Origin of the sequence: Lysinibacillus sp. A4 (assembly GCF_024919535.1) — a bacterium.
GTDB lineage: Bacteria > Bacillota > Bacilli > Bacillales_A > Planococcaceae > Lysinibacillus > Lysinibacillus capsici.
In genome coordinates this window covers 57,672-115,342 of record NZ_JANWTB010000011.1, presented here as the reverse complement: position 1 = coordinate 115,342, position 57,671 = coordinate 57,672, and the positions used below count along the sequence as shown (strand labels likewise).

Sequence of the window (57,671 nt, the reverse complement as noted above, 5' to 3'; positions counted from 1 at the left end):
ACATGTACCATTACGACACGTTCATTCATAATTGACCGAATAAGTGTATCCTCGTCAGCAATGATTAAGTCACGTAACGATATAACACCCGTTAGACGATGTTCTTCATCCACAACAAAAATATAATAAACGGTCTCTGCATCTGGTGCCTCTTTACGCAAAATAGCCATAGCTGAACGAACTGTTGAATTTTCTGGTATAGCGACATATTCAGTGGTCATGATAGAGCCAGCAGTATATTCATCGTAGCTTAGTAGCTCATTAATATCTTCTGCCGCTTCTTCATCCATCATTTCTAAATAGCTTTCGCGCTGTGCTGTATCCAGTTCATTTAAGACATCTGCCGCATCATCCGCATACATATGAGATAGCATTTCTGCACCGTATGATGGATCCATTTCAGCAAGATATGCTTTATACTCATCATCTTCAATATCGATTGCCTCAAAAATATCAGCCATTTCTGTCGGAGACAAGAACGAATAGATGATTTTCCTTATATCAGGTTCCACCTTTTCATAAAACGTTGCCTGATCATATGGATGAAGTTCTAAAAACTCATCACGGAATGCGTCAATATTATGTGCTTCCAGCATTTCTCGTAGATGTGCCTCATCAAATTGCACATCATCCTTTTCATTTCTTTCCTCTATCATGCTTGTCCCCTCCTTCCGAGCTTTCAATCATTTTACGGGCAATGCTGCCGTAAATCTACCTTCTATATAATAGAGTGTAATGTACCTTTTCTGCAAACTCTTTTTTAAGTTATATTTATGAGCAATTGGGCAGATTTTTATAAAATTCAATATTACGCCTAAAATCATGGCGATTCTATTTTACTATACCTTACCTTTGTCACTTTGTTATGAATAAGGTGTAAAATAATCTAATTCTCTAAACTCCAGGATAGTTGTTGTTGACGCGCAGATAAACAATACATCCAATTTTCACCTACCATACGACCTGTGATATTAAGAATCTCCCTCGTGAAGAAATACGCAGTTTAACCTAATTCAAAAAATGATAAGGAGATGCTCGTTTGCGCGAACACCTCCTTTTATCAAAAATTTATGCTGAAGATTCCTTCAGTAATCTTTGCATGTCTTCATTTAGCATACTTGTAAAGTGTAATGGCACACTTGTTAAAGGATGTTCCATACTTAAAGATACACAATGTAATGCTTGTCGATCAATTTGAAGACGACTACCACCATAAAGGTCATCCCCCACAAGTGGATGTCCAAGATGCGACATGTGCACGCGAATTTGATGTGTACGCCCTGTATGCAGTTGAAGTCGTACATATGTCATTGGTTCAGCACCCAGTGAAAAACGCTTCAGAACCTTTACATCCGTATGTGCATATTGCCCATCTTCTCGTACTTCTCTTTCAATAATACTAGCTTCTTTACGACCAATCGGAGCTATAATCGATTGAAAGTTTTGTTCGATATGTCCATGTACAATGGCTTCATATTGTCTTGAAATCTCTCTCTTACGCTGAGCAAGCCCTGTTAAATGATGAATATGAGCATGCTTAGCTATGCATAGTAAACCTGATGTATCTCGGTCTAGCCTTGTAACAATATGAGCCGTAGAGGCCAATCCTTGTTGCTGAAAATAGCCACAAACTAAATTTGCAATGCTGTTGGTTGGATGCTCTCGTGAGGGTATCGTACTTTGATGAGCTGGTTTGTTGATCACTATGATGGCATCATCCTCGTATACAATGGACAAATCTCCATGCTCGATAGCAAGCCCTTCACTTTTTTCTTCAGGAGGAAACGTTACTCTCACACAATCTCCAACTTGCAGGATATGTCTTACATTACGTTCGACATCATTTACAGTCAACATGCCACCATCAAACTTAATAGCTGTTAGAGCTCGCTTAGAAATACGCCACTCTTGAAGAGCCTCTCGTAATAATTGGCCATTTTTCTTCGCCTCAAATTGTAATGTAAATCTTGTATCCACGTTATTCATTTGCAACAAATGATTCATGCACTCGCTCCCAAAATGGGAATGGTCGGAAACGGGCAAAACGTACTCTTTCATTTGCTACATTAAACGCAATGGCTTTGACATCACCTTGCGTAATTTGCAAGTGATCAACAGTCATATTAAAATTTTGTTCATTTACAGGACGCAATACACAATGATGGTGTGCTGGTAAGATTAATGGCGATCCTACTGTCCTGAAAACCCGGTTATTAATTGAGGCAATTTCAGTGACTTGGAGTGCCGCTAGTGTAGGATGTATGATGGCTCCACCTAGAGCTTTATTATAAGCCGTACTACCCGAGGGAGTGGATACACAAAGACCATCACCACGGAAACGCTCAAATTGATTGCCATTTAACTCTACATCCATCACAAGTGTAACATCTGGCGATTTGACGGTTGCTTCGTTTAAAGCCAGATACGTATTTGATTCGGCATTATGATGCTCTACCCTTACTTCCAGCAGTGGATATTCCACAACATTAAAATCCTTCTTAGCAATGGACAAAACTAATTTTTCTAATTCAGATGGTTTCCAATCCGCATAAAATCCTAAATGCCCTGTATGGATACCAACGAAGGCTACCTGATCTAATAAATGGGAGTATCGATGAAAGGCATGCAATAGTGTGCCATCTCCTCCAATCGAAACAACAATTTCTGGCGTCTCTTCATCATAGGTCAAGCCAAAATCCTGTAAATAGGTTTTAGCAAGTTCCATCAGCTCGTTGGATTGTGCATCTCTACGTGATTGAATCGAAAATTTCATTGTGCGTCACGCTCCTTCTCCGTTAGTAAATTAGGATTCGATGCTTCTTTATATTCGCTAAAGTAGGCCTGTGCCTCTTGAATTTCACTACGAATGGATGACATTTCTTCATCCAACCGAAATGCTGCCTCTGCAGCACTTTGCAAGCGATTCTTAATTTCTTCTGGGAACATGCCCTTATATTTATAATTTAAAGAATGCTCTATTGAAGCCCAGAAATTCATGGCTAGTGTTCGAATTTGTATTTCCGCTAATACTACTTTTTTTCCTTGAATTGTTTCAACAGGATACTCCACTATCATATGGTAGGAGCGATAACCACTAGGCTTATTATGTGTAATATAATCGCGTTCTTCCACTACACGCATATCTTTTCGCTGACGAATTAGCTCAGTTACCGTTGAAATATCATCAACAAATTGACACATAATCCGAAGGCCAGCAATATCACCAAGTTCATCACCAAGTTGTTTAGAAGGCTCAAAAGCTAGTCCTTTTTCTAACGTTTTGTCATATATACTTGCTAAAGGCTTGACACGTCCTGTGACAAATTCAATTGGCGAATTGGCATTAACAATACCAAATTGCGAACGCATGCCCTTTAATTTTACTTTTAATTCGTCTACTGCTTGTTTATAAGGACTTAAAAAAATTTCCCATTGTCCCATTGTAAAAACCTCCCGACAATCGGTATCGAACACCACCGTCTGTTCGTTTTGTCTTTCTATTCAGCGAGAATAGCCTTGAAGTGTTGTTCCACTGCTTGGACAAATTCTGCCCCATAATTGTAATTTCCTTCAATATTATACACGAGCATTTCTAATTCCTCGTAGAAATTTGTCAGTTCGATCACTTCTTCACCTATTCGTAGCAATGGATTTTTCCCTTTTTGTAAAATATGTACAAGATTCTCCCAACTACTCGGTGGAAAACGCAAGTAATGATAGTCTTCACCTGCATCAAGTAAATAAATGAATGCAAAATCATCTGAATCTGCAATGAGTTGTCCAGCAGGTTTTAACTGTAAATTTACTTCATTGTCGTTTAAACTAAAATGAAGTTGATCTTGTTCAAAATTCGATGTATCTATTGTATAAATTTTACGCACATGCGGTTCCCCTTTTCGTTGTACTCTTCCTCTTATTTTAGCACACAGGGTAAATAGTTGCAGTGTGTAAATATTAATTCGAGCGAAACAACGGATGAAAAATAAAAAATAAATAGGTGACTATAAATGACACAAGAAATTGAAATTGAATTTAAAAATCTATTAACAAAACAACAATACGAGCAATTATTACAAGAGTTCCACATTAGTCAAAATGCTATTCATCGTCAAACAAATCATTATTTTGACACACCTAATCAAGCAATTCGCAACCTACAAAGTGGTCTTCGTATTAGACAAATTGGTGATTATTTCGAATGCACGCTCAAAGAAAAAAACGCCGAGCATGCTCACCTTGAAACGACGGATGAAATAACAGCAAGAGAGGCGCAACAAATGTTAGATGGCAATGGATTTTATGCTCAAGAGGTAACTAAAAGATTAGCTTTTTATAACATTCCTTTAGAACAATTGCATGTATTTGGTTCTCTCACTACAGATCGTGTCGAAATCCCCTACAAAGAGGGACTTCTCGTTTTTGATCATTCTTTCTATTTGCAGTGCGACGATTATGAGGTAGAATATGAAGCAAAAGATGCAATAAAAGGAAATATAATTTTCGACGAATTTTTACAACAATATGGTATTGATAAGCAACCAACTGATAAAAAAATTGCCCGTTTTATGAAGGCACTAAAAGCACAAAATTTATAAAAGTAGAAAAAGGAAGGTGTCTGACTCCTTGGATATTCAATCATTCAAATCTTTATTAGAAATTCGGGCATTGCAAACACTTGGATCTAGCGAAAGTTCACCCACAGACAATGAGTCTATTTTTTCTGACATGATTAACGAATTATTAGGAGAAACTTCGACAGCAAGTAATGCTAAATTATCAAGCTTGCTTGCTACAGGAACAGCAAATAATTCAAATTTCGTCAACAAATTGGCTACTTTGGAGCAAAATCCAGTAGAATCATTACTTTACAAAGGCTCTAATGCTGTGTTTATACCTGAATCAGTCAAACAAGCTTTAGCAAACACATATGCTAATAACAAACTTGATTCCTATGTTTCAGACGATGTAATAGGCTCTACAGCATATGCCAATTCACTAGCAGGATCAAATGAGTATACTGCCATTATTGAAAAAGCAGCAGCTACTTATCAGATACCCGCGAAGCTTATTGCGGCGGTTATTAAACAAGAATCTAATTTTAATCCAACTGTAGTAAGCCATGCGGGGGCGCAAGGTTTAATGCAACTCATGCCCAAAACAGCACAATATTTGGGTGTGACTGACGCTTTTGATCCAGAGCAGAATATTATGGCTGGTGCAAAATATTTGCGGCAAATGCTAGATAAGTTTAATAATGACCCTTCACTAGCATTAGCAGCTTATAATGCTGGCGCATCTCGTGTTACGAAATATGGAGGAATCCCTCCTTTCAAAGAAACACAGAATTATGTCAAAAAAGTGATGAATTACTTTACAGTGTAATCGCATCTTTCCCGTTATCTATGTCATTTCCAACAAATTTCACCCATAGTGGTGAAATTTGTGCTTTTGTAGCGAACAGCAATTCGAAAGAGCTCTTTGTTTGTGTTAACGAAAAGACGTTGATAGAATGAAGGTAGTCACAAGAATTTCACAATTTGATGAGGATGAAGTATACAAAATGGTACTTTACGATATAAAGAATTAAAGGAGCATATAACTTATGAGTCGAAAATACACTGTTCCTTATGAGGAGCTGGGAGCTGAAAAACTGTCAGAACTCATTCATGCGTTCTATAAAAGAGTTGCTCAGCATCCTGATCTTATTCCAATCTTTCCAAAGGATTTAACAGAAACAGCCCGTAAACAAATTCAATTTCAAACACAGTATTTAGGGGGACCAAATCTTTTTACTGAGGAGCATGGTCATCCGATGATGCGTGCACGTCACATGAATTTTCCTATTACACCTGACCGCGCTCAAGCTTGGCTAGAGTGTATGTCAGAAGCAATGGATGAGGTAGGTTTGGAAGGGAAGTTCCGTGAAACTTATTATCAACGTTTAGTATTAACAGCTCATCACATGGTTAATACGCCAAATGACGATGAGGGGGAATTGTTACGTGAATAATATTCAAATGTTGCAAGAGCCAACGCCAACGATTTCTACTGCAAACAAGCCAATTGAATTGTATATTTTCGTAGATCCACTCTGCCCTGAAGCTTTCAGTATGCAAGCAACTCTTCGTAAATTACAGCTTGAATACAACCATTACTTCACATGGCGCTTTGTTTTAAGTACAGAACTTACTTCTTTAAATTGCTTAAGTAAACGTGTCAAAGGCTGTATTTCAGGAATCGAACTTGATATTAATCACCCTGTTTTACCTTCTATCGCTATTAAAGCAGCTGAATTGCAGGGGAAACGTGCAGGTGCACGTTATTTATCGAAACTACAAGAATACGTATTATTAAGTCATCAAGATGTAAACTCCTATGCAACGCTTTTAAAAATAGCTGAGGATGTTCAACTCGATATGAATGAGTTTACTGTTGACTTTGGTTCAAAAGAGGCAGCACGTGCTTTCCAATGCGATTTATATATTAAACGCGAAATGGAAGTAGATGAAGTACCAAGTATCGTATTTTTCAATGAATGTATTGAAGATGAGGGACTAAAAGTTAGTGGTAGCTATTCCTATGAAGTTTATGAACATATTTTACAAGAAATGCTGAACGAACAGCTTGTCCGTCAGCCTTTACCATCAATAGAGGACTTATTTTCTAAATTCCATACTCTTTCTACAAATGAAATAGCTTTTATCTATTCATTAACAGAGCAAGCAGCAGAGCGTGAATTAAAGAAACGCATGCTGCAACAAAAGATCGAACGAATCCAGACTACTCACGCTACGTTATGGCGTCTTAAATAATAAAATAAACAAAAGGGACTCCAATCATCATGATGGAGTCCCTTTTTCAAGCTAACGCAAAATACAAAGAAGCGCCTCTATCCTCGACCGATAGAGACGCTTCTTTTTCACAAAGGGGATGGGAGAAATGTTCACGTTCAAACAAAGGGGTGTATGTTTGTTTTGTGATTTATTTCACAAGAATTACTCTATCATGGAATAATATATTTAGCAATGAAACCAATACTAGATTCACAAATTTGTCAAATAGAAAGCGATTACAAACAGTATTTTTCCAAGATGCACACTTTTAAACTATTTAGAAATCAAAAAAAAACATTATTCTTTCCTTCTAATTTATGCGGTTAATAAAAAGAATTGGGCTATAGGAATGTTCCTATAGCCCAATCAATTAGTTATTTAACAATAATTTTTCTAATTCATTTAAACGTTCTTCAAATACTTTACATGCATCTTCAATTGGCTTAGCTACGTTCATATCAACGCCTGCTGCCTTTAATACCTCAATAGGGAAATCAGAGCATCCCGCTTTTAAGAAGTTATTAATATAACGTTCTACAGCTGGTGCACCCTCCTCTAAAATTTGTTTACTCAATGCTGTAGCGGCTGATTTACCAGTCGCATACTGATAAACATAGTAATTATAGTAGAAGTGTGGAATACGAGCCCATTCTAAGCCTATTTCCTCATCTACCACCATATCATCACCGAAGTACTTTTTGTTTAATTCATAGTAAACTTCTGTTAAACGATCTGCTGTCAAGGATTCACCGTTCTTATCCATCTGATGAATAAGGTGTTCGAACTCTGCAAACATTGTTTGTCTGAATACCGTACTTCTGAAGCCATCTAGCCAATGGTTTAATAAGTATATTTTTTGTTGTGGATCATCAATTGTTTTCAGTAAATAGTCATTTAATAGCTCTTCATTGCAAGTAGAAGCGACCTCTGCCACAAAAATAGAGTAGTCTCCATAAACAAATGGCTGGTTGTTGCGTGAATAATAACTATGAACACTATGGCCAAATTCATGTGCTAATGTAAATAGATTGTTCACATTATCCTGCCAATTCATTAAAATATACGGATTCGTACCATAGGCGCCTGAAGAATAGGCTCCACTACGCTTTCCTTTATTCTCTAAAACATCGACCCAGCGATTATCCAGTCCATTTTGAACGATGCTTTGATATTCCTCCCCTAATGGAGCTAAAGCCTTTACTAAAATATCTTTCGCTTCATCATAAGAGACCTTCATTTCCACCTCTTTAACTAGTGGCGCAAATAAATCCCACATATGCAATTCGTCTACACCCAATAATTTCTTACGCAACGAAATATAACGTTGCATAGCTGGTAAATGCTTATGAATTGTTTCCACCAGCTGATCATAGACATTTTCAGGAATGAAGTTATTAGACATGGCAGCGTGGCGTGCAGATTCATAATGACGAATTCGAGCACTTACATTATGCTTCTTTACATTACCAGTTAGCGTAGCTGAGAACGTATTTTTAAACTTGCCATATGTTTCGTACATAGCCTTAAATGCGCCTTCACGTACAGAGCGATCCTTGCTCTCTAAAAACTTGATATAATTACCATGCGTAAGTTGTACTTCTTCTCCCTCTTCATTTTTCACATGAGGGAATATCATATCGGCATTGTTTAACATGCTGAATGTATTCGAAGCTGTACCTGTCACCTCAGACATTTGCGCTAGCAATGCCTCCTGTTCTGCTGGTAATACATGTGGACGTGCCATTGTAATTTCTTTTAAAGATTGCTTATATAGTTGTAGGTCTTGATTTTCTGTTAAGTAGCGTTCAATCGTTTCTTCACTTAATGACAGAATTTCTGGCGTTAAATAGGAAAGGCCAGCTGAGATACTCGTTGCCAATGTTTGAATACGGCTGTTCATATCTTGATAAAAGCTATTTGTCGTATCTTGATCATAGCGCATATGAGCATATGTGTAGAGCTTCATTGCACGTTCATATATATGATCATGATACTGTAAAGCTGCTAATAATGCCTCTGCCCCATTATTTAAAGTACCTGCATAGCTAGGTGCTTGTTTAGCAAGCTCTGCAACCTCCTTCAATTCCTCTTCCCAAGCTGCATCTGTTGCAAAGATGTCTTCTAAGCGCCATGTTAATTCTTCTGGTACTTCTTTTCGAACCAAAACCTGATTACTGTTACTAGCCATATATGCCAGCCCCCTTTATATGTGCTTTTTTCCTTTTACTCTCATATTTTCTCAGTATATTGTGGCAATTGCAAATAAATGTACATAGACTTGCTCACAATTATCTAGTAAACCATCCTCATGATGCATACCCTTAAGAAGATACCCATAATTTTGAATAGCCCTGAGTGCTTGTTCGGTTACTTCGAGCTGATGCTTACATAAAAAGTTTTCCATCTGCCCCTTTGTTAATTCAAATGGAAGACGTCCTAATTGTTTACTAAAATAAAACAGCATTATTTGCCACTCGCTCGTAAACAAAGGGATAGCTGCTCCTTCTTTCACTGGAATACCAATGTATGGTGGCAGAGCAGTAAGAGAAAGATTTAATTCATAGCAATTACGTAAAAATGGATCTTGTGCCCCCTTCTTGCTATGTAAAAGACGACTATGCGCAAATTGCCTACAAGTCTGTTTATAGAGCTGCCAATAGCGTTGAAATTCTTCTGGGGTAATACGTTGAGGTCTATAAAAAGGGAAATGTTGTAGATCGACCGAAATTTTCTGTACTTTACCTATGAAAGTATGCCCATGAACATGAAGAAGATTCGTCCAATAAACAAACTGGGCTGTCACCGGGTTGTACGTCAATAAATAGGGTAAATCCGTTGTCGTTATAAACGCTTTTTGCAAGAGTGGAGAGATTCTAATTTTTCTGATGCCGTTGACAGCTTCTTTGCCTTGCGGAGTTTGAAAAAGCCAAATTGCTTGTATATCGTTTCTTTCATAGCCCATTGTTCGTTGGTGCCATTTTTCATGAGAGATAGTACTACATTGAAATTCAACTGCAAACTGCTCCTTATCGAGTGTAACAAGCAAATCTGGGCGCTGAGAAAGCTCCTTTAAATATGGTTCTAGTTTCACCTGATGTCCATGCTTTTGGAGCCACTCATATAATTGCACTTTACCTTGTAAATGTATTTTAGATTCACCTTCTGCGAACAGCTGTGAACATTGATTTTTTGTGAAGTGAGCAAAGTGGGGAATATTATAGTTACCTATTTTCAATTGAACTTGTTCTAAACATTGAGGGCAATAAAATTTCATTTGCCGCCTATATCGCTGTAAAGCTTTCCTCGTATATTGATATGGGAGAAATAGTTGCTGTTGATTGTTATAGGCAATCAGCATAGTATCAGCTCCTTTTTAGCCAACTATAATAGAATGGATTTTCACTAACAAAAATAAAGCACCTTTTTCTTGAAATTTTAAAAATGCGCTCTTATTCAAGCTCTTTGATGCTGAAAACATAAAAAAGGACTGTAGCGAAACTCGATTCATTTACGAGTTTCACTACAGTCTAAAATAATTAGTGTTTCATTGCCTATGCAAAGTATTTTCGAACTGTTTCAAAGCAATTGAATTCCATAATCTTTTCACCGTACTCCTCTAGACGATGAATTGTAAAATTGGATGGTGTTAAAAATTCCTTGATAACTGCATTTCTATCATGACGATTTAAATCCTCATCTGCGTTTCCGAAATCAACAACTAGATAGTACCAATTTTCATATTTGAATAATGAGGAATCCACTAATTCGTCTGTCATTCGTTTTGCGACAGGGATTAACTCATCAATATCTTTAAATTTATAAACATAAATGTCTGTATCCATAAATAATTCTGACTCATCCATGTCACCAAATTGAGTTAGTTGGCTAAGAAGATCCTCTCCAACTTCATCGAATGGTGCAAACATATCTTTGTGTTCATCAAAATTCGAATGACCATCTAATGTTTCACCGTCTTTTAAAATATGTGCACGTGTGACAATGATTTCTAAGCCTACTTCAGATGCATTGATATGAATCCAAATCGGACCCTCTACATCAAAATAATCCTCCGTGTTTACTTCATCAATCATATCCCAAAAAAGTTGTTCACCCTTTGCTCGATTGTACCAAATTTCTTCACGACTATAGCCGCGATCCTCTATATCATTGTACGTAATAAAGAGCTTGAGTGTATTTTCATTTACACGTTCGATGTCCACTAGACCTCATCTCCCTTCACTGTCATATGTCGAAAAACAGTTTGTTTCATTAGTATGCTTTTATTCTTTGTTTTTAACCTTCATACTGCATTTGTTTTTCAACCTTTGACCACACTACAGTAAAACCATCGAGTAACTGTCAACATGAATTTTTGTGTTCACAGTTGTCTCTAACTCTATTGTATGCTGTTCTGTCATAAAATGAAAAGGATATACACCGTTTCACAGAAGATATTTGAATTATTGAAATTGTAGTAAACTATTTAACTTAAATCAAGTTTAACATACTTTTACGGAAATATATGACTTTTCCCTATTAATTATTATACTTCATATAGAAGGTTTTACAGAAGTAAAACATAAAAAAAAGATGTCACAACATGTATTCCACATCTGTAACATCTATTACATATATTATTCAGAATAGAAAGGTTTAATTCACCATTCGTTGCGCTTCTTGTAATTGATATGCTCGAACTTTTCGAGGTAAGAAACGACGAATTTCATCTTCATTGTAGCCAACCTGCAGACGTTTTTCATCTAAAATGATTGGTCTACGTAGTAAGCCAGGATATTCCTGAATTAACTCATATAAACGTTGTAATGGTAAGCTTTCAACGTCCACATTTAATTTTTGGAATATTTTGGAACGAGTGGAAATAATTTCATCAGTTCCGTCTTCTGTCATACGTAAAATTTTTTTTATTTCACTTATGCTAAGCGGTTCAGAAAATATATTACGTTCTGTATATGGAATTTCGTGCTCCTCTAACCAAGCTTTCGCTTTACGACAAGAGGTACAACTTGGTGATGTAAATAGGGTTACGATCATTCTGACACATCCTTTCATTTCAAAATTATTATCTATAAACCAGAACCAATGTGTTAAATTAGAATTAATGTAATGTAAAATACACAGTACCATTATACAGTACTCCGCTGTATTTGAATATAGTTCCAATAAAAAAAATCTGAAACTATCCATAAAAATTCTGTCTATTTATACAGCTTTCAAATATGGTGTATTTTCTTCAAACTTATGTGCTACTACTACCATTCCCATTTTTAAAGCATTTTAAACATCTAAACAGATAGCTCAGTTGTTCTCATTTAAGAAAAATAATCGAGAAAATTGTCAATCCCACGTGTACATCTAAACAATTTTTTAATAAAAAATTATAAATTTATAACAAAATTACATAACAAAAAAAGCATATAATTTTTTCTAGAAAAAAAACACCGTCAAAAGTCTGACTTTACACAAAGGAATCTTTATAATATAATTCTTTGCAATCAAATCAATTTGAACAATTTAAATTGAGAAAAACGCTGACGAAGAGTAGTACATATGCTAATTCACGTATAGAGAGTCTGTGGTTGCTGTAAACAGATCGTGGATGCATGTGGAATGGACTTCCGAGTTAGCTTTGTGAACGCTACTTGAAGCTATTAGCAAAGCTCGTCCCTTCACGTTACGAAGCTGAGTGGCCTTTTTAGGCAAGCTGGGTGGTACCGCGGATTCAAACATCATTCGTCCCTTCATTAGAAAAAATCTAATGAGGACGCATGATGTTTTTTTGTCTTCATCACCAAGTGGAAAGGTGAAAACAACGCTGTGACACAAGTTACAGCAATTGAATTCGAGGAGGAATTTTTAATGACAACTATTTTTTCTGGCGTACAGCCTACAGGTATCGTAACATTAGGGAACTATTTAGGAGCATTCAAGCAGTTCCCGGCACTACAAGATGAAGGAAACGCTATTTATTGTATCGTTGATCAACATGCCATCACTGTTGCACAAGATCCGAAAGAATTACGAGAAAGTATTCGTAAGCTTGCTGCTACCTATATTGCTACTGGCATTGACCCTAAAAAATCGACATTATTTATCCAATCAGAGGTGCCAGCGCATGCTCAGGCAGGATGGATGTTACAATGTGTTGCGTCTATCGGTGAGCTAGAACGTATGACACAATTCAAAGATAAATCACATGGTAAGGAAAGCGTATCTGCTGCTCTGTTAACATATCCACCGCTAATGGCTGCAGACATTCTACTTTATAACACAAATATTGTCCCTGTCGGCGATGATCAAAAGCAGCATATTGAGCTAACTCGTGACCTTGCAGAACGCTTTAACAAACGCTTTGGCGATGTTTTAACAATTCCAGAAATTCAATTACCTAAAGCAGGCGCACGCATTAAATCCTTACAAGAGCCAACAAAGAAAATGAGTAAATCAGATCCAAATACGAAAGCGACAATCCGTTTATTAGATACTGCGAAAGATATTGAGAAAAAAATTAAATCAGCTGTAACTGACTCTGATGGCATCGTTGCATTTGATGTGGAAAATAAACCAGGTGTTTCAAATTTATTGACAATCGAATCAGCTATTTCAGGGGTAGCCGTTGAAGATTTAGTCAAAAAATATGAGGGAATTGGTTATGGTGGATTCAAGCAGGGTGTAGCAACAGCAGTAATTGAACACCTAACACCTATTCAAGAGAAATTCTATCATCTAGTAGAATCATCAGAATTAGATGTCATTCTAGATGAAGGTGCTGAAAAGGCGAATGCGATTGCTAGTGCTACATTAAAACGTATGGAAGATGCTATGGGTCTTGGTCGCGCACGTCGCTAAACTTACGGCTTGTCTGAGGATCGATCAAAGCCCAAATCAAGCACAACTGCGCAGATGATGATACAGGCTCCTACCGCCATATAAAATTCTGTTGTTTGAAAAATAAATTTGAAAACAACCTTCCATGAATAACCTAGTGTGCGGTAATTTAAATACAATATGAGATTCCCTACAGAGAGGATCATTAAGCCATAACTTACTAAAAATAAAAAGAGACGAAACATAGTAATGGCATCCTTTCTATTTCTTCTTACTTATCATTTATTCACAAAACTATAAAAAAAGACGTCAGCCATTTAAATTTGGCTGACGTTTTTTTATGTTTATCTATTATGCTTCATATTTTTTGAATAGAAGACTTGCATTATGACCACCAAAACCAAGAGAATTACTCATTGCATATTGAATATTTGCTTCTCTTGCTTCGTTTGGAACATAGTCTAAATCACATTCAGGATCAGGATCTTTTAAATTGATTGTAGGTGGTAAAATCCCTTCTTTAAGGGCTAATGCTGTGAAAATAGCTTCCACACCACCCGCTGCTCCTAATAAGTGACCCGTCATAGATTTAGTTGAGCTCATCGCAAGGTTATACGCATGATCACCAAAAGCAGTTTTCACAGCTTGTGTTTCGAATAAATCGTTATATGGCGTACTTGTACCATGGGCATTGATATAGTCAACTTGTGAAGGCTCTACGCCACCATCTGTTAACGCTTGCGTCATCGCACGTGCTGCACCTTCACCCTCTGGAGCTGGAGCCGTAATGTGATGCGCATCCCCAGTTGCACCATAACCTAAAACTTCCGCATAGATTTTGGCACCACGAGCTTTTGCATGTTCATATTCTTCTAAAATGACGATACCCGCTCCTTCTCCGATAATAAAGCCATCTCGGTTTTTATCGAATGGGCGACATGCTGCTTGTGGATCTTGATTTAATGATAATGCTGTATTGGCACAAAAACCTGCAACCGCCATTGTTACGATTGGTGATTCAGCACCACCAGAAATCATAACATCAGCATCTCCACGCTCAATTACTTTAAAGGCATCACCAATAGAGTTTGTGCCTGAAGCACATGCCGTTACAGAACAAGAATTAATCCCCTTTGCACCAAAGTGAATAGAGACTTGGCCTGATGCCATATCAGGAATCATCATTGGGATAAAGAAAGGACTAACACGTCTTGCGCCACGCTCTTGGAATGTTAAAAATTGTTGTTCATATGTTTCCATTCCACCGATACCAGAACCAATCCATACACCTGCACGTGGAGCTAGCTCTTCATCAATTGTTAGCTGTGCATCTTCCATTGCCATAATAGAAGCCGCTAATGCGTATTGTGTGAAACGATCCATTTTACGTGCTTCCTTACGATCAATGTATTTTTCAATATCAAAGTCCTTTACTTCTGCGGCGATTTTTGCGGCAAAAAGATCTTTATTTAAACGTGTCAGCTCACCAATGCCAGATTTACCAGCTTTAATGTTTGCCCATGTTTCTTCGATGCTATTTCCTAGTGGTGTAACTGCGCCAATTCCTGTAATTACTACTCGTCTTTTACTCATTGTCTTACTCCCCTCAAGCATTTTTCCTACTTATTTTCCCCATCTCATGGCTACGGCACCCCATGTTAAGCCGCCACCAAAACCTACAAGGACTAATAAATCATCCTCTTTAATCTTACCTGCTTCGAGCTCATCTACCAAGGAAATACCAATAGATGCTGCTGAAGTATTTCCATATTTATGAATCGTTTTTGACATTTTTTCTGGTGGTAGCTCTAACCGCTCACGTGCAGATTCCATAATACGTATATTTGCCTGATGTGGCACTAGGAAATCAACGTCTTCTTTTGTTAAACCAGCTTTCTCTAATACATTAACAGCCGATTCACCCATTTGTCGAACAGCAAATTTAAACACTTCACGACCATTCATCGCAATTGTATCTTGCTTCGTTAAATAAAGATTCTTTCCGCCTGTACCATCTGCACCAAGTTCGAAGGATAGAATACCTCTACCTTCAGAGACTTGCCCAATGATAGCTGCACTGGCACCATCGCCAAATAATACAGCTGTATTGCGATCTTCCCAATCAACGACTTTCGACAGCTTTTCAACACCTACTACTAAGACATATTTATAAGCATTTGCCTCAACAAAGTGCTTTGCTGTCACTAAACTATATATAAATCCTGCACATGCTGCTGCTTGATCCATTGCTGCAGCATTAACTGCTCCGATTTGTTCCTGAATCATACAAGCTACACTTGGAAAAGTTTGATCCTGCGTGACAGTTGCTACAAGAATTAAACCAATTTCCTCAGGCGTAATCCCCGCATTTGCAATAGCTTCTTTTGCAGCAGCTACTGCCAAATCTGAAGTTTCCTGATCATCTGCCGCAAAATGACGTTCTTCAATGCCTGTTCGAGTACGAATCCATTCATCAGAAGTATCCATGATTTTTTCCAAATCAAAATTTGTAACGACCTTCTCAGGAACATATTTGCCTATTCCTATAATACCAGCGTTCATATAGCAACCCCTCAGCTTTCTTACTATCAATTATTAGTAACTGGTCATAATTATAACGCATATAAAAGGAATGACGCAAGATGATTTAAAATTTATGCGGCTGAGGGTAGTGTTCTTTGCATATAGAAGTGAAGAATTTTATGGAATGAGGTTATTCTGTTTAGAGCTTTATCTATCGTACTTTGTTGAGCTTGTTCATTATTTTTCAAAGCACCTTGCATCATATATGAGCGGTGTTCTTCCCTTTTGGAGCGCTTTTCACCAGCGTAGGAGCGCATTCCCCTATTTCTCAGCTGTTCCTAAATACTTTACATTACTAAACATAAAATACTAAATCTCATATTTGTTGTGACAAAATCGCCATGTTTCACATAAATGGTTCATTTTTTTTTGATTTATGTTATGATATGATAATGAATATGAGTAAAACCTTATGATGAAAAAAGTTCGGTTGAGGTGAAATTAATGCAATATATCGTAACGTTCATATGGTCATTCCTACTAGTTTCTATGTTAAACTACGTAGTCAGCTCTGTACTTGGTGTACCATTTGATTTCAAAACTGGGGCAATCGTTTCTGTTGTATTCTCCATCCTTATCTTTATTATTGGAGCAATCATTCCAAACGACCCTACACCAGAAGCTGCAGACCATCATTAATTCAGCTAGAAAAAACCTGTTCAGCTTCATGCCGAACAGGTTTTTTCTGTTATTTTTCCACAACACATTGACCCTCATGCATTTTCACATGCAACGTCTCCCCTGGTAAAACTTCTCCGCGTAATAGTTCTTTAGCAACGGCTGTTTCGATATGTCGCTGTACAAAGCGTTTTAGTGGTCTTGCTCCAAATTGGGCATCTGCACCTTGCTCTACTACCCAATCAATGACTTCTTGCTCGACAGATAAAGTAATTTCTTGCTCTGCGACACGTTTAATCAATTGCTCCACATACTTCCAGGCAATCGCAGTAAAATGTTTAGTAGATAATGCATGGAAGAAGATGATATCATCCATTCTGTTTAATAGCTCAGGTTTAAAATGTTGTCGTAGGGCTGACATGACTAAGTCCTCCACAGCCGCATCATTTTCCTTTGCCTCCATTAAATAACTCGATCCGATATTCGAAGTTAAAATGACTACTGTATTTGTAAAATTCACCATTCGTCCCTGACTATCTGTAATGCGCCCATCATCTAAAATTTGCAATAAAATGTTCGCCACATCAGGATGAGCTTTTTCAATCTCGTCTAGTAGCACCACCGAATAAGGATTTCGGCGAACTGCTTCCGTTAGTTGTCCACCCTCCTCATAGCCCACATAGCCTGGAGGAGCCCCAACAAGTCGAGACACACTATGTTTCTCCATGTATTCACTCATATCAATACGTATAAAGTGATCTTCTGAATCAAATAACTGTGCAGCAAGTGCCTTGGCAAGTTCTGTTTTACCTACACCAGTTGGACCTAAAAATAAAAAGCTACCAATAGGTCGATGTGGATCTTTGATACCTGCACGTGCACGCCATACCGCTTCAGTCACTAATTGAACTGCTGTATCTTGTCCAACCACACGTTCATGTAATGTATCCTTTAAACGTAATAATTTTTCACGCTCACCCTCTACTAATTTTGTTACAGGGATTCCTGTCCAACGTGAAACAATTGCTGCGATTTCATCTGCTGTTACCTCTTCACGTAAAATACGCGATTCTGCACCGTTCTCTAATTCCTTTTCAAGTACCTGAATGTCTTTTTCAAGTGTGGGAATTTTACCATGACGTAATTCAGCAGCTTTATTTAAATCATATTTACTTTCTGCCTCATCTAGATCACGACGATATTTATCCAATGTTTCACGTTTTTTCTGAATATCGTGTAGTTTTTCTTTTTCTGCTTCCCATTGTTGTCGCATGCCCTTAGATGACTCTTTTAACTTTGTTAATTCTTCGCGTAATTGCTCCAGACGTTTTTTACTTGCCTCGTCCTTTTCCTTACGCAATGCCTGTTCCTCAATTTCAAGCTGCATAATACGACGTGTGACTGCGTCTAATTCCTGTGGCATTGAATCAATTTCTGTACGAATCATTGCACAAGCCTCATCAATTAAATCAATGGCCTTATCAGGTAAAAATCGTTCTGTAATATAGCGATTGGATAGCTCTGCTGCCGCAACAATTGCTCTGTCATGAATACGTACTGCGTGATGTAATTCAAAGCGTTCCTTTAAACCACGTAAAATGGATACCGTATCCTCTATAGATGGCTCACGCACTAGTACTTGCTGGAATCGACGTTCTAAGGCAGGATCCTTTTCAATATACATACGATATTCGTCTAAGGTAGTAGCACCAATACAGTGTAATTCACCACGTGCTAGCATAGGTTTTAGCATATTTCCTGCATCCATAGCGCCATCTGTTTTTCCTGCGCCTACGATCGTATGAATTTCATCAATAAATAGAATGATTTGTCCTTCTGATTCTTTTACTTCTTTTAGCACACCTTTTAAGCGTTCTTCAAATTGTCCACGATAACTTGCACCAGCGATTAACGCACTCATATCTAATTCATATAATACACATTCCTTCAAGCCTTCTGGTACATCACCTTTAACAATACGCTGTGCTAAACCTTCCACAATTGCCGTTTTACCAACTCCTGGTTCACCGATTAATACAGGATTATTTTTTGTTTTACGTGTTAGAATACGAATTACATTTCGAATTTCTTCATCACGCCCGATAACAGGATCCATCTTGCCGTTTTTTACTTCTTCAATTAAATTGCGTCCAAATTGTTCTAATGGTTTTTTATTGTCTGTTTGTTGAAATTGCATAGCTAGCACTCCTTTTTTTCATATTTCTCATTATTTATATACCCATTCTTATTCATTAGAAAAAAAGTTTGACCTTTTTTGACTAACTTTATTTTACATCACTCGACAATGCTTAGCAAAGAAATCGCCCTAAAATTTTTTCACTTATTATGGAAGTTTACGTTATAATAATGGTATGTTTCTATGTTTTAGTATCGAAATCCACTATCCTTTTGTAATAATCGCCATTTATTACAAAAAGAAAGCGATGTGTTGGAGATATGGTTTTAATGGATAATATGTTTGAAAAAATTAAAGATCTTTTTCAAAACCACGGTGTTTTTATCAAAGTGAATAAAGGAAATAAAATTTTTCTAGAGGGTGAACGGGCAAAAGAAATTTATTACATCCAATCAGGAGTTATTTCGATTAGCCAAGAATCCGAGACGGGTAAGGAATTAACCATTCGTATTTGTGGCCCTGACAGCATAATAGGAGAAGGTTCGTTATTTTGTAATCTCGTCTATAATTCGATGACTGCCAAAGTTTTAGAACCCTCTACGTTGTATGTTTTGAGTCGTAAATCTTTGGAGCATTTATTAGAAGAGCAGCCGACAGTTATGGTGGAATACATGAAGTGGCTACAAACAGAAAACTTAAAGCATCAGAGTCGTTTGCGCGATTTAGTGTTAAACGGTAAAAAAGGTGCTCTATTTTCAACGCTCATTCGGCTGTCCAATACGTATGGTAAACCTGTAGAAAATGACTCGATTTTTATTGATTTTCAGCTAACAAATACAGAAATTGCAAATTTGTGTGCGACAAGTCGGGAAATGATTAATCGTATGCTGAATGATTTAAAAAAACATGAGATTATCACTTTTGATAAAGGATTTATTACCATTCATGATTTACAATTTTTAAAAAATGAAATTGCCTGTGAAAATTGTCCATTACAAATATGCCGTATCGATTAGTTTCGTTACAAGCAAAAACCCTGCTTATTTTTCAATAAGCAGGGTTTTAAATAAGCCATTTTAACGTACGCCCAATGCCATTTTGGCATAGCGTGACATTTTATCTTTCGACCACGGTGGATTCCATACAATATTAACATTTGTACTTTTTACTTCAGGAAGTTCACCTAACGCTGTATTCACTTGATCCACAATGACTGGACCAAGTGGGCAGCCCATAGAAGTTAGTGTCATCGTAACAGTTGCAACACCTTCATCATCTAATTCCACATCATATACTAAACCTAAGTTGACGATATCAATGCCAAGCTCAGGATCAATTACGTTTTCTAAAGCACCTAACATGCTATCTTTCATATCCTGATCCATTTGTATTTCTCCTTCCATCATAGTGTTAACCTTATCATAGCAGATGCATCCTGTTATGCCAAATGCTGTGCAAGCCATGCTGTAGCTGCTAGCATACCGTCACGCGGTACAGCATGTCCAGCCCTTTTGTTCACCATAAACTTTAAATATTCAGGGTTTGCTTCATAGTATTCCCGTAATGTTTCATAAAATTTATACGTTTCGTGAAACGGAACTGTTTTATCTAATTCTCCATGCCAAAAGAACACAGGGCGACCCGCGAATTTTTCTGGTGTTAAACTGACATCATATTTAGCAAGGGCTTCATTAATTTTTTCAACGTCTTTCTCTGACATTGGCCAATTAACTCCACTTTTAGAAAATTGTTGCAATTGGTATTCACCCAGTTTAATAAAACCAGGTGCACCCATGCATATTGCAGCAGTTTGTATCCAATCATAAAGTTTCAGACAGCCTGATGTCACGATGCCACCCATTGAAGTGCCTCCTATGCCAATTTTATGACTAGCTAATAAATTTTTATTCTTTAATTCATCATATAATTGTTGTACTTCATGAATAGAATTTAAAACAATGTCCCAAAAATTTAAATTCATTTGCATTTCCGTTAGGCCTTCGCTACGTTCACCATGAAATTTTGCATCTGGCAATAGGACACGCACCCCTTCATGCACCAATTGGTATGCATAGTGTAAGTTATGTTCTTTTGCACTCATAAAGCCATGTAAAAAAATGACTACCGGGGTTTCTTCATTCATATTGTCTGTATGTATATGTAATAAAGGAATATTTCCCCACACTTCTTTTTCTACAAACATTATTGTCACTCCCAACTATTCTCTCATCTTTATGTTAGCAAACTTTTTTCACTGTGACAAAATTTTGACGAATGTAAGACAAAGAGATACTATTCAAACTATAGGAAAGGGGCAACGAGCTATGAAACCGCATTTAATCGTATTAGACTTAGATGGAACTTTATTAACAGATCAACAGCAAATTTCTGCAAAAACGAAAAAAACATTATTGCAGGCTAAGGAACAAGGGCATCAAGTGATGATTGCGACGGGACGTCCATACCGTGCAAGCGATCTTTATTATCATGAACTTGGGCTCACTACACCCATTGTTAATTTTAATGGCGCATATGTGCATCATCCTAAAAATGTCTCTTGGCAACATATGCACACACCAATTGATTTAAGTGTCGTACATGATGTCGTTGATTCTATTAACAGTTATGAATACGAAAATATTATCGCTGAGGTAAAAGATGATATTTATGTCCACACAGAAGACGATCGTATTTTAAATATTTTTAATATGGGTAATCCAAAAATTACACTTGGGGATTTATACACACACCTCCTGGATAATCCCACAAGTTTATTAATTCAGGCAAATGAAGCGAATTCAGTTATTATACGTGATCATTTGCAGGCTGTGCACGCAGAAGTCATTGAACATCGTCGATGGGGCGCGCCACTTCATATTATTGAAATTGTGCGTCGCGGCTTAAATAAAGCTGTGGGTATTGCACATGTGGCAAAAGATTTAGGTATTCCTCGTGAGCGCATCATCGCATTTGGTGATGAAGACAATGATTTAGAAATGATTGAATATGCTGGACTTGGTGTAGCGATGGGGAACGGTATTTCAAGTCTTAAAAACATTGCCAATGAAATTACGACAACGAATAATGATGATGGAATTGCAAAAATACTCATTGAACGCTTGAAATTATCATAGTTAAGTAGTAAGTTCAAGTTAACATTCCATTTTTACCAGTTTAACTTTATTCAGTGGTACCCCTTCTATTTATCTAAAGTGAGTATCTACTGAAGAAAGTTAAAAAGCTTTAAAAGTAAGTTGAAATTAGGGGGACAAGAGAATGAAGATTTTTACGGATAGTGGATGTGATCTACCAAAATCTTACTATGAAGAAAATGATGTCGTGCTACTCCCTTTACGAGTGCAATTGAACAACAAAGAATATGAAGATGTGATTTCAATTGATTCCAAAGAGATCTATGATGCAATACGCCAAGGTGCTCAGCCAAAAACATCACAAGTGTCACCTGAGCTCTTTTTGAAGCATTTTGAGGAGTTAGCCAAAAATGATGAAGAAGGTATTTATATCGCGTTTTCATCAGAATTATCAGGCACATATAGTACTGCTCAAATGATTCGCAATCAGGTACTTGAGCAGTATCCTTCCTTAAAATTAGTCATTATCGACTCTAAATGCGCATCACTAGGACATGGCCTTGTCGTGGAAGAAGCTGTTCGACTGCGAAATATAGGAGTATCTCTAGAAGATATGGCCTCTAAAATAAATACCCTTGCACCTCAGGTTGAGCATTTATTTACAGTAGAAGACTTAGATTACCTTGCAAAAGGTGGTCGTGTATCAAAAGCAAGTGCATTTTTAGGCGGTCTTCTTAGCATTAAGCCTATTTTAAATGTAGAAGATGGCAAACTTGTACCGATTGAGAAGTCGCGCGGTCGAAAAAAAGCACTTAATCGTATGTTAGATTTAATGCAGGAGCGTGGTGGCAGCTTTACAAATAAAATTGTAGGTATTAGCCATAGTGACGACGCTGCCTTTGCGAATGAAGCAAAAGCCTCTATACAGGAGCGTTTTTCACCCCAAGCTGTGCAAATTACCATGATAGGTTCCGCGATCGGCTCACATGTCGGACCTGGCACTATTGCGATTTTCTTCACAAATAAAAGCTTTGAAGGCTAATAAAAAGCATGCTAGGATGTCTCCTGGCATGCTTTTTTATCGTGTTATTATTAGTGGACGTCTTGCTCCTGACGACGAACTTTCCCTCGTTTAATGATGATGACAACAAAGCCAATAAAGATCACCCATACTAAGCCAAGAGCCACCATATAAGGCGTGTTTAAGCCTTCATCATTGCGAACTTGATAAATTTCAACCATTTCTCGGTCTAAAATAACAGGATAGACTTCTTTTTCATTTATGCGAACTTTTTCCTCATGTAAAATACCGTTCAGCATCTTCCCTTCACCAAGTTGTTCAGGTGTTAAGTCGACGCGTTGTGTTTTACCAGTATTATTAACCATGATTACCCACTTTTCTTCGTCAGAAGAACGTGTAAAGACAAGAAGGCCATTTTCATTTGTAATGACTTCAAAATCACCATTACGTAAAGTAGCTGATTGATTACGTAAAGATTGAACATTTTTAATATAATCAATCAGTTCTTCGTCTGTTTTAAAGTTATAAAGCTGGTGTGTATCTGGTTTTGCTTCCCCATTCATAGCAATTTCTGTCCCGTATTGTACGACAGGAATTCCTGGTAGCATAAATAAAGCACCCATCGCCATTTTTAAGCGGGTAGGTGGGAACATATTTTCATTAGCAGAGTCAAATGTAAAACGATGGGTTTCAAGTGAATCCACCATAATTTGTGTCGGTTTTTCTCCTGTGAAAGGTTCCATTAATTTTGAAGAATCCATATCCACGTTTTTAAATATATTACGATAGATATCTGCCGTTACAGGTGAGAAAGTTGCATCAAAATCAGCATCGCTTTCTTCATTTGCTATCACATAAAGTGATGTTTTTGTCTCTTTTAATGCAGCTATTACTGCATTGATAAACGCTGTATCAGCCCCTGCGATATTTGTTAAACGAATACCACCGATGTCATATGTAGAAACAAATTCAGTTACTGCTTGAATAAGTGCTTCTTGCACATCCTTATTCGATAAATCCCACTGTACTTGTCCATCATTGGTAGATGCAATCCAATCCGCTTTCGATGCATCCTTTGCCCACTCATGATTTGGACTCACATTTGTAAGTGGAAAATCCACCATAATGGACATATTTTTAGCTTTGTAGGCCTCTACAATACTTTGGAATTCTTCCGTTGTTCCAAAATGACGTTCAATTGTAGTATAACTTGTGGGCATTGATCCATCATACTTCTCTGTAGAAAAAATAGGCCCAATGGAAACAATTGTATAGCCCATCTCACCGATAAATTTCAGTTTATCCTGTAAACCTGTAAAATCGCCCCCCGCAAATTTCGAAGGATCCTGCGTATTTGTATCAAAATCGTTTGTGCCCGAGCCATTAAAGAAACGGTCAACGAGTAAATCATAGATGCTTTCTTCTGCTATTGTTCTAGTCGCTGATTCATCCGCATGTGCTACTGGTATAGTACTTACGAATGAAGTTGCTAATAAAAGTGATGCAGCCGTCGCACTTATCCACTTCTTAAATTTCACTGTTATTCCCTCTCTTTCAAACCAATCAACGTCATTTTACCAAATAACTCTGTCACGTCGCTATCTTTTCCAAAGATTTTGCGTAAAAGCGAATAAATTACGACAAAAAGGTGTCAATTCCGTCTTCCGTTTTCGTTTACAAAATAAAAGCCGTGAAGCAACTACTTCACGACTTTTAAATCATTATGCTAAGAAATCTTGACCCATTGGCAGTTTGAATCCTAGGAACAAAGTGATTAATAGGAATACTGCAAATAAAATCCAAAACATAGCTGTTGGTTTATTTTTCTTTTGACGCACTAAGACCATTTCCATCATGCCAATTACAAGTATGCCACCTAAGAACTTAAATCCGTAAAGCATACCTTTACCATAGTCCATTGCCTCGATAAATAATGCCCCACCTGTGATGATTATTAGTACATAAAACAGACGTAATGTCATATGTAAGCCTTTTGATTGCTTGCCCATTAGTGCCGCAATTAAAAAGATGACAATACCTACTACCCACGTAGTAATATGCAAATGCGTTTGGCTAGTTAAAAAACTCATGTTTGTCCCCCTCATTCTTTTTCTATCAAACTCTATCCTACCATGCGATGGAAAGGGTTTCAAATATTACAATAGTGTTCACACAATTTACATCATTTAAAACTTGGAATCCTTGCATCTCATAGTTTTTACTTCTGTTACTATGCCTTAAAGCAGTAAAAAAACCCGCGGAGTATAGACTCTCGCGGATTGATATCATCATTATTCAAAATGGTTGACTAAAGTACCAATTCCTTGAATAGATACTTTTACTGTATCTCCAGCTTTTAAGAATTGCGGCGGGTTCATCCCTTTGCCAACACCAGCTGGCGTACCTGTTAAAATCACATCTCCTGGCTCTAATGTTACATGCTGAGATAGGATGGATACTAACGTTTCAACAGAGAACATCATATCTTTCGTAGAGCCATTTTGACGTACTTCATCATTGACCTTTGTCACTACTGTTAAGTCTTGTGGATTTGGGATCTCATCCTTTGTCACAAGGTATGGTCCAAGAGGGCAAGTACCATCCAAGCTTTTACCCAAGAAGAATTGTTTATGTTTCTCTTGTAAATCACGAGCTGTTACATCATTGGCAATTGTATAACCAAATACGTAATCAAACGCTAAGTTTTTAGGAATGTTTTTGCCACGTTTACCAATAACGATAGCTAGCTCACCTTCATAATCCATTTTTGAAGAAAGATCTGCATGAATGGAAATTGTTTGTCCATCTGCAGCAATTGCAGTTGGTGATTTTGTGAATACCATTAAATCCGTTGGTGCTGCCTCTGCGCCCATTTCCTTTGCATGTTCATCATAGTTTTTACCAATACACATAATATTTTTAGGGGTACGTGGAATTGGTGAAAGCCATTCGATCTCTGTAAATTCACGTTTAAAACTATTAGCATTATCTGATTTTTCTGCTGCTTCTACTAATTTACGAATCTGTTCCACAAAATCAAAGCCTAAAGCAATGCCATCCACGATTGAACTTGAAAAAGAAGGGAGAACTTGAAGTTCACTTTGAATAGCGAGTACATCCCATACCGCTTCTTCTTTTTTTACTTTTGGTCCAAAGCTTACATGTCCACCTAATTTGAATGATAAAATTTTCATGATTGAAAGAGCTCCTTCTTTTTTCTACATAATACAACAATATGATAGAAATTACCTCATTTTTGCGACAACATTTTTATAAGTTGTTATATCTTCATAAAATATGCATGTGAAGAGGAATATATTAACGCACTTCTACTTTTTGCTTATATGTTAATTTACGCCATATTGTTTCTAACGGTCCTTGTTTCCACTTAGATAACCAGATTTCTGCTATGATCATTTGCACAACAATAATGCCGACAGCAATTAATACCCCTGTTTCTACACTTACTTTACCATACCAGCCAAAGCCAAATTGGTAGAATAAACAAGTACCTATAATAGATTGAAGAATATACATCGTTAATGACATGCGTCCGATTTTAGCAAAAGGACTAAGTAGTTTTGGCATTATTGGCACTAAGCAAAGTAACACAATGACCCCAATATAGCCCACCGATAGAACTGGGCCCCCTATGTATACCTTTAAATAATCTAGTAAATATGTTCTTGTAAACATAATAGATAAGCTTTTTATACCAATACCGATGACCAATCCAGCAATTGCAAACGTCAGCCAGAGCCACTTCAATTCTTTAGCCCGTTCTACTAAACGCCATTTAGAGGCAGCGGCGCCTATTAACATATACGGTAAAATCGTGAACAGTGCGACAAACCACATCTCGATGCCTGCCTGCGTCGATAAATCTGTTAAGCGTTGCAAAAAGGCATCTACCCAGTTTCCTGTCCCATAAGCCGTGATGGCCTTCTCTACTGAAACGATATCTAAGTAATCATCTACTTTTGTATTAAAATTTACAATCCCTACTACAAAGAGCATAAAAGCTTGCATCAAGCCATTAATAATCAAAGCACTCGCTAATAGCCAGATGGGACTCAAACGTAGTAAAAGCACTAAGAAAACGCCACAAAATGCATACATCATTAATATGTCGCCCCACCAAATTAGCACAGCATGGATAAAACCAAAAGCAAACAGGATGGACAGTCTACGAAGCCCCAGCGTATAAAAGTTTTGTTGACGACTTTGAGCCTTTTGCCACTGCATGGCTAGCCCATAACCAAATAGCATGGCAAAAAGCGGGTAAAAGCTGCCTTGCACATAAATATCTATATTTTTCTGCCAAACAATATCTGATGGGGTTGTAAACCATGATGCCAAATCAATATGCGGCATTGGCAAATAAAAGGTATACATATTTACTAATAAGATACCTACTAAACTAATACCTCGTAAAATATCTAATGTTGCTATTCGTTCCTGCAACATTGTTGGTTTTAACTCCACAAAATAGCCTCCTCTTGACTAGCAGCTATGGTGAAAGCAGGGCAAGAAAAAACTTTGCCCCACTTTGCCCGTAACAAGTTCTTTATGCGTGTATGGTCTGTTCATTATCGAATAAAAATAATACTTTATCGTTCACCTTGATGTGTAAGATGGATTCAATGGCTTCGCTATAAACACGAAGCTGTACGGCATAACGACCTAGTATTTCCTTTGACAAGGCTGGCTCCTGCGCAAAATGAGATTGTATACGATCCGTTTTATAATCCAACAAGACCCAATTACCGTATTCATCCTCAAATAGGCAGTCAATGATCCCTTGCACAATTTGAGCATCACCATCTTCATCGATTCTACTAATTGTAAACGGCATTTCTCTACGTATCTGCCTTGCGCGTTGAAAGCGTTGCCCTATTTCTGTCTCAAAAAAACGATAAATTTTCGCTTGCGGAACTACTTTGCCCTCCGCCTCTGTTAAAAGCTGTCTTGCCACTAAATCCTCCACAAAGTCCCTTACAGCATCGATATGACTAAAGCCATATTGAGGAATATGCTGCATCACTGTGTGCACAGCTGTACCAATTTCAGCACCAGTTAGCTGTTGCTCCTGTAAAAAAGCGGGTCGAGGTGCAATGGACGAAGCCTTTTGCTTGATAGGAGAGGCAAAATAAAATTCAGGTTCCTCCTGGCGCTGTAAATTTTCTAATCGCTTTATTTCACTAACAGATGTTTTAGAGCGCTTTCTTGTAGATTTTTGATAGACATACTGCGCTTGAAAGCGGGTAGTGATTTCAGCCAGCAAGTCCTCATCCTCTTGCATCGCAAGCACTTGCTGTACTTCATCGCCCATCGCCTCTATCTCATATGAATAATGCTTTGTATCGATGGCTTGAACCCACCAATGTGATTGATCCTCCACTTCTTTATAAGATGTGCTTGCTACTGCTGCAAAATCTCCATGTCTTGCTACTGCTGGGCCAACCCAGTCCAAATAGCTATTAGCTCTTGCACGTAAATATTCTTGAAGCGGTGCATCCATTGGTAAACTTTGGGCGTCCTGCCAGTTGTCGCGTGTTTTCTCCCAGTTCTTCACTGAGCCTACTAAAATCAAACGCTCCTTCGCACGAGTCATCGCAACATATAAGACACGCATTTCTTCTGCACGCATCTCCAGTTCTTTTTTCTCCTTCAATGCTAAAAACGGTAACGATGTATAGGTGATACGATTTTCGGGATCAATGGCCTTAACAGCTAGTCCAAAATCTTGATCAAACAAATAGGGCTGATGAAAATCCATTTTATTAAACGGACGTCCCATTCCTGCAACAAAGACGACTGGATATTCTAAACCCTTGGAAGAGTGGATTGTCACCAGACGTACTACATCGTCCTTTTCGCCAATTGATTTGGCAGTACCTAAATCATCGCCACGCGTACGCATACGATCAATAAAGCGTAAAAAACGGAATAGTCCACGAAATGCCGTTTTTTCATACATTAACGCACGATCATGTAATACGCGTAGATTTGCTTGACGCTGTTTGCCATTCGGCATTGCCCCAACCATTTCATAATAATGTGTATCTAAATAAATTTTCCAAATTAAATCTGATAATGATCCACGACGTGCTAAATCACGCCAATTTTCAAAGGCCAGCATAAAGCGTTGCAACTTCTCAAATGTAGTGGTTTGCACACCATGTCCTTCACTACGAATAAATTGTCGTAAAGCATCATAAAAAGGTACCTTTTGATCGGCTAAACGAATTTTCGCCAGCTCATTTTCCGTTAAACCAACAAACGGTGCGCGCAGTACAGAGGCTAAGGGGATATCCTGATAGGGATTATCGACTACCTTCAGGACATTTAACATAATCATTACTTCAAGTGCGTCAAAATAGCCTTTAGAGGATTCTGCATAGAGTGGAATCCCTGCCAGCTTAAATTCCTCCACTAAGTCTGTTGACCATGTCATCGAACGCATTAAAATCACAATATCACTATACTTTAATGGGCGCTCTGTTTTTGTTTTCGTATCGTATACGGTTGTTCCATCTTCCATCATCTGACGTATACGATCGATAATAAATCGTGCCTCGTATTGTGATTTTTTTAATTCCTCTAGCTCCGTTGCCTCATTACCTAGTTCTTCCAGTTCTTCTGGTGTTTCCTCTTCCTGTGGTGGATGCAATATGACCAGCTCAACAGGTATTTCTTTATCATCATAGGGCGCAGCCGGCTTTAGTGACGCATTGTCATCATACAAAATCTCACCAACACGCTCACCCATAATTTGTGCAAAAACGTAGTTTGTAGCATTTAATACTTCTTTTCGACTTCGGAAGTTAGCGTTTAAATCAATTCGCATCCCCGTTACATCAGGTGACTCCAAGTATTCACTATATTTTCTCATAAAAAGCTTTGGCTCAGCTAATCGGAAACGGTAAATACTTTGTTTAACATCCCCAACCATAAAAAGGTTGCCATCTTGTTCTTCACCCGTTTTGACAAGCTGTAAGATGGTTTCCTGTAGCATATTGGTATCCTGATATTCATCCACAAGTACTTCTTTAAAACGCTTTTTCATATCTAGCGCAACCGGTGATGGATGAAGTGCACCATCTATCTCTACCGTTAAAATTTGAAGTGCATAATGCTCTAAATCTGAAAAGTCAATGATTCCCCGTTCTAACTTGGCTAGTCGAAATTGTTCACTAAATGTAGTGGTCAATCCAACTAGCGTAGTAATGGTCGGTGCCATTAACCTTATTTCCTCAAGTAGCCGTGCAGGCGTACGAACAAAATATGTCTCCTTGATTTTATTCATCATTTTTTTGGCTGCTTCTCGTTTTTTCTTCGCGAGCTCCTGTAGCTCTACATTAACTAGTGCATCCTTCGATACCCGCTTTAAGGTAGACCATTTTACCGTAGCAAAATAATCATATAGCGCCTGCCATGTCCCACTTTGACTAATGCGAATACCTTCCTGAATCATAGCAAAATCTACCTCTGCCGTTTCTGCATAGGGTGCAGGTCCATCTGGCTGTAATGTAATTGCGCGCATTTCAGAAATTAACATAAACGCCTCTTCCAGGCTATGACGTACGGTTAATTTGACATATTGAGATAGCTCTAAATCATCGATTGTCACTTCCTCAGCTAATTCATATGCTTTCGGCAGGCTCCAAAGCCATTTTTGAGGCTCTGCATGGACACGAGACGTATCATAAAGTTTACTAATCAGCGTTTCGATGGCTTGATCATCACGATCTGAGGTAAAGCTATCGACAAGACGATAGATGGCTTGTACGTGAGCCTCATCCTCAGCATCGTAGGCATCTTCTAAAACTTCTGCTAAAACATCATCTCGCAATAATGCTATTTCTGCTTCATTGGCAATACGGAAGCCTGGGTCTATATCAAGTAAGTACGCATATTGCTTCACAATTGCTAAACAGAAGGAATGTAGCGTAGAAATTTGTGCTTTATTCACAAGACTTAGCTGCCGTCTTAAATGATTAGATGTTGGATTTTCTGCTATCGCCTTTTCTAATGCCTCAGACATACGATGGCGCATTTCAGCGGCTGAGGCATTTGTAAAGGTCACTACCAATAGTTCATCTACATTGATCGGGTTTTCAGTAGCAATGACTTTTTCAATCATACGATTGATCAGAACCGCTGTTTTCCCCGACCCTGCTGCAGCCGAAACGAGTGTATCTTGACCGCTAGCATAAATAGCCTTCCACTGATCGTCTGTCCATGTGACATCTACTGGCTTAACAGGAATTGTTTGTACCATGCTATTCTATCTCCTTCCGAATTTTATCGACAATATCATTCGGCTTTGCTTGCATTAATTGACGATAGTTTTGTTTACCATCTGATGGATCAAACTGGCAAACCGCAGCAAATTGACAATAATCACATGCCGTTTTGGCTTTTAATTTATAGGGGCTAATGGCCGTATCACCAGATAAGATACCATTCCCTGCCTCCTGATGTTTACGACGAACAAAATGCTGCAACTTTTTCATATCATTGACAGGAACTATACGCGATTGTGACTCAGACGGTGTCCCATCTTTTTTCATATAGACAGGAATGATTTTTGAATGTCCGCTACTTTCTTCCAATTGCTCGTCCATCGATAAAATCGCTTCAGCATTTTCAGATAGCAAACCTTTCATTTTATACTGCTTTAAACGATCCTCTTCTACTTCACTGTCCGTCAAATCTTTATCCAGCTTCAGCATCGGATTATGGACATGGACATACAGTACCCCTGCTGGTTCTGCTTCACCTGATAGCCAGTATGAACTATTTTCCATTGCCACATCTAAATACGTTAGGACCTGTAAGGATAATCCGTAATAAACCTCATTTAAATCAAGGTCACGAGCTGAGGATTTATAGTCGACAATCCGCAAATAAGAGCGGTCATCTATCGTTGCACTATCCACTCTATCAATACGTCCACGCATAAACATTTTCTTGCCACCAGTCAAATCAATCTCTAGTGGTGGTAGCTGTTCATGTTGTCCAGGACCAAACGACGCCTCAATTGCAATTGGTTTGAAGTGTGATACATTTGCATGCTGTGTCAGTGCTGTCATTGTACGCTCAACAATTCGAATTAGCTTACGCTGAATATAGCGATAGCGGGCACTGGATAATAGGATTTGATGGGAAAAGACTGGAACAATTTGTTCTACTGCTTGACGTGCTAATTGTTTAATTTGCTTTGTTGTTAAACGAATCCAAGATAATTGCTGACGATGTGTTTCCTCTGTAATCCACTTTAATGCCTCATGGAATAAGTCACCCATTGCAAACGTTTCTAGACGATACTCAGCTCGCTCTTCTAGACGTAGGCCATACGTAGTGAAATGAGAAAAAGGACATCTGAAGTATTTCTCAATTCGCGACACACTGGATGTTAGCTTCTGACCATATAATTCCTGTGTAATATAGGTTTCAAGTGGCTCAGCCTCATTTTTATGGGTAATTGGATAAAGTACGCGGTCGAAAATGAGTGCCCAATAAGGATCTTGTTTATAAAATCTTTGTAAAGCTAGCCATTCTGGAGCTAGTTCACGGCTATGTTCAGCTTGACGTAGCTGTACCATTAGATGTGCCAATGCAGTCCTTGGATGGCGTAAATATGGTAAAACATCTCCATCTAGTAATTCAATCGGGTCGATTACCACTCGTTCTATTGATACACCACTTAATAACCCAGCCTTTTTGTCATTTCCTATTATTTTCTTCATATAAAGTGAGGCTAGGAGTGCCTTGCCTTCCTCATCCGCCGTGGGATAGGTCATATACACTTTGTTAGATGGCGTTGTAATAGCACGATAGAACAAGAAATTTTCCTGTAATAAACGATTAGTAGAGGTAGGGGCAAGTTCATAGCCAATTTGACTAAACCATTCACGTTCGATATCTGACAACAAGCCCTCATACTCCATCCGAGTTGGATAAACACCATCATTCATTCCTATTACAAAAGCGACTTTGATATTGGATAAACGAGCTAAATCAACAGTAGCCACCATTACTTCATCAAGGGTTGGCGGAATTCTTGAAAATTCTAATGTATCAAAGCCTTCATCAAGAATTTTGGCTGCTTGCTCTACAGACATCTCCTGCTCACCAAACATATAAACGAATTGGTCCAGAACAGCAATCCATTCATTCCAAGCTTGTTCATGTTCACTTGCAGCTAATGCGTCACCTCGCTCTAGCTCACGGTCTTTCATGGCTTGTAGTTTATCATATACCTGTAATGACTCTATAAGTTCAAATAAAGCAGTCGCAATATCCCTGCCATTCTTGGCGCTATCAAGTTTGTCTTGTAAAAGTTTTAGAGGTTGGCGAATTTCATCTCGAATGGCCTCGATTTCTGCCTGCATTGCACGCTCTTCATCTGTTTGTACACGCGAATGGAATTCTAGACCTCGATATTTTTTATAAAACCAACGTGCCTCCTCAAACCATCGTTCACCATAGATGCCTTGTGCCAAGCAATAATTTTCTAATCGATCTGCTCGCTCACGCCAAATTGTTAGCTCCGCTTGTAATGGGAAAAACAAATCGGTTTTAACACTACGGAAAACTGGCTCATATTTCCAATTCGAGGTCATAACCTCCAAGGCTGAACGACTTAGCTCTATTAATGGATGATGTAGCATTGTCTTTTTTGTATTTGTAAAAATAGGAATTTCATATTGTTGGAAAATACTTGTAATAAGTGGATCATAGAGATCTGCTTGTCTATACAAAAGTACGATATCCTGATAGCGAAAACCGTCTTCTCTTGTCAGTTTTGTTATTTCCCGGGCAATCGCATGTATCTCTGCTCGACGATTTGATGCTTCAAGCACGGTTACATCTCCTGAAGTTTTTTTCGTTTGGGGCTCCAAATCAGCAAATTTTGCCTCCACATGCTGTAAATCTTTAGAATGAAATCTTTGAGTGTTATAAAAATGTAATGGTAATTCAACATCAATGCCCTCTTCTTTTGCCATATCATGAAGACGTTGATTCGTTAAGGCTGCTTCATGGAATAAAGCTTGTTCATCAAAGGCTTCATCCATATGATCAAAGGGAAGGACGACAGTTACTTGCTTCGTTACCTTCAACAATTCACGAACCAGTTCTAACTCTCGCACAGTGAAAGCGGTGAAACCATCAATATAAATGGTCGCTTGCTTCATCGTTTCTGCATATTTCAGGTGCTCCGTTAAAATCGGATAATAGCCCTCGCTGTCAACATACGTCGTACCAAGTCGTTCCTCTAGTGCCTGCAAAACAACATGTAAATCATTCGCTTTCGCCTGCAATGTATTTGGTGCATCTATAGCCTTTAACGATTCCGTTACCTCTGCCAAGACTGAGCTATTGACGCTATAGCGACTAAATTCTCTTAAAAGGGTTTCAATTTCCTCCGTAAAGCCACGTTTTCCTGCTGCTTGTCGAAATAAGGAAAACTCGCTTTTTTGTTCCTCCAAAAGCTTACGAATAAGCATTCGATAGCCATAGCCATTTACTTCTTTACGAGCAATACCTCCTGTTTCCTGTAAAACCAACCATGCTAAACGTTTAAACGTCATCACCTGTGCTCGAATCAAGCCTTGTAAACCATGCTTATTTGTCAGCTCATATTCCGTAGAATAAGACATTTGGTCAGGCACTATCATGAAAATCGGATGCCCCAATGGATCAGTCTTTAATTGCTCAACAATTTCCTGATGAATAAATGCCGATTTCCCTGTTCCCGAACGTCCTGAAACAATACGCAATGTCATTTGCTTTCCCCCTCCTCATTAACTTGCTGTTGCGAGTGTCTCTTTTAATGAAATAAAGATTTATACTTTTATTTGAGCGATTCTTTCACTGAATTGATTACTTCTCATCTATTTTGGAGCGGCTTCTCCAGACTATTGATCGCTTCTCATCTATGGTGAAGCAGTTTTCCCAGCCTACTAAAAACAACATAAATCATCTATCTTAAATTCTATCGAAAAAAACTAGTAAATACTATCTATCAACCTTCACCTACCTATAAAAAGGTTAATTTATTACACAAAAAAGCAGCCTCTTCAGATAATGAAAGAGGCTACAAATTTTTACTAACTGGCATGGTGATCCTGCTTTTTCGTCAAATTTCGCGCTTGCTTTAAATCTCTTTCTACACGGGCATTCAAACGCTTCTCTATCAACTTTCCAACCCACCATAAAATAACAATGGCCACAGCTGCAATTATCAATCTCACTGGGCTTGTCAAAAGCGATTTTAAATCATAGCCCAATACACTCATACCTAAAATCATGACAAACTTTCCTGCAAGCAAAACGATTAAGTAAAATTTTTTATGGATATGTGACAATCCCGCTACAATATTGACAATCACAGATGGTGTAAAAGGGAAGCAGAGGAGGACAAAAAGAGGGCTGATGCCATTCATATCCACCCATTTAATAAGCTTCTGTACTTTTTTACTACCTGTTAAAAATTTTAATCTTGGATGTTTGCCAAAATGACGCACAAGTAAGAAAACTGCATAGGAGCCAGCTACAGAGCCTAGCCAAGATAATAGAAATCCTAGCCATAAGCCGAATGCACTGGCATTCGCCACAACGAATACGACTAATGGTAGGAATGGTAAAAACGCCTCTAAAAACGGGAGCAGTAAACCAATGATTGGGCCGAACGTTCGATACTGTGCCGCAACCTGTTCAATATTTTCTACAGTAAACCATTCATTCAATATCGACACCTCTATTTATACTGTAAAATTAAATGAAAAATTGTTAACCCTTCTGAAGTATTGCGATATTCATGGGGTTGATGCCCTGAGAATACTAGTGTATCCCCTTCATCTAGTAATTCATGCATGTCTCCAGCAGAAATAACTGCTTGTCCTTTAATAACCATTACAGTTTCCTCTACCCCTTCTGTATGGGCTTCACTCCTACTAACTGCCCCTGGCTCCATTTCAACCTTATAAAACTCCCAGCCTCGCTCTGGATTATACGGAATTATAGAGTAAACACGATAGCGTCCCTCATCCTCATCGACATGTGGTACATCTTTACTGCTATAACGCATGTAATGGGCAGTTGGCGGCTGTAATAATGAAGAGAATGACATACGCATACCCGCTGCAATTTTCCAAATTGTTGAAACAGTCGGATTGGCCTCCCCTTTTTCGATTTGTGCAAGCTGTGCTTTACTGACACCTGTCGCTTTGGCCACATCATCGAGACTTAAATGACGTTGCTGTCTAATTTTCTTTAATTGAAATGCTAAATTTCGACTCATTTGTTCCATCTTTACTCACCAATTTCTATTGTTTATTTTATCAGACATATGTATACTTTAATAAACATCAAGAACTATCAAACAATTCCATCAATAGTATACATGGAAATTATCAAGAAAGGATGACCTATTTATGACAAGTACAACAGAGCTTCAACATGATGACACAACAAGCTCTTCCAATGACAGTTTTTTACAAGGCGTGAAAGATTGCGTGCCTACATTACTCGGTTATATTAGTATAGGACTTGCATTTGGGGTTGTAGGTTCCGCTTCAGGGTTATCTGTCCTTGAAATCGCGCTATTAACGATACTGATTTACGCAGGTTCTGCACAATTTATTTTTTGTGCACTACTTTTAACAAGTAGCCCTGCCTCTGCTATCATTGTAACCATTTTCGTAGTGAATCTACGCCATTTATTAATGAGTTTAACATTAGCACCTCACTTTACGCGCTACTCCATGCTTAGAAATGTTGGCTTTGGTACATTATTAACGGATGAAACCTTTGGTGTAGCCGTAACAAAGCAAATGCAAACAGGTAAATTATATGGTAAATGGATGGATGGGTTAAATATAACAGCCTATATCTTTTGGATTCTTTCCTGTGTTACGGGTGCCTTTTTAGGACAGTGGGTAGCAAATCCTGAAAAATGGGGTTTAGATTTTGCCTTGGTTGCCATGTTTGTTGCACTTTTAGTTTTGCAATTGAGCAGTGTTGGTAAAAGTAGAATCATGCATTATATCAAGTTAATTGGCTATATGGCGGTTATTATGTACGGTCTTTCTTATGTAGTCCCTTCACATGTGGCTGTACTACTGGCAACTGTGATTGTCGCAACAATTGGGGTGGTGACAGATAAATGACAACAACTTCTTATATGGTCTGGCTTATTATCGGCTGCGCACTTGTAACATGGCTACCGCGTGTCATTCCATTTATTTTTGTGCGTAGTGTAACACTACCTGATGTTGTGCTAAAATGGCTTAGTTTTATTCCTGTTTGTATATTAAGTGCTCTTGTCATTGAAAATTTAATAGATACTGAAAGCGGCAAAGTAGTGACACTTGATTGGCCAGTCTTTATTACATTTGTTCCTACTCTTATTATTGCCCTTGTCACAAAAAGCTTATCGATTACAGTAGTTGCAGGAGTAATCATTATGGCAGCCGTGCGATTTTTCATGTAAAAAGGTCAGTCCTATTGCCTGGACTGACCTTTCCTTATTTATTCATTTTACTTGCTAGCCAAAAGCCTACTGTTAATGAAAATGCATCGATAACGAAAATAATAGGTGGGGATGTATAGCCTGCATATACAGAGGCAGCAATAAGTGCAATGGCTAATAATAATGCAACATAGCGGTTATAGGTAATTCTAGTGAATAGTAATACCAATAAAGCTGGTATGAATAATGCTAGCAGCATTTTCCCAAAAACGTCCATTATACTTCCCTCGGCTCAGCTAATAATAAGCCAATACGGTAATGATCATTGCTATAAATCACATGTTGTGTTAAACGTAATTCATTGTTTCTGTCTAAAACCTCTAGACGACAATGAGCTGCATTTAATTGCAGTGCTTCGTATAACTCATTTTCTGTAAAAATTGACACACCATTTACTTTGCGGATACATTCTCCTGCAAGTAAGCCCATCTTCTCAGCAGGTGAATCAGGAAGAACGGCTGCAATAATAGCACCCTTCGTACTTGGCGCAACTGCATAATGATCTGTTTTTTCCTGTTGTGCAAAGTAGATAGCAATTATAATGCGGATAATTACACCAACAGCAAGTGTAATGAAGCCAATCACTGGCTCAAAATATGCAGCCAATCCTCCTATTAAAATAAGCTGTCCAAGTAAAAAGACAGGTCGGCCAATTTTTGGATACATGTAAGCTGGTAATTCCTTTCTTGTCAGTTTAGTAAAGCCAATGACAAGTGGAAATAACACAAGTGCAAAACTATTATGACCTATCGTAAACTGTGGCCAATATGGGAATATAGCCGAAATCGAATCGCCAGGAATAACAAAGAAAATAGGTAATACCCATACATTTTTTGACCGATAGACAATTGCCTGCATACCCCGCTTCGTTTTCTCAATACAAGGTGTTGTAACCTTCATCGCCATACGTCGAATTAATAGCCCTTCTGCAATGACACAAAGACCCGCAAGAATGGTAATTGTCACAATTGCGCCACTCTCTAAATGGACATCCTCTACTGAAATTTTCCACCAGGAAAATGACCAATTGTAATAGGACATACCCCATATGGCAAGTGTGGCAATCCCCATTGTCAAAATAGGTGACATTGCATTCATGACAAATAAGATAAGTGCTACTATAGAAACTGCCGTTAAAATGATTAAAAATTCCTTTGGGACAGTTAGACCTGCTCCAATACTAATGACAGAAATAATTAGTGCATAGAGCCACCCATCTTTCCATTGCCCGATTAACTCCGTCCAGCCCCAAATAATACGTCTATTAAAATATTTACGCTCCTGTTTTACTCGACGATAACCTAAAATAATAGCAAATATTATGACTATATACAGTAATGGGTTGAGCAAAAAGCGGCCAATCGCTGTTACAATTTCTATTAATATCTCACTAACCATACGAACACCCGCCATTTCTATCTTGAATACTATGAATTTATTGTATCAAAGGACTACACGCTTGCGTAGTACAAACTCATAGAAAGCTTTGTATTATAGTATTTTTGTTCTGTCAGCAAGTATTATTGGTCAATCGTATGCAGTAAAAAACTAGTGGCCATTTGGAATTGTTGATCATTTTGACGATCGGCTTTAAAATCCTTTAACGTTTCGTTTAAACTATTAAAGAAAGTCGTGTCCATATAAAATTCATCCTCTGCTAGCTTTAATTTTTTCTGTTTACGATAAAGATTAACGGCTTCTGCGGTTGTTTCATCCAGATAGCCATCTAAACGATCGATTTGATAGCCTAGTTTCTGCAAGGCATTTTGTGAATAGGAAATCTCTTCACTCATATCACCCACTTTAAACTTACCTGTTAGTGGATGAAGTTGAAAAGCAAATAATTCATTTTGCTCGATCATTAAACTGGCTTCAATGCCCTGCCCATGAATCCATTCACGTTTTGGTGTTAGCCATTTGTTGGTTGATAATTTAAGCTCCCCGCCATTGGAAAGCTCCCAAGATTCTTGTACAGTCCCTTTTCCAAAGCTCTTAACTCCAACAAGTGAAGCGCGTCCCCAGCCTTTTAAAGCACCGCTCAATACTTCACTAGCAGATGCACTCCCTTGATTTTGCAAAACAACAATTGGAATTTTATTCATCGTTTCTATATATTTTTCATCAAAGCCTTTTGTTTGCGTTTTTAATGGTTCCATAGCACCTTCCGCATTTTGCATATATGCAAATACTTTGCCATTGTCCAATACTGTGCTCAGTAGCGCTGCGACGCTATGTAAATAACCACCTGGATTATCCCGTACATCGATGACAATTCCTTCCACATCTTTACGAAGTAATTTACTCGTTTCTGCCACCCATTCATTGGCGGTTTTTTCACCGAATAATGAGATCACTACATAGCCAATGGCTGTATCTTCTACCTTCACTACCTCACTAGTTACCGTTTTATTAGATATTGCTGCGCGCTCCATCGTCATCTTAATATGCTTATCTTCACTTGGACGATAGACAACAATGGTTACTTTCGTTCCCTTTTCACCTTGAATTAAATGCATTAATTCACTCATTGTTTTCCCATCTATCCGTACCCCATCAACTTGTACAATTTCATCGAGTGAACGCATGCCCGCTTTCTCTGCTGGTGACGAACGAACAGGTGACACAACGATAAACTTCCCTTTATTTTCTGTTAGTTCAATACCGATGCCTACCCGTTCCTCCGCTAGCATTTGCCGATGTTGCTCAGCCTCTTCCTTGGAGTAATACGTGCTATAAGGATCTTTAATGGCATCAGCCATCCCACGAAGAGCCCCCTCCACCAATGCATCCTTTTTTGTACTGTATACTGATTTTTCTTCAATGATTGTCATAGCCTCACCAATAGTATCAACCTCCGTAACAGGCTCCTTTTTATCGCCAATATTAAACCAATCAAAGTAAATACCACTGCCCACCACCAAACTACTAAGTAGGACTCCGACACCGGCTGTTAATTTGCGCAAATCTTCCCTCCTCCGTCTCTTTTACTGTATGACTCTATTTTTTCAAACATACAAAATTACCTTTCAAATTTGTTAAGAGAAAATATTTCACTTTACACATGCATGTTGGTTGTTGATTCGCATGGATATACCTTGGTTCATGAAAAATAAAAAAATCTGCTCGTTTCCACTATAGAAAACGAACAGATTTTTTATCAATCAATCTAGTGCATCTACATAATCATTTAACATATCCACGTCCATTGGTCCTCTGATGGCGCGTTGAATGAGACCCTTGGAATCAATAAAATAAGTGGTTGGAATCGTGATGACTTGATAATTCAAGCCAGCTTCATTGTCTGGGTCCAATAAAATAGGGAACGTTAGCTCGAAGCTATCTCTAAATGTCATCACTGTGTCCACTTTGGCATCAGCAGTCACATCACGTTCAGCTTCTGTTAAATTGACCGCTATAATTTCAACGTTTTTCTCTTTTGCATACTCATCATAGAAGCTTTGCATATGCGGCATTTCCGCCTTACAAGGTGGGCACCATGTCGCCCAGAAATTTAAAACGACTTTTTTTCCACGAAGATCACTTAACGTGATATCTTCCCCATCTAAGCTTGTTAAGGTGAAATCAGGCGGTATATCGCCTTTGCTTAAGCCGGTTTCTAGCTCCTCCATATCCTTACCTAGAGCCGATTTATCTATGGCACGTTCTTCGTCAATTTGTTGTTTTACATATGTACCAATCATCGCAACCACTAATAGCACAACGACCAGCAGTCCAATATTTTTTTTCATTTCTTACCTCCCACATTGATTCGTTCATGCTGTATAGTTAAGCCCAAACAAAGTAGTATGACACTGACACCTACAGCTGTTTGCCCTATACCAAGCGGCTGTAAGATAGCCACGATCAAATAGCTAATTGTATAGAGTATGAGAGCTTGTTTCACCGCTACTAATCTCCATAATATGACGAGCGTGACTACACTTAGCACAGCTAATGTTATAACTTCACTCGATGTGTTGTTGTCATTAAGTAGCACAGCAAGCATTTGATAAATGGATTGTGTTAGAATAATAGCCCAGCTACCAGCTACCATCTCTTGTTCCTCAAGCTGTATACTCTGTCGCTTTCTCAATATTTGCAAAGATGCTACGATGACACCGAGAAGAACACCCATTGTTCCGCCATTAAAATAAAGCAATGTAATTGGATTGTTTACTACTGTTTTGAAATCTGTCACAAGCAAACTTAACTTCCAAACAATAATAAAGGTGAAAATGGCATCACTATATAGCTCAGACCACTTTTTAGAAAATTGTAAGCGCAAGATAAGCCACACAATGAAAAAAGTAATTAGTAAAGCGACTGCAGTAGCTGGTAAAGTTAATGTTCGGATTGAGTACCACTCTGTATTTATCAATTCAACGAATCCTCCTCCGAAAGCATAGCATAGAACCTTTTTAAAAAAAGACTATTTCACACTGTTTTAAGAAAATCTTCAGAAATAACAATAATAAAAATACCCCACTAAGTATATATTCATCATAACATTATTTAGAATCTTATAATAGCGATGAAACTTTCAATCGAATATTTCGCAAAATGAGAAAAGGGAGGAGTTATACTTTCAAAGCGACTTAATTACTTGGGGAGTAAAAAGAACCTTATTAAATAACAAATAAGCTGATGTTGCCTATTAATTGGCTATTACTTATTCAAAAAGGGTTTATTGCCTATTAATGGGTAGACCTATAAGTGTGAATGGTGAAACATTCGATGAAATATTAAAAGCTATACACTAGAAAATGCTAGTGTATAGCTTTTATGCTTACAACGGAATATATTTCAGTGGATTTACACTGCCGACTGCTTGTCCTTTCCAAGGACCGATATGCACTTCAAAGTGTAAGTGTGGGCCAGTAGAGCGACCTGTACTACCCATGGCTGCAATTTGCTGACCTTGTGTTACTTCTTGTCCTACACTAACATTAAATGCACTTAAATGTGCATAAACAGTTGTGTAAATTTGTCCATCGATAGAGTGCGTCAGAATGACAACATTACCATACGAACTAAGTGGTGCTGCGTAAGAAACTACGCCATCTGCTGCTGCCCATATTGGTGTTCCTGTTGCATTTGCAAGGTCGACACCATAATGGAATTCAGGACCTGCTCCAAGATTTCGCCAACCATATGGTGATGTTAAGCGACCATTTGTTGGTTTAATCCAAGTTCCGTTTGATTGAGGCGCATGGACTGTACCACCAGATGATCCGCCACCATTGTTAGCAGCAGCTGCTGCCGCGGCCGCTGCAGCTGCTTTACGTTTCGCCTCTTGCTGACGCGCAATTTCAGCCAAACGATTTTGTTCAGCAATAATTTGATCTTGCAATTCCTGACTTACTTCCAAAGCCTCTGAGTATTCTTTTTCAAGTAATACCTTTTCTGATTTCAGCTTTTCTTGCTCTTTTTCTAATTGGTCGACTAGTTTATTTTTCTCAGTTTTTTGACTATCTAATGATGCTTTTAATCGTTCAAGCTCAGCTTTTTTACCCTCTAAGTTTTTACGTTTCTCTTCTACAATTTGCTTTTGCTCTTCTAATTTTTGTTTATCATCTTTTTGATCTTGAATAATTTGACGATCCGCTTCCAATAATGCATTAACTGCAGAGAAACGATCAATAAAGTCTACAAAACTATTAGAGCCTAGCAATACATCTAAATAACTAACAGAGCCCCCAGCTTGAATGGCACGTGCACGTTCTTGTAACAATAAATCGCGCTCTTCAATTTTATGCAAAAGCTCTTCAATAGAAGCTTCTAACTTTTTAATTTCCTCATTTGTTGCCCGAATATCTGCTTGTACTTTTTTAATATTACTATTAGTTTTGTCGATTTCAGCGTTCAATGCCTGAATTTGATCTAAGATTTGTTGTTGCTTTTCTTGATTAGCTGTAATTGCATTTGATTTATTGCTGATAGATGAATTTAACTGATTCTTCTTTGTCTCAACTTGTTTCTTTTCTTCTTTTAAATCCGATAGACTTGTTGCATATGCTGATGGAGTTTGGATAAAAAGAATTAGAGCAGATGCTACTGCAAGTGTTTTTAATGTGTTTTTCGCCTTACTTTTCACCGATTGAACTCCCCTTCGACTATTCTTTTCTTTTTCACAAATATCCGTTGTCCCTAAATTTTTAAAAACTTACGTACTGACATGAAACTTCCCCAAATACCGATCAGTACACCAATGAGTAACAGAAGACCGCTTACCTGATACACAAGTGGAGAAAAATCTAGTAATTGAACAAGCTCTCCTTGTAAACGTGGTGCAATAATTTTATATATATTGTGGTAAAGGGTTGTGACAACCGCAATCGGAATAATTGAACCTAAAATTCCAAGCCACATACCTTCTAATAAGAATGGGATACGCACGAATGAATTTGTAGCCCCTACAAGTTTCATAATTTCTATTTCATCACGACGAGCTATAATCGTTATACGAATTGTATTCGAAATTAAGAAAATTGCTGTAAATAATAACCCTAAAATAAGTACGATTCCTACATTACGACTAATATTTAAGAAGTTAAATAGTTTTTCAACTTTTCCTTCGCCATACATTACATCATATGTATACTCATATTTATCAATGGTTTTCGCAACTTTTGCTGTTTGCTGTGGATCAGCGGCTTTTACATAAATAACGTTACGTAAAGGGTTACTCTGTTCAAATAGTTTAAAATCATCACCGAAGTCTTTTACTAGCTTGGTTAACTCATCTTCCTTAGTGGAATACGTCATCTCGGAGACACCAGGCAATTTTTTGACTTTTTCGATGAGTGCTTTTTCCGCAGCTTCATCTGCTGTTTCATCAATTAACACTTTAATTTCGACATCGTTTTCTAAATCCGTTGCTACTTTATTTAAATTCATCATAATAAGCGCAAAAACACCTACTAGAATGAGCGTAACGGTAACGGCACTGACAGAGGCAATGGTCATCCAGCTATTTCGACCAAGTGATTTGATACTTTCCCGGAAGTGGCGCTTTACTGTACTAAATTTCATAGCCGTATTCACCTCCGTGTTCATCACGGACAATTAAGCCGCCTTCAATTGCAATAACACGACGACGAATCGTATTTACAATTTCACGGTTGTGGGTTGCCATTACAATCGTTGTCCCACGTGCATTAATTTCCTCAAATAAATTCATAATTTCCCATGATGTTTCAGGGTCAAGGTTCCCTGTAGGTTCATCTGCAATCACAACTTTTGGAACATTGACGATTGAACGAGCAATCGATACACGTTGCTGCTCTCCACCTGAAAGTTCATTTGGAAACATTCTCGCTTTATGCTTCAATCCAACTAGTTCTAGCACTTCCATAACCCGACGGCGGATTTCATCAGGCTTTTCCTCTATTACTTCAAGCGCAAACGCTACATTCTCATAAACATTTAAACGAGGTAGCAATTTGAAATCTTGGAAAACTACACCAAGTTGACGGCGCAAAAAAGGGACCTTCTTATTCTTTAAAGTTGCTAAATCAATACCATTTACAATTATTTGTCCTGATGTTGCTTTTTCTTCACGGTACATCAATTTAATAAATGTGGATTTCCCTGCCCCACTTGGGCCAACTACATACACAAATTCGCCTTGCTTTATATTAACGGAAATACCATTTGTCGCAACAACACCGTTTGGGTATTTCTTTGTCACATTTTTCATTTCTATCATGATTAAACCACCTAAAACTCTCATCTATGTAAGAGGTATTTCTTTTACTATTATAGCACTCTATTTCTGTTTTTTTATTACAGTTTCATTTCAATCCGTGGCAGTTCCTTCTATTTCATTCTTTCCTTGCCATTATCCTTAAGAATATGACAAAAATAAAACAAGATTCGCCTCTATATGCTAGGTCGAATCCTGTTTGAAAAGAAAAAGCATTCAAGCTTTAACTTGAATGCTCCTACTGTTAAATTTGTTGTTCATCTGTTGTTGTGTAGCGCACTAAAACAGCACCAGTTTTCGATTCACCTTCGATAAATAGGCGATTCGCATTTTCAACTTCTTTGTCGAAACGGACTACTTTGGATAAGAATTGATCTTGCGACTCTATTTTAGAAACATCCTGGATCCCCACATCCACTTTACCGAAATTCGTTACGACTTTACCGCTCAATGAAATTGTTCGTGGGACATACAATTCTACTGCCCCAGCAACTGTTTGCGCTTTAATTTTTGAAGAATTTGTCGAGCATGTTGTGACGACTACATGTCCATTGACAGACTTAGCTTCAACTTCATCCAATGCACCATCCAAATAAACACGTCCATTCAATGTTTCAGCCTCTAAATCCTTACCTCGAACATTCGTTAATTCAATGGAACCATTAGAAGAATCCACTTCAGCTTTTCCAAAATTAAACTTCGTTCCTTTAATGGCACCGTTTAACGTTTTCACTTTTAATTCTTCAAATTCTGTATCCTGTAATGAAACACTACCATTCATTAGACGAACAGATAATTTTTCAAGTTTATCCTTTGGTACTAGCACCTTCACATTCACTTGAACAAGCTTTAATTGGCTCAAAATACGAAGTGATTGCTCTTCCTCTTTCACAACAAATTGCTCTAAGAAGTGATTACGAGTTTCTTCTTCACTTTCGTTCATCAAAGGTGCCTTTACCTTGCAAATCACCTGAATCGTTTCTCCTTCACTGGATTCCAATGAGAAGTTACCATTAGGTAGTTCAGCGATAATATTGTCCACTTTGGCAGCAGCCACTTCTTCTGTATGGGTAAATTCAATTTTATCTCCAAATGGAGAAGCTACATCAAATTCCTTTACCTTTTTAACAGCCGTATTCATCATATCCATAAAAAGAGAACCGATTTGTGTTAAATCCTTACGAAAATCTTGCATTTCATCTTGGAAGTATTTCATAAAATCATCTTTTTTCTTGTCACCATCTTTTGATTTTTCTTCAAATAATGGCTCTTTTTCACTTGAAAAGGATTGCGTCTCTTTCGACACATCATTCATAACATGTTGAGTAGACTTGCCAGGTTGCTCTAATGCTTCTAATAATGTAATCGCCTCTTGTGCCGAAATTGTTCCTTTTTCTACAAGTTCTAAAATTCGTTGACGTTCATTTTGCATAAATAAATAGCCTCCCTCAGTTCGTTATACTATTTATACGATTCATCATGTGAAAAGTTTCACTGCAAAATTGAATAAATGGGGTCTTTTCATTCCAACATCGTCAGGCTTTTACCTATGAAGATTTTATTGCTCGTTTTTTAGATTAGTTGGATCACTTCTAACCTTTATTTGAGCGGGTTCTTCCCATTTTGGATTATTTTCAATCTGGATTGAGCGACTTTCTCCAATTTCCGATCACCTTTCAATCCAGATTAATCATTTCAGTTCGAATGTAAAATCCTTAAGATTTAGAAGCTTCTGCTAGCAATGCATCCATTCTCATACGATCACGTTCCAGAATTGGTTTTAAGTATTTGCCTGTATAGGAGCCAGCTACTTCTACTACCTCTTCAGGTGTACCAGTTGCAACAATCGTACCACCTTTGTCTCCACCTTCTGGACCTAAGTCAATGATATAATCAGCTGTTTTAATCACATCTAAGTTATGCTCAATAACTAATACCGAATCACCGTTTTCAACAAGTCGCTGCAACACGACAAGTAAACGAGCAATATCATCGGCATGTAATCCTGTTGTTGGTTCATCTAAAATATAAAAGGATTTCCCTGTTGAGCGTCGGTGTAATTCAGAGGCTAGTTTTACACGCTGTGCCTCACCACCCGATAAGGTTGTGGCTGGTTGCCCTAATTTCATATAGCCCAACCCAACATCAACAATCGTTTGTAGCTTACGCTGGATCTTTGGAATATTTTCAAAAAACACTACTGCATTCTCAATCGTCATATCGAGAATATCTGCAATACTCTTATCTTTATACTTCACTTCAAGTGTTTCACGGTTATAACGTTTGCCGTGACATACTTCACATGGTACATAAACATCAGGAAGGAAATGCATCTCAATTTTAATAATGCCGTCACCACGACATGCTTCACAGCGACCGCCCTTGACATTAAAGCTAAAGCGTCCTTTTTTATAGCCTCGTACCTTTGCTTCATTTGTTGCTGCAAAAACATCGCGAATATCGTCAAAAACACCTGTATAAGTTGCTGGATTTGAACGAGGTGTACGCCCAATTGGCGATTGGTCAATATCGATTACTTTTTCAAGCTCATCGATACCTGTCACTTCTTTATGCTCGCCAGGCTTAACCTTTGAACGATTGAGCTTCTGTGCCAAAGATTTATATAAAATTTCATTTATCAGTGTAGATTTCCCTGAACCAGACACGCCTGTCACTGCTACAAATAAGCCTAGTGGAACGTCTACTTTAACATTGCGTAAGTTATTTTCCTTGGCACCTTTAATAGACAGCTTTCGACCATTTGGTTGGCGTCTTTCTATTGGTAAAGGAATAAACTTTCTACCGCTTAAATATTGTCCAGTTAAGGATTTTGCATTATTCATAACTTCCTGCGGTGTTCCTGCTGCCACAATTTGACCGCCATGGACGCCTGCTCCAGGTCCTACATCGATGAGATAATCTGCTGCAAGCATCGTATCTTCATCATGCTCTACCACAATTAGCGTATTCCCAATGTCACGCATATTTTGTAACGTGCTAATCAGCCGATCATTATCACGCTGATGCAAACCAATCGAAGGCTCATCTAAAATATAGAGAACTCCCGTTAATCGTGAACCAATTTGCGTAGCAAGGCGAATACGTTGTGCCTCTCCACCAGATAATGTGCCTGCTGCACGACTCAATGTTAAATAGTCTAAACCAACATTCACAAGGAAGCCCAATCGTTCTTCGATTTCTCGTAAAACTAATCGAGCAATTTGCATATCCTTTTCAGTGAGATCAAGCTCTTTGAAGAATGTGTCTGCTTCCTGAATCGAATATTGTGTAACCTCACCGATATGTTTATCAGCTACTTTCACTGCTAGCGTTTCAGGCTTTAAACGATACCCTTTACATGAAGGGCAAGCCTGCTGTGCCATGTATTTTTCCATCTGCTCACGAACATAATCGGATGTCGTCTCTTTAAAACGTCGCTCAACATTGCGCACGACACCCTCAAATTCAATCATTTGATCTCGCACATTGCCAAACTCATTTTCATAATGGAAGTGTATCTTGTCTTTTCCAGAGCCATATAAAATCTTGTCCATTTTTTCCTTTGGCAAATCCTTCACAGGCATGTCCATTGGAATATCGTAATGATCACATACAGCTTTTAGTAATTGTGGGTAGTACTGCGAACTAGTTGGCTCCCATGGTGCGATGGCATGCTCTAACAAGGAACGATCCCAATCAGGCACCACTAAATCTAAATCCACCTCTTGTGTTGAACCTAAGCCATCACAACTTGGACAAGCACCAAACGGACTATTAAATGAAAACATACGAGGCTCTAACTCACCAATAGAAAAACCACATAATGGGCAGGCATGATGCTCACTAAATAGTAACTCTTCATGTTCCATCACATCGACAAGCACACGTCCATCCGCTAGACGTAAAGCCGTTTCTAAAGAATCACTCAGACGAGCAGCAATCCCTTCCTTCATAACAACACGGTCGACTACTACTTCGATGGAATGCTTTTTATTTTTATCAAGTTCGATAGCATCATCTAAATCACGCAATTCTCCATCAATTCGTACACGAACAAACCCCTGCTTTTTTAAATCTTCTAGCAGTTTAACATGGGTACCCTTACGTCCAGAAACCATTGGTGCAAGGAGCTGCATCTTAGTTCTCTCAGGATAGGTTAATAAACGATCCACCATTTGCTCAATTGTTTGTGAAGTGATTTCTATACCATGATTTGGACAGATTGGTTTACCAATGCGGGCATAAAGTAAACGTAGGTAATCATAGATTTCCGTTACCGTACCGACAGTAGATCGTGGGTTACGACTTGTCGTTTTTTGATCAATGGAAATAGCAGGCGATAAACCTTCTATCGCATCGACATCTGGCTTATCCATTTGTCCAAGAAATTGACGGGCATAGGCGGAAAGGGACTCAACGTAACGACGCTGGCCCTCCGCATAAATTGTGTCAAATGCTAAAGAAGACTTTCCGGAGCCCGATAATCCTGTTAAAACGACTAATTGGTCACGCGGAATTGTGACATTAATATTTTTTAAATTATGAGCACGTGCACCTTGCACGACGATTTCAGTATTTTTCACAAGTCATTCACCCTTCTACCTTCAATTCAAATATTGTATCTCGTAACTCAGCCGCACGTTCAAAATCAAGCGCTTTTGCTGCTTCCTTCATTTCGACTTCTAGAGAAGCCAAGAGCTGTTCTCTTTCCGCCTTTGTCAGCTTTTTGCCTTTTGTGGCCTTTGTTACATAGGATTCCTCTTCTTCTGCTACTTGTGTTGCGCGAATCACATCTGGGATTTTCTTAATGATCGTTTGAGGTGTTATGCCATGCTCCTCGTTATAAGCCATTTGTAACGCACGACGACGTTTCGTTTCATCAATTGCCTTTTTCATCGAGTCTGTTACATGGTCTGCATACATAATGACATGACCATTCGCGTTACGAGCAGCACGACCAATGGTTTGAATCAATGAACGCTCTGAACGTAAAAATCCTTCTTTATCAGCATCTAAAATGGCCACAAGGGACACTTCAGGAATATCAAGACCTTCACGCAATAAATTAATACCAATTAGCACATCATACGTTCCTTTGCGTAGCTCACGGATAATTTCAATACGCTCTAGTGTCTTAATTTCTGAATGTAGGTATTCTACTTTTAAGCCCATTTCCTTCAAGTAAGCCGATAAATCCTCAGACATTTTCTTCGTTAGCGTTGTCACTAAAACTCGCTCATCTCGCGCAATTCGATCTTGTATTTCATCAATTAAATTATCGATTTGCCCTTCGATAGGACGTACATCAATTAATGGATCTAATAATCCAGTTGGTCGGATAATTTGCTCTACCATTTCTGGTGTATGCTCCAGCTCATATGGACCAGGTGTGGCTGATACATAAATTGCTTGATGTACACGATTTTCATACTCTTCAAAACGCAAAGGACGGTTATCAAGTGCTGATGGCAAGCGGAAGCCGTGTTCTACGAGCACACCTTTACGCGCTTGGTCACCATTGTACATTCCTCGAACCTGTGGAAGTGTTACGTGACTTTCATCAACCACGAGTAAAAAATCTTCTGGGAAGTAATCTAGCAACGTATATGGAGTAGCACCTGCTTCACGCAATGTTAAATGACGTGAATAGTTTTCAATCCCAGAGCAAAAGCCCATTTCACGCATCATCTCTAAGTCATAACGTGTACGTTGTTCTAAACGTTGTGCCTCTAGTAATTTATCTTCTGCACGTAATAATGCAAGTCGTTCCTCTAATTCTTTTTCAATATTTTCAATCGCTTTACGCATTTTCTCTTCTCGTGTAACGAAGTGGGATGCTGGGAAAATAGCAACATGCTCTCGATCCGATAAAATCTCTCCCGTTAGTGCATCTACCTCACGGATACGATCGATTTCATCCCCAAAAAATTCCACACGAATACAATGCTCATCACGAGAGGCTGGGAAGATTTCCACTACATCTCCACGTACCCGAAATGTTCCGCGAGTAAAACTAACATCATTTCGCTCATACTGAACGTCTACAAGCTTGCGTAATAGCTGATTACGTTCAATTTCCATACCTGTACGAATGGAAACAACCATTTCTCGATATTCTTCGGGAGAACCTAAACCATAAATGCAGGACACAGATGCAATAATAATGACATCCTCACGCTCAAACAATGCAGAAGTAGCAGAGTGACGCAGCTTATCAATTTCATCGTTAATACTAGAGTCTTTTTCTATATAGGTATCTGTCTGCGGTACATAAGCTTCTGGTTGGTAGTAATCATAGTAGCTGACAAAATATTCAACAGCGTTATTCGGGAAGAATTCTTTAAATTCACTATACAACTGGCCAGCTAGTGTTTTATTGTGTGCCATGATTAGTGTTGGTTTTTTGACTTGCTGGATGACATTCGAAATGGTAAACGTCTTACCTGTTCCAGTAGCACCAAGCAATGTTTGATGACGTTTGCCTGCTTTCACACCCTCCACTAATTCCGCAATGGCCTGTGGCTGATCCCCGTTAGGCTGATATGGCGCTTGTAAATCAAATGTTTGCACTCATGTCCCCGTCCTTTCCTTCCAATTTGTACATATATTTTAGCATAGCAATATTAAAATTTCGAACATTTAACGAACGAATGTTTGTAAAAATTTTTTTCATCTCTAAAATTTTTATTACATAATAATAAGGTCCATTTAACTTGTTACTCTTATAATAGCCGTTTTATTAGATTTTCAAGCTTCATCGATGGATGAGATTTCCTTTTTGCTTCATGTGTAGCTCATACTCTCTCAGGAGCCTGGCTCTCCTCCTTTTATGAGCGGATTCTACTTTATCGGAGCGCTTTCGCTTTTTTATAAACAGAGGCTCAAACTTTTTGAATGACTTTCCTCATTCTATAAGCAAAACCACTTCTTCTAATCAAAACATACACTCTTTATATCCACTGCAACTATTTTCAAAATCAAAAAAATCCCACTCTCCAATAGATATGGAGAGCGGGTTCGTCAATATGATTCATCTTCTGTTTGCTGTAAGGAAGTTAGTTCGGATGCGTATTGATAAAATGCGTTTTCATCTTTTTCATCGAGTGCTCTATCTATCAGAACCATGAGCTGCTCTTGCCGATGCATACGCTGGATACGATTTAAAAATAAATCTAAATAAATCTCGTTTAATAATTTCTCTGCCTCATCAACTTTTTTCGACTGACCAACGGCTTTCAGAAAATCTGTATACGAATAATATTTATCCAACGATCTCACCTCGATCCTTTTCTAAATTATATGAAAATTGAATTTAAAAAGCAATGCTTACGATTCGAAAATATCTTGGATTAGCTATTAATCCATTTATATTTAGAGCAAATTCTCTAAGCATTTCGTGCTTTTCTGAACGATTTTCAACTATTTCATCCAATTTAAGAAAGTCATATTCTGTTTTACACTACCGTTATCACTAGAAAAAAGGAGGCACTCCCTATATGACAACTAACTTTGTAAACGGCTACTTAATTTCATTCAATACTTATTTGCTGCAACCTATTCAGCATGACTCCAAAGTCTTCACGCATGTGATTGATAAGCATAATGAGCTGATTGTTACACGCAAACCGATGCATGTCCTTCGAAAATCCTGTCTCTCATTAGGATCAACCTATGAAGCCGCAAAACAATCGGCTAAACGTTTTTTTGGCAATCAACACAAGCTACCAATCGTCGTGGCCTTTGATTACGGTTATCCCTGTATTTTTCTGCCCACTTTTTCACCCAGCTCCATTCACAATATATGGATAGGGCTTCATGCAATTATTAATATTACACCTAGTGAAATGGGGTGTATTGTAACATTAAAAAATAATAAACAAATTGAATTACCTATCCGATATGCATCCATTAGTAAACAATTTCTTAACGCTTCTATGCTGTATAAATATTACATGAGTGAACGAAAACAGTTGAGCCAAGATGCACCCTATCATCCACCCTTTTAACAAAAATCCCCCAAGAGCTTCTTACTCTTGGGGGAATCTGTCGATTAATTGATTTTTGAACGTAGATAGGCATTTATAAATGGATCTAAATCGCCATCCATCACTGCACCCACATTACCTGTTTCTTCATTTGTACGATGATCCTTCACCATCGAGTAAGGGTGGAAGACATACGAACGAATTTGGGAGCCCCAGCCTATTTCTTTTTGCTCACCACGTATTTCATCTAATTGTGCTTGCTGTTTATCAAGTTCTAATTGATATAGCTTCCCTTTTAACATCGTCATCGCTTTTTCACGGTTTTTAATCTGGGAGCGCTCAGCCTGACATTGAACGATCGTACCAGTAGGAATATGCGTTATACGAACGGCAGAATCTGTCGTATTAATATGCTGACCACCTGCCCCTGTTGCACGATACGTATCAATTTTTAAATCCTCTGTACGAATATCGATTTCAATATTGTCGTCAAACTCTGGCATAACATCACAGGAAACGAAAGACGTATGACGGCGGCCAGACGAATCGAATGGGGAAATACGTACTAGACGATGCACACCCTTTTCCGCTTGTAAATAACCGAAAGCATTGTGACCTTTAATCGACAATGTTACAGATTTAATCCCAGCTTCATCTCCTGGTAGATAGTCCACTGTTTCCACTTTAAATCCACGCTTCTCTGCCCATCGTGTATACATACGTAATAGCATTGAGCCCCAGTCCTGTGATTCCGTACCACCAGCACCAGGATGTAGCTCTAAAATGGCATTGTTTTGATCGTATGGGCCACTTAGCAGTAATTGTAGCTCGAAATCAGCCATCTTTTGTTGGAATTCTGCTAGTTCTTTGCCTAGCTCTTCTTGTAATTCTTCGTCTGGTTCTTCACGTAAAAGTTCCAGTGTCATATCTAAATTTTCATGTGTTTCCACTAAATCTTTATATTCATTGACAATTGCTTTTAAGCCATTTCCTTCATTGATAATCACCTGAGCACCCTGCTGATCATCCCAAAAGCCTGGCTCTAGCATCATTTCATCTAGCTCCTGAATACGTGCCTCTTTGTTCTCTAAGTCAAAGAGACCCCCTAAAGTCCGCCAATTTTTTGGCTGTAGTGTCTAACACATTGCGTACATCTGCTAATTCAATCATCGTTAAATCCTCCGAACGTTAGTCATGGAGCTAACACTTTATTCATAAAGCCCCGTATCTTTTTATTATAACGTTTTTATAAAGGAAAACATACTATCTAGCAGATGTTTTGTGGTAGTAAGTTAACTATCCTGCGTCTCGTCCTCAAACATATTCTTGGCAAGACGTTGAAATACTTTCACACGATCATACTGAACAAGTAAATATTTTGTTCGTTTCTCTAGTCTATATTTTAATAAAAAAGCTCTTTGAATCCGAGACTCTAACGCATTGACACTGACATCCACAATAAATTCCATGCCATTCATAAAGGTAACCTTTGTCCTCTTTTTATCCACAGCGACATAGTCATCTATATGATGGACAGCGAACCAGATACAGTCAGGATGTAGAGGAGACCTACTAGGGAACCATAAAATATTACAACGCTCATGCACGACAATAGGATTTTTATTAAGCTTGCCTAGGATCATTTTCGAACCATCGAACGCTCCTCTTAAACTAGAACCAAAATAACGCAGATTAAAGTCCAATAATTTCGTTGGTGGTAGCGTAGAAATATACTCATTATTTTTCTCATACACCTGCGTACATAAATTTCCAAAGGAATCATACACAGGCATATACATCATTGTTTCACTATTCATAATATCTTTTTTATGCATCTATAGTCCCCCTTTATACATTTTATGTTGCTTCCAGTCAAAATAAAAAGGAATATACTAATATGCGTACATTCCCGCTATTTTAATGAGTAAGATTGCTTGAAAATTCCGATCCTCCTTAAGACTTAGTATCACAATCAAAAATTCAGGATAATAATAGGATAAATTACTTGTACTATATACCTATTATTACAGCTATTGTATACCCATATTTTTCAATTGTCTATAAATTCTGACTATTTATACTAAAATTTCTTCAATTTTAAGCTAGTTTAAAAAGAAAAAATCATTTCAACACGTAGTTAAAATGATTTTTTCACCTAGATATTATTGAGCCGTACCATGACAATTTTTAAATTTCTTACCACTTCCACATGGACATAAATCATTACGACCAATGTTTTCAGCCTTACGTACAGGTTGCTTTTTCGGAGCGGAGCCACCTTCTTCTTTCGGATTAACAGCCTGCCCCTTCGCAACCTCTTCACGCTCAAGATTATTGCGAATTTCTGCTTTCATCGCATATTTCGCAACATCCTCACGAATAGAGGCTACCATATCCTCAAACATCGCAAAGCCTTCTTGTTGATATTCACGTAGTGGATCGTTTTGACCATACGCACGCAGATGGATACCTTGGCGTAGTTGATCCATTGCATCAATATGATCAATCCATTTTGTATCGATTGATCGTAATAAAATAACCTTTTCAAACTCACGCATACGCTCTGGTGTCAGTTCTGCCTCTTTTTCATCATAACGAACATGAACAGCATCAGAGATTAACTGATTAATATCTTCAGCAGACTTGCCTTGGAAATCAGATACTTTAAGTTGACCTTCCTCTAAAAGATTGGCCGCTACAAAGTCTTCAATAGCCTTTAGGTTCCAATCCTTCTGCTCACCTTGAGTATACAGGCTAACAACATTATCGATTGTTTCTTGAATCATAGACTCAACAAGCACACGCATATTTTCTGTTTCCAGCACATCATAACGCTCTTTATAAATAATCTCACGTTGCTGACGTAGTACATCGTCATATTGTAATAATCGTTTACGCGCATCAAAGTTATTACCTTCGACACGTTTCTGTGCTGATTCTACAGCTCTCGACACAACTTTAGATTGCAATGGCTGGGAATCATCCATACCTAAGCGCATCATCATCGACTTCATATTATCAGAGCCAAAACGACGCATTAAATCATCCTCTAGGGATAGGTAGAATTGTGTAACCCCAGGATTCCCTTGACGACCAGAACGTCCACGAAGCTGATTATCAATACGACGTGATTCATGTCGCTCTGTACCGATTACCGCTAAACCGCCAATTTCGAGTACTCCTTCGCCAGGTTTAATATCTGTACCACGTCCAGCCATGTTTGTTGCAATTGTCACTGCACCCTTGGTACCAGCGTTCGCAATAATTTCAGCTTCACGTTCATGGTTTTTCGCATTTAATACATTATGAGGAATTTTATGTTTATCCAATAGTTTTGAAATAATCTCAGATGTTTCAATAGCAACTGTACCAACAAGAACAGGTTGACCAGCTCTATGACGCTCTGCGATATCAGCAGCAACTGCTTTATATTTCCCTTCCATCGTTGCAAAAATCAAGTCAGCACGATCATCACGAGCAATTGGTTTATTCGTTGGAATAGCGACAACATTCATATTGTAAATATTGCGGAATTCCTCTTCCTCTGTTTTCGCTGTACCTGTCATCCCTGCAAGCTTTTGATACATACGGAAGTAGTTTTGGAAGGTAATTGTCGCCATTGTCATCGATTCATTTTGAATCTCAACGCCTTCTTTAGCTTCAATTGCTTGGTGTAAGCCATCAGAATAACGACGACCCTTCATCAAACGACCAGTAAAGCCATCAACGATCACAATTTCGCCATCCTGCACAACATAATCGACATCATTATGCATACTGACATGCGCCTTTAATGATTGATTGATCGCATGATTTAAACGAACATGTGTCAAATCAAATAGATTATCGATGCCAAATGCTTTTTCTGCCTTTTCCACACCTGCATCTGTTAACGTAACACCTTTTGTTGACTCTTCATACGTATAATCTGTCTCTGCATTTAACATACGTACAAAGGCATTCGATTGTTTATAAAGCTGTGCTGATTTCCCAGCCTGACCCGAAATAATTAATGGTGTACGCGCTTCATCAATTAAGATCGAGTCCACCTCATCAATGACAGCATAGTGTAATGGACGTTGTACACGTTCCTCTTTGTAAAGCACCATGTTATCACGTAAGTAGTCAAATCCTAGCTCATTGTTTGTACTATACGTAATATCAGCCTCATAAGCAGTTCGTTTTTCATCTTTTGAAAGGCTATTCAGGTTAAGCCCAACAGATAAGCCTAAGAAATTATAAAGTTGTCCCATTTCAGCAGCATCACGACTCGCTAGGTATTCATTGACTGTTACAACATGTACACCTT

General features: G+C 38.2%; 50 protein-coding genes and 1 other annotated feature (2 of these 51 cut by a window edge). Of the genes, 12 read left to right on the top strand and 38 right to left on the bottom strand.

The window, feature by feature from the left end:
- The 5 genes from mgtE to NY607_RS19630 form a co-directional block, all read right to left on the bottom strand.
- Nucleotides 1-656 carry the 5' portion of a magnesium transporter gene (gene mgtE / locus NY607_RS19650; RefSeq protein ID WP_048392024.1) on the bottom strand. It extends 721 nt beyond the left edge of the window, so 656 of the gene's 1,377 nt are visible here — the first part of the coding sequence; it begins with the start codon at nucleotides 654-656; the stop codon falls past the left edge of the window.
- A gap of 412 nt (nucleotides 657-1,068) precedes the next feature.
- Entirely contained in the window at nucleotides 1,069-2,004 is a 936-nt protein-coding gene (locus NY607_RS19645) for an RluA family pseudouridine synthase (RefSeq protein WP_131522066.1), read from the bottom strand.
- Entirely contained in the window at nucleotides 1,979-2,773 is a 795-nt protein-coding gene (locus NY607_RS19640; RefSeq protein ID WP_004227435.1) for an NAD kinase, read from the bottom strand. Before NY607_RS19640 ends, NY607_RS19645 begins: the two co-directional genes overlap by 26 nt.
- Complete coding sequence (gene yjbM / locus NY607_RS19635; protein WP_004227437.1) at nucleotides 2,770-3,441, bottom strand: GTP diphosphokinase; 672 nt, start codon at nucleotides 3,439-3,441, stop codon at nucleotides 2,770-2,772. The genes NY607_RS19640 and yjbM overlap by 4 nt, the downstream gene beginning before the upstream one ends.
- Nucleotides 3,442-3,497: 56 nt before the next feature.
- Nucleotides 3,498-3,881 (bottom strand): UPF0738 family protein, encoded by a 384-nt coding sequence (locus NY607_RS19630; protein ID WP_004227440.1) that lies wholly within the window; start codon nucleotides 3,879-3,881, stop codon nucleotides 3,498-3,500.
- A gap of 126 nt (nucleotides 3,882-4,007) precedes the next feature.
- Between NY607_RS19630 and NY607_RS19625 the strand changes: the two genes are divergently transcribed.
- The 4 genes from NY607_RS19625 to NY607_RS19610 all read left to right on the top strand — a co-directional run bounded on the left by NY607_RS19625 (nucleotide 4,008) and on the right by NY607_RS19610 (nucleotide 6,812).
- Nucleotides 4,008-4,595, top strand: a complete 588-nt coding sequence (locus NY607_RS19625; protein ID WP_259420220.1) for a CYTH domain-containing protein — start codon at nucleotides 4,008-4,010, stop codon at nucleotides 4,593-4,595.
- A 28-nt stretch (nucleotides 4,596-4,623) separates the two neighbouring features.
- Nucleotides 4,624-5,382 (top strand): lytic transglycosylase domain-containing protein, encoded by a 759-nt coding sequence (locus tag NY607_RS19620; RefSeq protein WP_131522068.1) that lies wholly within the window; start codon nucleotides 4,624-4,626, stop codon nucleotides 5,380-5,382.
- A gap of 220 nt (nucleotides 5,383-5,602) precedes the next feature.
- Entirely contained in the window at nucleotides 5,603-6,010 is a 408-nt protein-coding gene (locus NY607_RS19615) for a globin domain-containing protein (RefSeq protein WP_004227447.1), read from the top strand.
- The gene (locus NY607_RS19610) at nucleotides 6,003-6,812 is read left to right on the top strand and encodes a DsbA family protein (protein ID WP_004227450.1); all 810 of its coding nucleotides are present in this window, start codon (nucleotides 6,003-6,005) and stop codon (nucleotides 6,810-6,812) included. The genes NY607_RS19615 and NY607_RS19610 overlap by 8 nt, the downstream gene beginning before the upstream one ends.
- Nucleotides 6,813-7,203: 391 nt before the next feature.
- Here NY607_RS19610 and pepF read toward each other — a convergent pair whose 3' ends face one another.
- The 4 genes from pepF to spxA form a co-directional block, all read right to left on the bottom strand.
- Nucleotides 7,204-9,021, bottom strand: coding sequence for an oligoendopeptidase F (gene pepF / locus NY607_RS19605; RefSeq protein WP_259420219.1), 1,818 nt, complete (start codon nucleotides 9,019-9,021; stop codon nucleotides 7,204-7,206).
- A 51-nt stretch (nucleotides 9,022-9,072) separates the two neighbouring features.
- Nucleotides 9,073-10,191 (bottom strand): competence protein CoiA, encoded by a 1,119-nt coding sequence (locus NY607_RS19600; RefSeq protein ID WP_259420218.1) that lies wholly within the window; start codon nucleotides 10,189-10,191, stop codon nucleotides 9,073-9,075.
- A gap of 193 nt (nucleotides 10,192-10,384) precedes the next feature.
- The gene (gene mecA / locus NY607_RS19595) at nucleotides 10,385-11,053 is read right to left on the bottom strand and encodes an adaptor protein MecA (protein WP_004227456.1); all 669 of its coding nucleotides are present in this window, start codon (nucleotides 11,051-11,053) and stop codon (nucleotides 10,385-10,387) included.
- A 433-nt stretch (nucleotides 11,054-11,486) separates the two neighbouring features.
- The gene (gene spxA, locus NY607_RS19590) at nucleotides 11,487-11,882 is read right to left on the bottom strand and encodes a transcriptional regulator SpxA (RefSeq protein WP_025116803.1); all 396 of its coding nucleotides are present in this window, start codon (nucleotides 11,880-11,882) and stop codon (nucleotides 11,487-11,489) included.
- Nucleotides 11,883-12,373: 491 nt separating this feature from the next.
- Nucleotides 12,374-12,595: a binding site (T-box leader), on the top strand.
- 115 nt (nucleotides 12,596-12,710) lie between these two features.
- Between spxA and trpS the strand changes: the two genes are divergently transcribed.
- A complete protein-coding gene (gene trpS, locus NY607_RS19585; RefSeq protein ID WP_048392030.1) occupies nucleotides 12,711-13,700 on the top strand; it encodes a tryptophan--tRNA ligase in 990 nt (329 codons plus the stop codon).
- A gap of 2 nt (nucleotides 13,701-13,702) precedes the next feature.
- On the opposite strand, the gene NY607_RS19580 is transcribed toward trpS, so the two are convergent.
- From NY607_RS19580 to NY607_RS19570, 3 genes are all read right to left on the bottom strand, one after another.
- Nucleotides 13,703-13,924: a YuzI family membrane protein gene (locus NY607_RS19580; protein ID WP_016994330.1), complete on the bottom strand. Its 222-nt coding sequence runs from the start codon at nucleotides 13,922-13,924 to the stop codon at nucleotides 13,703-13,705.
- Between the two features lie 106 nt (nucleotides 13,925-14,030).
- Complete coding sequence (fabF, locus tag NY607_RS19575; RefSeq protein ID WP_048392031.1) at nucleotides 14,031-15,272, bottom strand: beta-ketoacyl-ACP synthase II; 1,242 nt, start codon at nucleotides 15,270-15,272, stop codon at nucleotides 14,031-14,033.
- Between the two features lie 30 nt (nucleotides 15,273-15,302).
- Nucleotides 15,303-16,241: a beta-ketoacyl-ACP synthase III gene (locus tag NY607_RS19570; RefSeq protein ID WP_048392032.1), complete on the bottom strand. Its 939-nt coding sequence runs from the start codon at nucleotides 16,239-16,241 to the stop codon at nucleotides 15,303-15,305.
- A 465-nt stretch (nucleotides 16,242-16,706) separates the two neighbouring features.
- Here NY607_RS19570 and NY607_RS19565 point away from each other — a divergent pair, with 465 nt between their 5' ends.
- Nucleotides 16,707-16,901 carry a YjzD family protein gene (locus tag NY607_RS19565; RefSeq protein ID WP_004227469.1) on the top strand — a complete coding sequence of 65 codons (195 nt, stop codon included), beginning with the start codon at nucleotides 16,707-16,709 and terminating at the stop codon, nucleotides 16,899-16,901.
- 49 nt (nucleotides 16,902-16,950) lie between these two features.
- Here the strand turns inward: NY607_RS19565 and NY607_RS19560 are convergent, their stop codons facing one another.
- On the bottom strand, nucleotides 16,951-19,077 hold the full coding sequence (locus NY607_RS19560) for an ATP-dependent Clp protease ATP-binding subunit (RefSeq protein ID WP_082148127.1): 2,127 nt from the start codon (nucleotides 19,075-19,077) through the stop codon (nucleotides 16,951-16,953).
- Nucleotides 19,078-19,346: 269 nt separating this feature from the next.
- Here NY607_RS19560 and NY607_RS19555 point away from each other — a divergent pair, with 269 nt between their 5' ends.
- Nucleotides 19,347-20,033, top strand: coding sequence for a Crp/Fnr family transcriptional regulator (locus NY607_RS19555; RefSeq protein ID WP_103117492.1), 687 nt, complete (start codon nucleotides 19,347-19,349; stop codon nucleotides 20,031-20,033).
- Nucleotides 20,034-20,093: 60 nt separating this feature from the next.
- On the opposite strand, the gene NY607_RS19550 is transcribed toward NY607_RS19555, so the two are convergent.
- Complete coding sequence (locus tag NY607_RS19550; protein ID WP_004227477.1) at nucleotides 20,094-20,402, bottom strand: metal-sulfur cluster assembly factor; 309 nt, start codon at nucleotides 20,400-20,402, stop codon at nucleotides 20,094-20,096.
- Between the two features lie 53 nt (nucleotides 20,403-20,455).
- Nucleotides 20,456-21,220, bottom strand: coding sequence for a prolyl oligopeptidase family serine peptidase (locus NY607_RS19545; RefSeq protein ID WP_237899381.1), 765 nt, complete (start codon nucleotides 21,218-21,220; stop codon nucleotides 20,456-20,458).
- Between the two features lie 121 nt (nucleotides 21,221-21,341).
- On the opposite strand from NY607_RS19545, the gene NY607_RS19540 reads away from it, so the two are divergent.
- Together NY607_RS19540 and NY607_RS19535 are read left to right on the top strand one after the other, a co-directional pair.
- On the top strand, nucleotides 21,342-22,151 hold the full coding sequence (locus NY607_RS19540; RefSeq protein WP_066036276.1) for a Cof-type HAD-IIB family hydrolase: 810 nt from the start codon (nucleotides 21,342-21,344) through the stop codon (nucleotides 22,149-22,151).
- Nucleotides 22,152-22,293: 142 nt separating this feature from the next.
- A complete protein-coding gene (locus NY607_RS19535; RefSeq protein WP_036076685.1) occupies nucleotides 22,294-23,151 on the top strand; it encodes a DegV family protein in 858 nt (285 codons plus the stop codon).
- 50 nt (nucleotides 23,152-23,201) lie between these two features.
- Here NY607_RS19535 and NY607_RS19530 read toward each other — a convergent pair whose 3' ends face one another.
- The 8 genes from NY607_RS19530 to NY607_RS19495 form a co-directional block, all read right to left on the bottom strand.
- On the bottom strand, nucleotides 23,202-24,668 hold the full coding sequence (locus NY607_RS19530) for an alpha-amylase family glycosyl hydrolase (protein ID WP_237899379.1): 1,467 nt from the start codon (nucleotides 24,666-24,668) through the stop codon (nucleotides 23,202-23,204).
- Nucleotides 24,669-24,851: 183 nt separating this feature from the next.
- A complete protein-coding gene (locus NY607_RS19525) occupies nucleotides 24,852-25,220 on the bottom strand; it encodes a YisL family protein (protein WP_004227486.1) in 369 nt (122 codons plus the stop codon).
- A gap of 201 nt (nucleotides 25,221-25,421) precedes the next feature.
- A complete protein-coding gene (locus NY607_RS19520; RefSeq protein ID WP_048392038.1) occupies nucleotides 25,422-26,324 on the bottom strand; it encodes a fumarylacetoacetate hydrolase family protein in 903 nt (300 codons plus the stop codon).
- Nucleotides 26,325-26,448: 124 nt separating this feature from the next.
- Nucleotides 26,449-27,615 carry a DUF418 domain-containing protein gene (locus tag NY607_RS19515; protein WP_054549780.1) on the bottom strand — a complete coding sequence of 389 codons (1,167 nt, stop codon included), beginning with the start codon at nucleotides 27,613-27,615 and terminating at the stop codon, nucleotides 26,449-26,451.
- Between the two features lie 82 nt (nucleotides 27,616-27,697).
- Nucleotides 27,698-31,414, bottom strand: a complete 3,717-nt coding sequence (gene addA, locus NY607_RS19510; RefSeq protein ID WP_259420217.1) for a helicase-exonuclease AddAB subunit AddA — start codon at nucleotides 31,412-31,414, stop codon at nucleotides 27,698-27,700.
- A 1-nt stretch (nucleotide 31,415) separates the two neighbouring features.
- Nucleotides 31,416-34,925: a helicase-exonuclease AddAB subunit AddB gene (gene addB / locus NY607_RS19505; RefSeq protein WP_259420216.1), complete on the bottom strand. Its 3,510-nt coding sequence runs from the start codon at nucleotides 34,923-34,925 to the stop codon at nucleotides 31,416-31,418.
- Between the two features lie 324 nt (nucleotides 34,926-35,249).
- Nucleotides 35,250-35,888 (bottom strand): TVP38/TMEM64 family protein, encoded by a 639-nt coding sequence (locus tag NY607_RS19500; RefSeq protein WP_131522080.1) that lies wholly within the window; start codon nucleotides 35,886-35,888, stop codon nucleotides 35,250-35,252.
- An 11-nt stretch (nucleotides 35,889-35,899) separates the two neighbouring features.
- Complete coding sequence (locus NY607_RS19495; RefSeq protein WP_048392043.1) at nucleotides 35,900-36,451, bottom strand: helix-turn-helix domain-containing protein; 552 nt, start codon at nucleotides 36,449-36,451, stop codon at nucleotides 35,900-35,902.
- A gap of 124 nt (nucleotides 36,452-36,575) precedes the next feature.
- Here NY607_RS19495 and NY607_RS19490 point away from each other — a divergent pair, with 124 nt between their 5' ends.
- Nucleotides 36,576-37,310: an AzlC family ABC transporter permease gene (locus NY607_RS19490; protein ID WP_131522081.1), complete on the top strand. Its 735-nt coding sequence runs from the start codon at nucleotides 36,576-36,578 to the stop codon at nucleotides 37,308-37,310.
- Nucleotides 37,307-37,633 carry an AzlD domain-containing protein gene (locus tag NY607_RS19485; protein ID WP_048392045.1) on the top strand — a complete coding sequence of 109 codons (327 nt, stop codon included), beginning with the start codon at nucleotides 37,307-37,309 and terminating at the stop codon, nucleotides 37,631-37,633. The genes NY607_RS19490 and NY607_RS19485 overlap by 4 nt, the downstream gene beginning before the upstream one ends.
- Before the next feature lie 34 nt (nucleotides 37,634-37,667).
- On the opposite strand, the gene NY607_RS19480 is transcribed toward NY607_RS19485, so the two are convergent.
- The 12 genes from NY607_RS19480 to NY607_RS19425 form a co-directional block, all read right to left on the bottom strand.
- Nucleotides 37,668-37,889 (bottom strand): DUF2198 family protein, encoded by a 222-nt coding sequence (locus NY607_RS19480; protein WP_237899364.1) that lies wholly within the window; start codon nucleotides 37,887-37,889, stop codon nucleotides 37,668-37,670.
- Nucleotides 37,889-39,070, bottom strand: coding sequence for a PDZ domain-containing protein (locus tag NY607_RS19475; RefSeq protein WP_259420215.1), 1,182 nt, complete (start codon nucleotides 39,068-39,070; stop codon nucleotides 37,889-37,891). Before NY607_RS19475 ends, NY607_RS19480 begins: the two co-directional genes overlap by 1 nt.
- Before the next feature lie 122 nt (nucleotides 39,071-39,192).
- Nucleotides 39,193-40,635 (bottom strand): S41 family peptidase, encoded by a 1,443-nt coding sequence (locus NY607_RS19470; RefSeq protein WP_131522083.1) that lies wholly within the window; start codon nucleotides 40,633-40,635, stop codon nucleotides 39,193-39,195.
- Between the two features lie 198 nt (nucleotides 40,636-40,833).
- Complete coding sequence (locus tag NY607_RS19465) at nucleotides 40,834-41,421, bottom strand: redoxin domain-containing protein (protein WP_131522084.1); 588 nt, start codon at nucleotides 41,419-41,421, stop codon at nucleotides 40,834-40,836.
- Nucleotides 41,418-42,050 carry a hypothetical protein gene (locus NY607_RS19460; protein ID WP_259420214.1) on the bottom strand — a complete coding sequence of 211 codons (633 nt, stop codon included), beginning with the start codon at nucleotides 42,048-42,050 and terminating at the stop codon, nucleotides 41,418-41,420. Before NY607_RS19460 ends, NY607_RS19465 begins: the two co-directional genes overlap by 4 nt.
- A gap of 408 nt (nucleotides 42,051-42,458) precedes the next feature.
- Complete coding sequence (locus NY607_RS19455; RefSeq protein WP_131522086.1) at nucleotides 42,459-43,766, bottom strand: murein hydrolase activator EnvC family protein; 1,308 nt, start codon at nucleotides 43,764-43,766, stop codon at nucleotides 42,459-42,461.
- Nucleotides 43,767-43,819: 53 nt separating this feature from the next.
- The gene (ftsX, locus tag NY607_RS19450) at nucleotides 43,820-44,704 is read right to left on the bottom strand and encodes a permease-like cell division protein FtsX (protein ID WP_004227513.1); all 885 of its coding nucleotides are present in this window, start codon (nucleotides 44,702-44,704) and stop codon (nucleotides 43,820-43,822) included.
- On the bottom strand, nucleotides 44,694-45,380 hold the full coding sequence (gene ftsE / locus NY607_RS19445) for a cell division ATP-binding protein FtsE (protein ID WP_016991524.1): 687 nt from the start codon (nucleotides 45,378-45,380) through the stop codon (nucleotides 44,694-44,696). The genes ftsX and ftsE overlap by 11 nt, the downstream gene beginning before the upstream one ends.
- A gap of 241 nt (nucleotides 45,381-45,621) precedes the next feature.
- A complete protein-coding gene (locus NY607_RS19440) occupies nucleotides 45,622-46,809 on the bottom strand; it encodes a DUF4097 family beta strand repeat-containing protein (RefSeq protein ID WP_131522087.1) in 1,188 nt (395 codons plus the stop codon).
- 283 nt (nucleotides 46,810-47,092) lie between these two features.
- The gene (gene uvrA, locus NY607_RS19435; RefSeq protein WP_259420213.1) at nucleotides 47,093-49,960 is read right to left on the bottom strand and encodes an excinuclease ABC subunit UvrA; all 2,868 of its coding nucleotides are present in this window, start codon (nucleotides 49,958-49,960) and stop codon (nucleotides 47,093-47,095) included.
- A 7-nt stretch (nucleotides 49,961-49,967) separates the two neighbouring features.
- Entirely contained in the window at nucleotides 49,968-51,947 is a 1,980-nt protein-coding gene (gene uvrB, locus NY607_RS19430; protein ID WP_259420212.1) for an excinuclease ABC subunit UvrB, read from the bottom strand.
- Nucleotides 51,948-52,397: 450 nt separating this feature from the next.
- Nucleotides 52,398-52,646, bottom strand: coding sequence for an IDEAL domain-containing protein (locus NY607_RS19425; protein WP_004227526.1), 249 nt, complete (start codon nucleotides 52,644-52,646; stop codon nucleotides 52,398-52,400).
- A 227-nt stretch (nucleotides 52,647-52,873) separates the two neighbouring features.
- Here NY607_RS19425 and NY607_RS19420 point away from each other — a divergent pair, with 227 nt between their 5' ends.
- Entirely contained in the window at nucleotides 52,874-53,383 is a 510-nt protein-coding gene (locus NY607_RS19420) for a competence protein ComK (protein WP_016991526.1), read from the top strand.
- A 44-nt stretch (nucleotides 53,384-53,427) separates the two neighbouring features.
- On the opposite strand, the gene prfB is transcribed toward NY607_RS19420, so the two are convergent.
- The 3 genes from prfB to secA form a co-directional block, all read right to left on the bottom strand.
- Nucleotides 53,428-54,532, bottom strand: a protein-coding gene (prfB, locus tag NY607_RS19415; protein ID WP_237497242.1) for a peptide chain release factor 2 whose coding sequence is annotated in 2 segments (ribosomal slippage) — nucleotides 53,428-54,456 and nucleotides 54,458-54,532 — 1,104 coding nt in all. Because the reading frame shifts where the segments join, the coding sequence is not laid out codon by codon here.
- A 122-nt stretch (nucleotides 54,533-54,654) separates the two neighbouring features.
- Complete coding sequence (locus tag NY607_RS19410; RefSeq protein WP_016991527.1) at nucleotides 54,655-55,197, bottom strand: competence protein ComK; 543 nt, start codon at nucleotides 55,195-55,197, stop codon at nucleotides 54,655-54,657.
- Nucleotides 55,198-55,524: 327 nt separating this feature from the next.
- A protein-coding gene (gene secA / locus NY607_RS19405) for a preprotein translocase subunit SecA (protein ID WP_259420211.1) crosses the window boundary here: on the bottom strand, nucleotides 55,525-57,671 show its 3' portion. Its footprint extends 364 nt past the window's final position; only the last 2,147 of its 2,511 coding nucleotides appear in the window; its start codon lies off the right edge, out of view; it ends in the stop codon at nucleotides 55,525-55,527.

What these genes read in the sequence shown, in the direction of transcription:
- NY607_RS19545 (WP_237899381.1), bottom strand. Translation starts at nt 21,220, where the DNA reads ATGTTTGTAGAAAAAGAAGTGTGGGGAAATATTCCTTTATTACATATA.
- trpS (WP_048392030.1), top strand. Translation starts at nt 12,711, where the DNA reads ATGACAACTATTTTTTCTGGCGTACAGCCTACAGGTATCGTAACATTA.
- NY607_RS19535 (WP_036076685.1), top strand. Translation starts at nt 22,294, where the DNA reads ATGAAGATTTTTACGGATAGTGGATGTGATCTACCAAAATCTTACTAT.
- NY607_RS19525 (WP_004227486.1), bottom strand. Translation starts at nt 25,220, where the DNA reads ATGAGTTTTTTAACTAGCCAAACGCATTTGCATATTACTACGTGGGTA.
- NY607_RS19640 (WP_004227435.1), bottom strand. Translation starts at nt 2,773, where the DNA reads ATGAAATTTTCGATTCAATCACGTAGAGATGCACAATCCAACGAGCTG.
- NY607_RS19490 (WP_131522081.1), top strand. Translation starts at nt 36,576, where the DNA reads ATGACAAGTACAACAGAGCTTCAACATGATGACACAACAAGCTCTTCC.
- NY607_RS19420 (WP_016991526.1), top strand. Translation starts at nt 52,874, where the DNA reads ATGACAACTAACTTTGTAAACGGCTACTTAATTTCATTCAATACTTAT.
- NY607_RS19580 (WP_016994330.1), bottom strand. Translation starts at nt 13,924, where the DNA reads ATGTTTCGTCTCTTTTTATTTTTAGTAAGTTATGGCTTAATGATCCTC.
- addB (WP_259420216.1), bottom strand. Translation starts at nt 34,925, where the DNA reads ATGACATTGCGTATTGTTTCAGGACGTTCGGGAACAGGGAAATCGGCA.
- NY607_RS19480 (WP_237899364.1), bottom strand. Translation starts at nt 37,889, where the DNA reads ATGGACGTTTTTGGGAAAATGCTGCTAGCATTATTCATACCAGCTTTA.
- NY607_RS19645 (WP_131522066.1), bottom strand. Translation starts at nt 2,004, where the DNA reads ATGAATCATTTGTTGCAAATGAATAACGTGGATACAAGATTTACATTA.
- ftsX (WP_004227513.1), bottom strand. Translation starts at nt 44,704, where the DNA reads ATGAAATTTAGTACAGTAAAGCGCCACTTCCGGGAAAGTATCAAATCA.
- ftsE (WP_016991524.1), bottom strand. Translation starts at nt 45,380, where the DNA reads ATGATAGAAATGAAAAATGTGACAAAGAAATACCCAAACGGTGTTGTT.
- NY607_RS19465 (WP_131522084.1), bottom strand. Translation starts at nt 41,421, where the DNA reads ATGAAAAAAAATATTGGACTGCTGGTCGTTGTGCTATTAGTGGTTGCG.
- NY607_RS19550 (WP_004227477.1), bottom strand. Translation starts at nt 20,402, where the DNA reads ATGGATCAGGATATGAAAGATAGCATGTTAGGTGCTTTAGAAAACGTA.
- fabF (WP_048392031.1), bottom strand. Translation starts at nt 15,272, where the DNA reads ATGAGTAAAAGACGAGTAGTAATTACAGGAATTGGCGCAGTTACACCA.
- yjbM (WP_004227437.1), bottom strand. Translation starts at nt 3,441, where the DNA reads ATGGGACAATGGGAAATTTTTTTAAGTCCTTATAAACAAGCAGTAGAC.
- NY607_RS19520 (WP_048392038.1), bottom strand. Translation starts at nt 26,324, where the DNA reads ATGAAAATTTTATCATTCAAATTAGGTGGACATGTAAGCTTTGGACCA.
- NY607_RS19625 (WP_259420220.1), top strand. Translation starts at nt 4,008, where the DNA reads ATGACACAAGAAATTGAAATTGAATTTAAAAATCTATTAACAAAACAA.
- NY607_RS19440 (WP_131522087.1), bottom strand. Translation starts at nt 46,809, where the DNA reads ATGCAAAATGAACGTCAACGAATTTTAGAACTTGTAGAAAAAGGAACA.
- NY607_RS19410 (WP_016991527.1), bottom strand. Translation starts at nt 55,197, where the DNA reads ATGCATAAAAAAGATATTATGAATAGTGAAACAATGATGTATATGCCT.
- NY607_RS19555 (WP_103117492.1), top strand. Translation starts at nt 19,347, where the DNA reads ATGGATAATATGTTTGAAAAAATTAAAGATCTTTTTCAAAACCACGGT.
- NY607_RS19565 (WP_004227469.1), top strand. Translation starts at nt 16,707, where the DNA reads ATGCAATATATCGTAACGTTCATATGGTCATTCCTACTAGTTTCTATG.
- NY607_RS19540 (WP_066036276.1), top strand. Translation starts at nt 21,342, where the DNA reads ATGAAACCGCATTTAATCGTATTAGACTTAGATGGAACTTTATTAACA.
- NY607_RS19570 (WP_048392032.1), bottom strand. Translation starts at nt 16,241, where the DNA reads ATGAACGCTGGTATTATAGGAATAGGCAAATATGTTCCTGAGAAGGTC.
- pepF (WP_259420219.1), bottom strand. Translation starts at nt 9,021, where the DNA reads ATGGCTAGTAACAGTAATCAGGTTTTGGTTCGAAAAGAAGTACCAGAA.
- NY607_RS19560 (WP_082148127.1), bottom strand. Translation starts at nt 19,077, where the DNA reads ATGCAATTTCAACAAACAGACAATAAAAAACCATTAGAACAATTTGGA.
- NY607_RS19485 (WP_048392045.1), top strand. Translation starts at nt 37,307, where the DNA reads ATGACAACAACTTCTTATATGGTCTGGCTTATTATCGGCTGCGCACTT.
- NY607_RS19615 (WP_004227447.1), top strand. Translation starts at nt 5,603, where the DNA reads ATGAGTCGAAAATACACTGTTCCTTATGAGGAGCTGGGAGCTGAAAAA.
- NY607_RS19600 (WP_259420218.1), bottom strand. Translation starts at nt 10,191, where the DNA reads ATGCTGATTGCCTATAACAATCAACAGCAACTATTTCTCCCATATCAA.
- NY607_RS19495 (WP_048392043.1), bottom strand. Translation starts at nt 36,451, where the DNA reads ATGGAACAAATGAGTCGAAATTTAGCATTTCAATTAAAGAAAATTAGA.
- addA (WP_259420217.1), bottom strand. Translation starts at nt 31,414, where the DNA reads ATGGTACAAACAATTCCTGTTAAGCCAGTAGATGTCACATGGACAGAC.
- NY607_RS19475 (WP_259420215.1), bottom strand. Translation starts at nt 39,070, where the DNA reads ATGGTTAGTGAGATATTAATAGAAATTGTAACAGCGATTGGCCGCTTT.